This is a genomic window from Streptomyces sp. NPDC096013, from assembly GCF_044763565.1.
Lineage (GTDB): Bacteria > Actinomycetota > Actinomycetes > Streptomycetales > Streptomycetaceae > Streptomyces.
Window position 1 is genome coordinate 1 of the sequence record NZ_JBIWGK010000006.1, and the last position, 55,879, is coordinate 55,879.

Genomic DNA, 55,879 nt, shown 5'->3' on the forward strand with positions numbered 1-55,879 from the left:
AGTGCCTCGAAGAACCTCGCCTTCAGCACCTCGAAATCCACGATCCCCGCAACTCCCTGAACTCAAGGGCGTTGCGGGGATCAGTAGAGCCCGCCCACAAGGGCGCGGGGCGCTGTCGTACGCCGGGGGGTGTAGCGAGCTACACCACGCATCCGGGAGAACGGTCCCTCGTGACGGCGAGCGCGCGACGGAATCGTAGAGGGCAGATCAGCCCCTCCCTCCCGCGAAGGAAATCCCGTGAAGACGTTCGTCACCAATCTGCTCCTGTGGTCGTCCTTCATCGCCGGCCTGGTCGCGAGCACGGCCTCCGGGGCGGTGCTGGACGGCACGGCCAAGACCGCCGCCACCTTCACCGGTATCGCCGTCTCACTGCTGACCGGCTCGCGCATCGCGAAGAAGCCGAAGATCAAGGCGTTCCTGTCGAAGCCGTCGACGCTGTGGTTCCTGTTCCTCTTCAACGCCGGTGTGGCGGCGTTCTGTTACCTCTCCATGGACGGCGCCAAGGGCATAGCGACCGCCGCGGGCATGGGCCTGGTGTCCCTGGGAGCGGCAGGCGGCCTGCTGACAGCCCACCGAGCCCCGACCGCCAAGACAACGAACCAGGAGCCCTGGGCGTAACCCCACCCCGCCCACGCAACCGCCCAGCAGCCCCCTCCGAAGGACACACCCATGACCGCGCGCTCCCGGCACCCCCGCCACATCCGCCACCCCCACCGCACCCACGGCACCCACCGCACGGCCATCCTCGCCACCACAGCGGCGGCCGCGGCACTGACCGCAGGACTGCTCACGGCCTGCGACCCCACCACCCCCACCGCCCCCTCGAACGTGTCCGCCGACTCCGCCGCCTCAGCCGCCTCCCACTCCCTGACCTGCCTCAAGAACTGGAGCGCGATCTCCGACAGCCTCAAGGCAATCCACGACGCGGGCGTGGACGTGGCGAAGGATCCGACCCGTACGGACGAATCCATAGACACGATCAACAGGAACCTCACCAAGCTCGAAGGGGAGGACCCGGACTCCGACGCGGGCGACGACAAGGTCGGCAAGGCGGTCGACGACCTCGACAAGGCGATCTCCGACTACAACAGGTCCATCCTGAACGGCGACACGACCCCCGACTCCAGCAAGATCGACGCGGCGGCGGAGAGGCTCAAGGACGCCTGCACCAATGGCTGACCGTGCCCCTGTCCCCAAATCTAACCACTGACCCACCCTCATCTGGTTAGAAAAACCCACAGCCTGCGGAGGTGGGTGGTCGGCGCAACAACCGATAGCCGATCGCGGATCGCCCCAGCCGACGGCCGCCGCCGCCAACAACCGACAACCGACCGCCAATGGCCGACACCAATAACCGATGGTCGGCCGCCGAACCGGCCCGGCGCGCGAGCGTGCCGCCCGCGCCCCCTCAACGCCGACGGCGGACGCAGTCCAGGGTTGGGGCCTCCTACCTGGGACACCGTTCATCCCCGGCCGCCCGCTCGCTTCTCCCCCAGGGATTCCGCGCCCCGAGTCAAGGGTGGAGCGCAGCGGAATCGGCGAAGCCGACGCGACCGGAGGAAGCGCCCTTTACTCGGGGCGCGGAATCCCGACACTGCCCAGAAGCGGGCGGCCCCCTCCCCCCTCCCAGCCATCCCCACCCCCAACCCTTAGACGCCCCGAGAGCCCCTTAGGGGATGTCACAGCTCGGCAGCAAAGCCCCTCCCAAAACCCCGCCCCGACACGTGATTCTGCGGAACCAGGTACGTTCGATGACGTGGCTGGATTCAGGATCGGACGCGGCGGCCGGGACTCCCGGTCCCCGCAAGCGCGCCCTCAACACCCCCCATACGGTCAGCAGGTACCCCCGGCGCCCCAGGGCCAGCCGTCATACGGCTACCCCGCGGCCCCGCAGCCGTACCCGCAACAGCACCGCCAGCAGCAGCCCCAGTACGGAGGCGGCGCCTACGGCGACGAGCCGGAGTACTTCGGCGACAACGTCGGCTACGGCCAGGGCGGGTACGCACAGGGAGCCCACGGAGGCCAGGGCGGCCCTGGCGGACGAGGCGGCCAAGGCGGCTACGGAGGCCAAGGCGGTCACCCCGGCACCCCGGACCCGTACGCGGCGAACAACCCGGGCCACACCCAGTCGTTCGCGGTGGGCGAGGACCCGTACACCCAGGGCGGTACCTACCGCGCAGGCTCGGCCCAGGCGCCCACGGGCCCGGTCGGCCCCCGCCTGCACTGGAAGGACCTCCTGAGAGGCATCGTCCTGGCCCCCCAGCAGACGTTCCTCCAGATGCGGGACTACACGATGTGGGGCCCCGCCCTGATCGTGACGTTCCTCTACGGCCTGCTGGCAGTCTTCGGCTTCGACGGCGCCCGCGCGGACGCGATAAACGCCACCCTGGCGAACGCGGTCCCGATCGTCCTGGTGACCGCCGCGGCGATGGTCCTGTCGTCCTTCATCCTGGGCGTGGTCACCCACACGTTGGCCCGCCAGCTGGGCGGCGACGGAGCCTGGCAGCCCACGGTCGGCCTCTCCATGCTGATCATGTCCATCACGGACGCCCCCCGCCTGGTCTTCGCCATGTTCTTCGGCGGCGACGCGACCTTCGTCCAGGCCCTCGGCTGGGCCACCTGGGTAGCGGCCGGCGCCCTCCTCACCATGATGGTCAGCCGCTCCCACGACCTCCCCTGGCCCAAGGCCCTGGGCGCGTCGGCGATCCAGCTGGTAGCCCTCCTGCTGATCGTGAAACTCGGCACGTTCTAAAGCCTCCTCCGCTACGACGACGAAGGGCTCCCGGCACACACCGGGAGCCCTTCGTCGCTGCCGAGTCCGTCCTCCGCGAATTCGTAAGCGCACACGGGGTCCCGAACGAACAAGACTGTGCGCCTCACGTCTGCAGTCTCTGCGGCGCTGCGGACATTCCTATGATCAGCTTGACCCGATCATTGAGACTCCGTTGATCGCGCGGTAGCGTGCCACGCCGCACCACTTGACCTGGGGGTATGCGTGGCCAGTTACGAAGAGCACGAGCAAGCTGCCATCGAACTCCTGGCACCGCTGAGGGGCGCCATGGGAGGGAGAGTCCAGCCGGACTACCGATTGCAGATGGCTCAAGTGGAGGCGCTCCTGGCGCTCGCCGCAGCCATAGCCGGGCGCCACCAAAAGGACGAGGCACAGGGACAGCCGCCGACCGGCCCTGCGGGCTTCTGAGACATGACCGTTGAACGAGAGAGTCCACGCATGCAACCTGCGAGACCAGGCTGTCCCAACACCATGTCCCGCCGACGCATCAAGCGGCCACGCATTTCGCTGCTGGTCGCACTCGGCATCGCTGCCGCCTCCGTTACGGGGTGTGGCAGTTCCGATGACAAAGGGCTGGATGGCAAAGGGCTGCCAGTGCACGTGGTCAACATGTCAGCCTGGGATGCCCACGTGTTCGGTTGTCCAGGCTGCGGGAAGCTCGGGCTTGCGGTCGAAGGGGAACCTGACCGAAAGCCCGGCGAGAGCGGCGGTGCCGTCATGGGGTGGACCGAGCGCCGCACGTGGCCCAGGACGTACAAGGTCGTTGTCCGCGGAGTGGAGTCGGTCTGCCCACTCATCAACCCCGAGCCTGGCAAGGCGAAGGGCACAGTGGGAACCCGTGACGTCATCTACGTAGTGGACAAGAGCGGGAAATGCGTCGAAGGCCCGGCGAGCATGGACGACTTCTGACACCAGCGGCTGGCACCGACAGCGCGAACAGCAGCGGTCAAGACCAGACCTCAGGCGAGGACCGTGCCACTCTCGTGCCAGAACACGCGGAGACTCACGGGAAACCGGGGTTCGCCAGCGCGTACCGACAGCCGACGCGCAAGGCAGAGAATCCCCAGGTCCCGCCCACGATTGCCCACCCTCGCTCCTAAAGCGGTGGCTTCCTGACAAGGGGCAGCCCGCCAGCCGGCGCAGGCCACTAGTGCGCTGCCGTGCCTCCGGAGCCTTGTAGCGGCCGGTATGACCGTCGCTGGGGCAATGCCGCGTAGGCGCCCGTCAGCCCTGCGGGGCGACCTCCCTGTCCACCCCTGGAGACGGCGACGGTAGCCGTTCATTGATCGCCTTTCAGGGTCTTGCACAGCTGACCTGCGTCGACTAGAGCGGACCCGCTTCTGGCCCGAAGCCACAGAAGAAGCGTTCTGGCACTGGCAGGCCTATGCCCACGGTCCCCTCAGACAACTTGTAGACCCACTGGCAGGTCCCGATTGCGGCATCCCTGAGTGTGGGTGTTACAGCGCCGGCTTCCGCGAACCCCTCGAGGCCGCGCTTCACGCACTGCCCAGGAAGAGCGCACGTGAGTTGCGCGCCCTCGTGCGGGCCTTGGACAGAAAGATTCTGGCAAGGGCCAAGGTCATCCCGGCTGACAGCCTGGACGCGCCATGGTGGCGAGGTCGGCTCTAGGACCATGGACCGCCGGCGGCCAACCGCCCATGAACCCAGGTGAACGCCCCTGCACATGCCCCACCACCCCACCAACACAGTTGGAAAGCGTGCACCCCGTCCGGGGTAGCGCGCTGGTGGCTGCCTCACGGGACCGGAGCCGGTCAGCCGTAGTAACCCTCCAGATCAGCGATGACGTTGGCGGCTCCCTGAGCGTTGTTGATGCGGATGCAGCCGTCGGCGCCGACCGGGATCACGGCCAGGACCGGGCGGGTCTCTCCGGCGGCCAGGTTGGCGTTGGAGACGTTCGGCAGGCTTCCGTCACCGTAGGCCGTCAGGTGCGTGGCGGTGCCCGGTGCGACACCGGTGAGGTTGACCAGCACCGCGGTGGCGTTCGCCGGGACGCCGTCGACACCAGTGACTTTCACAGTGAGCGTGCCGCCGGCGCCCAGCGGCTCGGCCGCGGCTCCTGTGCCGTTGCGTGTGTCGAGGAACCGCGTGGGGCTGGTTGGCACGAACGCACTGCCGACCGTGGCGTAGAGGCTCTGGAGGTCGGCGATCAGGTTGACGTGGCCGCCGGTGTTGTAGATCTCGATCTTGCCGCTGCAGACGGGCGTGACCACCAAGTTGGAAACGGTCTGCCCGGCGCGGTAGTTCAGGTTCGACGTGCTTGGGCGGCTTCCGCAGTAGACGGTGACCACACCGCTGCTGGTGCCTCCCGTCACGGTGATGTTGAGAACGGCGGCCACTGCGGAAGAACTCGCGGGACGCAGGGTGACGGTCGTGGTACTGCCCGGTGCGACCTTGCCCTTGGGGGTGCCGGTGCCGTTGCGGGTGTCCAGGTCCCGCACGGGTGTGGTGAGGGGGTACAGACCGCTCAGGTGCGCGCCTGTCCTGGGCACGCTGGTGAAGTAGCCCGCCACGTCGGCGATGAGGTCGACGTGGCCGTGGGCGTTGTAGAGGTCGATGTAGCCGTCGCTGCCGACCCGGACACTGACCAGGTTCGGGTTGACTCGCCCGGCGGTGAAGTTCAGGTTGGAGGCGGTCGGGCGACTGGTGCCGTCCGGGTACACCGTGACGTAGCTGCTTGCGGTGGCGTCGGCGTCGGTGACGTTCATGGTCACCGCGGTCACCCCGGACGTCGGGATGCCGCCCACGCCGAGAACCTTCAGGCGGACCACGCCGCCGGGACCGACCGGTCGCTGGGGCGCGCCCGTGCCGTGGCGGGTGTCCAGGATGCGCTTCGGGGTTGTGACCACATAGGAGGATCCGACCGTCACCTCGGCAGTGGCCGTGGCGGTGCGGCCGTCGGAGTCGGTGATGTGCTGCGTGACGGTGTACGTGCCGGCGGCGGAATAGGTGTGAGCGGTGGAGCCGCTGGAGCCGGTGACTGTGACAGCCGCAGAGGCGTCGCCGAAAGTGATCCGGTCGCTGGTCATCGGGTAGTAGCCGGTCGCGGTGAACGTGCAGTTCGCGGTGCGAGGTTCGGACGGATCCTGGCCGCAGGAGAGGTCGGCGTCGGGCCCGGGCGGCTGGGCGACCGTGAACGTGACGAACCCGCTGGTGCCCATCTGGGTGCCGTCGGCCCTGTCCACCGTCACCGCGGTCTGGAGGTAGCCGTTCCCGGAGTCCTGCGTGTAAGTACGCGTCGCGGAGCCGGTGGTCGACCTGGCGGTGGTGCCGTCGCCGAAGTCGAAGGCGTAACTCGCGCCGTCCAACGAGTCCGACCACGGGTTGCTCACCTTGGTGGTGAAGGTGGTCGGCACCCCGACGTAGGCGGTGTAGCTCGGTGACATGGCGACCCCGCTCACCGTGAACGGGTCCTGGAACTCGATGGCGCCCCGGTCGTAGGAGCTGTCACCCGTGCCGGTGTCCGCGACCAGGGGGTCGTCGACTCTGGGCTTGCCGTAGTAGTCCGTGGAGAGTTCTCCGGGGGCGCCGGCATCGGCCGAGTCGATGAGCGGTGAGTGCTCCGTCAGCCACCCCGTCACGGGGATGGTCAGATCTGTCTGGTCCAGGTCGTGGGCGCCCTGTCCGGTTCCTGACTGGAACGCCTGGGTGGTGGCGTAGGCGGTACCGGCCCAGTCGTAGTCGGTGCCGGTCGACAGCGGGTTGAGCGCGTTGTAGTCCTCGGTGACCTGGTCGGCGGAGGCGGCGTCCACCGTGATCTCGGCAGGGGTGCCGGTGCCGGAGCAGGAGGTGGTCCCGCCGGGCATCGCGACAGTGTTCTCCACCGAGCCCGAGGTGCCGCCGGTCAGACTGATCGCGTTCCCGCAGAGGGTCGCGATGGTGTCACCGGCGAGGTGGATGCCCGTGGTGCCTGCGGCCGTGATGCCGCCGCCCGTATCCCCGCTGAAGTGATCGTCGGCGAGCGTGATGTCCTGCGCTCCGGCCATGCTGGCGAAGCCGAGTCCGGTCGTCGTGAGGACCAGGTCACGGGTGAGTGCGATGCCGGAGGAGGAACCGTCGACCGCGATCACCGCAGTGGCCGCCGTGGTGGCGCCCGTCTTGAAGGTGGCGACGCGGTAGGTGATGTGCTGAGAATCCGCGATGGCGAGGGCGGTGGCCCCACCCGCCGAGGCGTTGATTCCGGCCATGTCGACGTACTGGGCGCCGGAGAAGGTGATCGCCGCCGTCTGCTGGCCCACCACAGTGGGGCCCGTTCCGTTGCCGGGCGCGGCGCTGAAGGTGATGGGGGCGTCCGCGGTACCCGTAGACGCGATGGTCACCGGGGTATAGGCGGTCTTGTTGCCCGCGATGTGCACGGTGTCGCCCGGAGTCGCACCCTGCGCGGCCGGCTGGATCTGGCAGAAGGGTTCTGCCTGCGAGCCGGGGCCGGTGTCGCTGCAGTTGGCGGCGAGGTTGTCGACGTACAGGGCCGTGCCGGTGTCCGCGTGAGCTGTGCCGGTGCCCAGGCCGCCGAGCAGGACCGCCAAAACGGCGGATGTCACGAGCGGTTGTCCGCAGCGCATCGGATGCGCTCCCCCCTGGCCGGTGAGGGCGCAGGATCGCCGACGCGCACGGCCTTTCACATCCAGTCAGCTGTCCGCTGGAGCTGAAGCGAGACTAGATCACGTATAGGAAGGCGAACAGTTGCGCGAGCGCCTTTTACCCGATCTTGGTCGCCCCAGGCCTGGTTGCTGGATAGCGGTCATCACGGAGTTGGAGAAGCGCCTTCCCTCCACAGTCCGCTCACGACAGGGCCGACTTGCTCCCCCCTGGTCTGAGCACCGCACCGCAACCGAGCGGGCACAGTGGGGAACCACGGTGAAAGCAGCCGAGCCCGACGAGTCTCCTGCTTGGCTGTTCACCAGGGTCAGCGGCCGAACCGGCCATGAAAGATCACAGCTTCCGAAGCTGACGATCCACTGCATAGGCGGTGCGCGACTGCTCGGCCCGGCCGACGCAACTGCCGTGGATCGAGACACGTCCCACATGAGGACGAGAGGGCGGCCGGAGCCGCCCGCGGGATCGCCGGGGGTGTCATGGGCGAATGGGTGCCGGACCGGATGGCGGACTGGCTACGTGGTAGGGACCGGCCGTCGGCCGGAATCAGCACGACGGGGCCGAAACCGTGGCTGCGGCCTGACTCTCCGGGAGAGTGTCCCGTGCCGCAAGGACAGCGGACGTGGAGCGAGCGGTGGCTGCGGTGGTGCGCCGAGGAGTTCGGGCCCGCGACGCCGCGCCGCGAGATCGCACTCCCAGGTTTCGTCCCCGCGGATTTCACCGGCACGCAGGAGCAGGCCGAGCTGCTGGTGCGGCGGGTCGGTGCGGTGATGGGCGCGGCTGTGGTGATCTGTTGAGGTCGGCGGCGGCGAGGCTGCCGATGTCGCGTTTGGCCAGCGACCAGATGCCCTCACCTATGTGAGGCAATGCGATCGGACTTGGGCATGAGCGGGCCTCCAGAGCCTGAGGTCGGGCGCTACCGAGGACCACGCCTGGTTCCGTAGGCACACCCGCCACAGCAGCAACGCGGAGCGCCCCCGCGCGCCGGCGGCGCTGAGCAGCGCAAGAGGCCCTCGACGATCTGTCGAAGGGCTCTCTCAGGTCCCTGGAACCTCTCCGCTCAGACAGCTTCCTTGTTCTCCTTCGGCACGTCGCCCGACCTATGTACTGGAGCCAACACACTCCAGAGCGCCGGGCCACCACGTTCTCGCCGTCGCAGCTGACTGCCGTGGGCGGCATTGAGATCATGCCGCCATGACAGACGGTTCAAGGCGTCCGCTGACCGAGCTTCGGCAAGGCGAGACAGTCCGAGCGACGATCACTGGTCACGAGCCTTGGGGTCTCGTGGCGGAACTCAACGAGTACGAGCCCGTTGGCGCATCGCTGGAGATGATTCGCCGCAGCGGCGAGCCGGGAGTGCGGCACCTGGCTCAGGAACTGCCCGCTGTCGGGGCGACTGTCGACCTCGTCATAGGCGAGGTGCGGGCATGGGACCACAAGCCGTGGATATGGGTGGACCTCACGACACCCGGTCAGGCCGAAGATTGAGTGTGCCTCCGGCGTACGCGATGGAGGGGGAACCCACGGCGACCCACAGTCACTCACGGACACGACGGGGGTGGATGTGGACCCGCGGTCACAGCGTGGGTGAGAGGAACCCGGAAATTGATTGTTCCTACGGCATGTCCATGCGAAAAGGTGTGGGCATGATGCGACCCGCGCGTGCGCTCCTCCCCCTCTTCCTGCTGCCAGTTCTCCTCACAGGATGCAACGCGGACAACAACAGCGGGGCGACCGCCGACAGCGCCGACCTCGACGCCGCCGCGCGCGTCTGGGGCGTCGCGCCGGAACTCGTCTATGTCACCAAGGTCTCCGGCTACACCGTGTTCGAGGAGACGGCCGACGAGTACGAGGACGAGTTCGTTGTCGCGTATCGGTCCGAGAAGGGTGCCACCAAGTTCGGCCTCTTCGCGGGGCGCGGCACCATGACAGCGCAGAACTGCCCCAAGCAGCCACTGGGCGAGGTGTCGGACAAGCGGGTCACCTGCGAGCACGACGGCGACGCCTGGTACCGCAAAGCCGGTGCCAGCCACGAATACGCGGTGCCCATCGACGCCGTGGTGGTTCATCTGATCGCGGACGCGGACAAGGTCGACCGCGCCGTTCTGCGCAATGCGGCCGAGGCCGTCCACCGCCCGGACGACGCCGAATTGGCCGCCCTCCTGCCGACCACCAACAGCACAGGTTCCTGAGAGGCCACCGCGACATCAGGGGACGGTGATTCTGCGGTTGACAGTCCGGCAGGTCAGAGTGCTTCTCGTGACCGGCTGACCCGACTCGCGTACTACAGGCAAAACGCTCCAGGGCCGGCGCCAGCGGTTGTTCAAGATGTGGCCGGGTAGCGGTACTGGCCTACCTCGGGATCCGGAGGACCGTCCATGCCGAGGTCTCTACGCATGGCCTCCCGCAGGTGAGCGTTCTCCTTCCAAAGATGGGCCCTCACTCGCAGGTATGGATCGCGACTGACATCCGGGTCCTCGATAAGCCCGTCCCGCATACGAGTCAGTGCCTCACACGCGCTCACCGCGAGTTGAATGATCTCGGCCGAGGCGGTGAGCGACAGACTCTGTCTCAGTCTCCAGACACCTGAGCTGTCGAGCGCCCGATGAAGATCACCATAGAGTCGTTCCCCGGACGGGCAGTCAGGGCTGAGAACGACCATCCGCATCTCGGAGTGCCCTCGACTGAGTGCCATGAGGAAGTCGGAGTAGACCGCCCTTCGGGTTTGCGCGCCCTCCCGCTCCAGGTCACGACGTGAGCGGATGCGCTCAGCAATCAGTGCGGAACCTACCCCGACCACGGCGCCGGCCAGCGTGCTCACCGGAGATATCCAGTCCACTCACGTGAGTTACCCACATGACCGATATCCGCTAACCCGGATCCCACGCCGCGCAGCTGAGGCCTTCCTAGATCGCTTCCCTGTTCGACTTTGCCGCTTCCCCCGACCTATGTACCGGAGGCAACACACTCCACGGGAAGTTGATCCACTCGTCGGTGCGTTTCCACACGTATTCGCACTTCACCAGGGACTGCGACTTCTCGTAGACGACCGCGCTGCGGACCTCCGCGACGGTGTCGAGGCAGAAGTCGCGGACCAGTTTGAGGGTCTTGCCGGTGTCGGCGACGTCGTCGGTGATCAGGACCTTCTTGTCGGAGAAGTCGATCACGTTCGGGACGGGCGCGAGCATGACGGGCATGTCGAGGGTGGTGCCGACGCCCGTGTAGAACTCGACGTTCACGAGGCTGATGTTCTTGCAGTCGAGGGCGTACGCGAGGCCCCCGGCGACGAAGACCCCGCCGCGGGCGATGCTGAGGATGACGTCGGGCTCGTAGCCGTCGTCGGCGACGGCCTGCGCGAGCTCGCGCACGGCGACGCCGAACGCCTCGTAGGTCAGGTTCTCGCGTGCCTCGGCCACGGTCACACCTGCGTCCGGTGGAAGTTGAGGAAGGAACGGGAGGCGGTGGGTCCGCGCTGGCCCTGGTAGCGGGAGCCGTAGCGCTCGCTGCCGTAGGGGAACTCGGCCGGCGAGCTGAGCCGGAACATGCACAGCTGGCCGATCTTCATGCCGGGCCAGAGCTTGATCGGGAGCGTCGCGAGATTCGACAGCTCCAGCGTCACGTGGCCGGAGAACCCGGGGTCGATGAAGCCGGCGGTGGAGTGCGTGACGAGCCCGAGGCGGCCGAGGGAGGACTTCCCCTCCAGACGCGACGCGAGGTCGTCGGGCAGGGAGACGACCTCGTAGGTCGAGGCGAGCACGAACTCGCCGGGGTGGAGGATGAAGGGCTCGTCGCCCTCCGGCTCCACCAGCCGGGTCAGGTCCGCCTGTTCGACCGAGGGGTCGATGTGGGGGTAGCGGTGGTTCTCGAACACCCGGAAGTAGCGGTCGAGGCGCACGTCGACACTCGACGGCTGCACCATGGATTCGTCGTAGGGATCGATCCGGACCCGCCCGGCGTCGATCTCGGCCCGGATGTCCTTGTCTGAGAGAAGCACGCCCCGAGGATACGCAAGACGCGCGGACCGACCACAATCGGACGGACCCGCGCGCCTGCGACTACGTGCACGTACTGCTTGTACCGGCCCTGCTGCCGTACCGGTTCTGCTTCTGCCTACCGGTTCTACGTCGCTACCGGTCCTGTTCTCTACCGGTCCTGCTTCTCCAAGGCCACCGGCACCACGCTGCGGAGCCGGGCACACCGTGGACACCTCACGAGCCGGCCGGGGCCGAGCCGCTCCGCCTGCTGCATCGGGAACGAAGCGGTACTGAACACGTGCCCATCGGCACATCGGACGACGGTGCGCTCCATCAAGTCCAAGAGTCCCTTCCCCAAGAGCCGCGTCCGGCTGCTGCTCGCCGGACGCCAAATGCCACATTACGGGATGAAAGGAGCGACTCTCCAGGCGGCACTCCGACCCCGCCCGGACCCTCTTCCACCCCTCCACCGTACGCCCCAACTCCGGCCCGCCGCAGCCCCGGTCACCCCTCACCCCACCCGCCCGAACGCCACGGCCCCAGCACCCGGGGCACGACATGCGGTACAGTGACGGAGCGTTCCGACACCGGTTCAACCGGCGTTTTCGCGGGTGTAGTTTAGTGGTAGAACATCAGCTTCCCAAGCTGAGAGTGCGAGTTCGATTCTCGTCACCCGCTCCAGAATTTGCCCCCAGGTCAGCGGCCTGGGGGTTGTTTGCTGTCTGGACTAATTCGGGGTGGCGTGACCCCCTCTCCCCCCCACCACGTGCCCCAAGTCGACTTGAAGCGGCCACATCCGGGACCCGCCGCAGAAGACCATGACATGCCCAGTGACCAAGCCCCGCACTCCGCAGCGAACGGGAAGCGGTCAAGGCGAAATAAAGTGTGGGTCTTCGCGGCAACCTTTTTCGGCCTCTCGGACCACTCAGCGTTGTCCGGCCAAGTGGTCCGGTCAGATGCAACGGCTGAAAGAGAGCACAGGCATGTCCCCGGAACGAGAGCACAGACATGTCCCCGGCCCACCCACGTCATCGGTGGCATCCCGCGTCGGCGGCATCGGCGGCCACCGTGCCGACGGCGGCGCGCGCGGTGACCGCCCGAAGCATCGCGGCCGTCGGTTGCTCGCGCGGCGGGGCCTGTGGGCGGGTCTCACCATGGTGGTCGTGGCCGGCTCGGCTGTCGTGGTCAGCCAGGCCTCGGCGGACCAGAAAACCCTGGATCTGAAGAAGTGGTACGTGCTGGTCAACCGCAACAGCGGCAAGGTGCTGGACGACCGCGGCTCCGCCAAGAACGACGGCGCGGCGGTGGTGCAATGGGCGCGCCACGGCGGCCCCAACCAGCAGTGGCGGTTCATCGACGCGGGGGACGGGTACTTCCGGCTGAAGAACCGGAACTCCGGCAAGGTGCTGGACGACCTCGGCTGGTCGAAGACCGCCGGCTCCGCCGTCGTGCAGTGGAAAGACCAGAACGGCACCAACCAGCAGTTCAAACTGGCCAAGTCGCCGAACGGCTACGTGCGCCTGGTCAATCGCTTCAGTGGCATGGCCGTCGATGTCCACAACGCCGCCAAAGACGACGGGAGCGGTGTCGTCCAGAACCGCGACCGGGGCAGCGCCGATCAGCAGTGGCAACTCGTCCCGGCCGGGAGTGTCGGCAGCTCCGGTACACCCACCGCGCCGAGCGGCAGCGTTCCCACCAGCCCGGCTCCGAGCAGCTCGCACCCGTCGTCCACGCCGTCTCCCGTGGCCGCCGGCGGCAGCTCGTCGACACGTTTCCTGGGCAGCGACACGGTGCTCATCGGCGGCTCGATGTCCGACGCCTCGGCGGCCGCCGCGCCGTTCGACGTGCGGTACGCCTATGTGCACAGCCAGCCCGCGCCCTCGTCGGACTACTACACGGCGGCGAAATGCCACGACGACTGGTCGGGCTGGTGGGGCTGCTGGAACGGCAGCACCACGGCACCCGGCACGTACGTGACCTGGCGGGACGACGTGGTGTCCCAGGCGACGTACAAGGGCAAGTCGCGTCCACAGAAGATGCTCTGGACCTGGTACTCGTTGCGCGACCTCGGCGATGCGGCGGGCGAGGGCGACGGGCCGGGCGAGGTCAAGGCCATCAACCGGGTCGACCTGCTCACCCGGTACCTGAACGACTACCGTTTCTTCCTTCAGAAGATCGGCACGTCGCACGACGCGATCGACCTCGAGCCCGACTTCTGGGGCTACGTCCGGTCGCTCGGCGATCCGCACCAGGTTCCCGCACAGGTCAAGAGCGCGAATCCGAAGGACTGCGGATCGCAGGAGAACAGCGCCACCGGGCTCGCCCAGTGCCTGATCTCGATGGCGCACAAGTACGCGCCGAACACCGAAGTCGGGATGCACCTCTCCTGCTTCGACTGGGAGACCAACACGCAGGCATGCGTCAAGTCCTACGAGAGCTTCGGGGCCAAGAACGCCGACTTCCTGGCCACCGACGTGTCGGACCGCGACGCGGGCTGGTACGCGCAGCCGGCCCACGGCGGCAGTGACCACTTCTGGAACGACCAGAAGGCCGCCGCCACGCTGAAGTTCTACAAGACGATGGCCGAGTCCGTGGGCAAGCCGATGGTCCTGTGGCAGATCCCCGTGGGCAACATGGCGCAGAACAACACCCTCAACCACTACAAGGACGACAAGGTGGACTGGTTCTTCGCCCACATGGACCAGGTGGCGGACGCCCACATCGCCGGCCTGTTCTTCGGTCCGGGGCAGCAGGAGCAGACCTCGGTCGAGACCGACGGCGGAAACCTGATCAACAAGACGATCGCGTACCACAACTCGGGCGGTACACCGCTCAAGTAGGCGAAGCCGACGAATGCGCCCCCATCTCTTCGATGGGGGCGCGTTTCGTTGTCTTCGTCGGGCTGAGGTCCGTGGATCAGGCGGGGCAGCGCTGGAGGGTGAGGACGCCCGGGCGCCACGGCAGTCGGTCGTAGGGGCCGGTCGCTGTGGGGGACTTGCCCTGGTAGCGGAACTGCGGGTGGCAGGGGTCGATGGTCATGGTCTGGTCGGGGTCGGTGCGGACCAGGTCACCATGGCTGATGTCGTTGCTCCAGGTGGCACCGCTGTTGGCCATGCCCGCGAACGGGCTGCTCTCGGTGGCGGCCTGCGGGGCCCACGGACCGTTCAGGCTGGTGGCGGTGAAAGAGCGGAAGTAGCGCTGAGTGTGGGCGCCACCGCTTTCCGGCTCATGCCGGTCTGGCCGGCCGAGGCCATGTCCGCCCAGTTCGTGAAGGGCTTGAACATCATCGAGCCGTACGACGATCCCGACACGTCCGACGCGTAGACCAGGTGCTTGCCCGATCGGGGGAAGATTCTTCACTGTCCCTGTCGCCGCCCACCCGGTTCCACGGCGACCCGCCGGTGTTCACCGGGTCCGGACGAACCCTCCCCGGACCGACGCGGAGCCGCCCGAACCCTGCCCGTCGACGCGGTAGCCGTCGCTCGCGGCACTGCGGACACTGGTGCCGTTGTTGAACTGCGCGGCGAACTCATGGCTCCCGGCCGGCACGGTCAGGCCCGGCTTGAGGACCCAGCGGTAGACCAGCGTGCCGCCGGCCTCCTGGACGGTGACGGTGAAGTCACCGCTCGGCAGGGTCTGCCAGGTGCCGGTGTTCTTCACCCCGCCGGTCTGCACGATCCGCATCTCGACCGTGAGCGAGGTGAGCGGCTGGGTCGTCTTGAGGGCGAGGTTGCTCTGCGTCCAGTAGACGGTGCTGCCTGGGTCCACCGAGCCGGCCGACCACAGCGGCCCGTTGCGGCTCTTGTCGGCGGTCGGCGATGGACTGGTGGCCGCCGGGGTCGGGCGCGAGCTGCCCGGGGTGGCGGCCGGGGGCGGCGCGACGGGGGTGGGGCGGGTTGATGTCGGGTGCGGGGAGCTGACGGTCGGGGACGGGGTGGCAGGCGGGGCCGGGGTGACAGGCGGCGACGAGTGGGCGACGATGGCGGCGACGGCGAGGCCGCCGGTCGCCAGGATGCCGGTGGCGGCGAGCCCGGCGAGCGCGATCCTGATCCCGGACCTCGCGAACGGCCGCGCGCGGTGACGGACGGCGGGGCCGGCCATGCCGCGTTCCACCCGGGCCAGCATCCTGGCACGGTCGGGCCGGTGAGCCTCGGCGGCCTCGCGCAGCCGACGGTCGATCTCCTCGTTCACCGGTTCCTCCTCCCTGCCACCAGGTCCGCGCCCGCGCGTGCGCCAAGCATCCTTTCCAGCTCGGCCATTCCCTTCGAGGTCTGGCTCTTCACCGTGCCGACCGAGATGCCCAGCGCCGCCGCGGTGTCCTTCTCCGACAGGTCGAAGGCGTGTCGCAGCACCACGCAGGCGCGCTTGCTGAACGGCAGCCGGGCGAGCGCCGCGCGGACATCCAGCACGGCCGCCGTATCCGGCCCCTCCACCTTCTCGGGGCTGCGGGACCAGAAGAGGGTGATCCGGCGTCGCTCGCGCATCGCGCTGCGGATCCGTGCGCGCGCGAGGTTGGCCACCACACCGCGAGCGTAGGCCAGCGGGTGGTCGGCCTGGCGCAAGCGGTCCCAGCGCTGCCACAGGGCGACCAGGGCATCCGCCGCGAGGTCGTCCGCCGCGTCGGTCTCACCGGTCAGGAGGTGTGCCAGACGAGCGAGCTCGGCATAGTGGCGTTCGAAGAATTCGTGGAACTCCGCGGACGCGTCATCGAGGACCATCCCCCGGTCGCCCTCTCCTGGCAATGATGTGCGCTTTGGTTGCACGTTTAACAACAGGGAGCGCAGCGTAACAGCGCCCAGCCCGGGATTCGAACAGCGGTCGCGCTCGGTTGCGGGGCGGTGAAGGCGGACCGGCGGACTGGTCGAACCCGCGCGAACCGGACGCCGGTCGCAGCCCCGAGGGAGCGCCCGGGACCGGTCCGCGCCCGCGCCACGGTGGCGGCGCGGCGTGCTTCCTTTCCCTCATACCCGTCCATCCGGTGGTTCGACTTGGCCTTCCGGCTCCCAGTTGCCGCAGAGGGCGAGAAGGTTGCCGCCCCCGACGCTGTTTTTCCGGCGACCGGTGGGGCCGCAGGCTGTTGTGCCTGCGGCCCCACCCGCGCATCGGGGTCAGGACGGGTCGCCGTATTGCAGACCGCGTCCGTTGGTGCCGACGTAGACGCGCCCGAAGGTGTCGGGGTCGCCGGTGATGACGCCGACGCTTCCGATGGCGCCCCACTGGTGGGCGTCGTCGTTGATGCGGAGCCAGGTGGCGCCCTTGTCGGTGGAGCGGAAGACTCCGGTGACGTCCTTGACGGTGCCGAGCAGGTACAGAGCCTGGTAATCGGCGCCCGGGGCGGCCTTGCCGAAGCCGAGGGCGGAGGCGGACTTCACCGTGGTGAGTGTGGTGAAGGTGCGGCCGCCGTCGGTGGAGTGCAGCAGCCCCCTGTCACCGCCGGCGATCCACAGGTCCCCGGCGATGCCGGGGACGGCCGTGAGCCGGCCGGAGGGCAGGTTGCCGGCCCGGGCGGTGAAGCTCGCGCCGCCGTCGGTGCCGGCGTAGAGGGTGCCGCCGGAGAGGGAGTAGAAGGTGTTGCCCGAGGAGCGGTCGGCGACGACCTCGGCGTCGGCGCCCAGGCCGCTGACCCTCGACCAGCTCGAACCCTTGTCGGTCGAGCGGTACGGGACCTGACCGTCCTCGGTCCAGACGATGGTGGAGCCGTCCGCCGCAAGCGCGACATGACCCATCTGGGAGCTGCTGACCGGCTCCGCCTTGAAGCCGTTCCAGGTGCTGCCGCCGTCGGTGGAGTAGGCGCCGTCCTGGTCGCCGCCACGGCCGACGCGGACCATCATCGAGGGGTCGGACTGGGCGAAGTCGATGTCGGTACTGCTGCTCATCAGCGGGTTCTTCAGCCGTCCGGCGGGTACCTCGGTCAGGGAGCCGCCGTACCGGAAACCGCCCTGGTCGCCCATGGAGGTGATGAGGGTGGCGCCGCCGGGCGGGGCGATCGCGTCCGCCAGCGAGGTCTCCTCCAGCCCGCGGGCCCCGGAGACCCAGTGACTGGTGCCACCGCTGTCGGAGGCATTGGCGTCCTTGCTGCTCCAGATGCCGTTGCCGGTGCCGTACAGCGCGTGCCCGGAGTCGAAGGGGTCGATGGCCAGCGCGGTCATCCAGTGCCCGGTGTGGTCGCCGACGTACGGCGCGCCGGAGACGTCCCGTGCCGACTTGTCCGCCAGCGCCTTCCAGGTCGTACCGCCGTCGGTGGTGCGGTAGATCTCGTCCTCGGGCCACCAGCGGTCGAGGGTGGTGACCATCACCGTGGACGGCTTCTGCGGGTCGACGGCCAGACCGGAGAACCCGTAGGAGCCCTGCGAGGGAGAGACGTTCTTCCACGCGCCGCCGGCCGGGGTGTACTTCCACACCGAGCCCGCCGTCGCGTCCATGGGGCCGATGCTGTTGCTGTAGGACAGGTACAGCGATCCGTCAGCGGTGACCACGCCGTGCTGCGGCATCTGGCCGGTGGGCTGTCCGGCGACAGCCTGCCAGCTGGTGCCGCCGTCGGTGGAGCGGTACAGGGGCCTGGACGTGTCGTTGACGCCGGCGTAGACCGTTCTGCTGCCGGCCGGGCCGTACGTCACGAAGGAGATGCCCGCGCCGCTGCCCGCCCCGTCCTTGACGGGGAACGACGAGACCTGACTCCATGTCACGCCGTAGTCGGTGCTGCGCCACAGGCCGTTCTTGCGGGTGCCCAGCAGCAGGGTGGAGTGGTCGGCGGGGTCGATCGCGAGCCGCTCGCCCGCCCCCCGGCCGGATTCGTTGCCGCCCAGCTTGAACGGCAGATCGGTCCGCTGGAAGGTGCGGCCCCGGTCGGTGGAGCGCAGGATCGCGCCGTTGCCCGCCCAGTCGTTGGTGTAGGTGCCCGTCGCGAGGTAGAGCCGGCCCGGGTCGACGGGGTCGGTGGCCAGCGAGTCGATGCCCAGCAGGTTCCAGTCCTTCTCGCCGAGCCAGTCGGTCAGCGGGATCCACTGCTCGGCCCCGGTGTCCCAGCGGTAGGCGCCGCCCATGTCGGTACGGGCGTACAGCAGGCCCTTCTCCTTCTGGTTGAACACCAGGCCGGTGACGTAACCGCCGCCCACCACCTGGGCGTTCTTCCACACATACGGTCCGGCCGCGGCCGTGGTCTGCGCGCTGCCGGTCCCTGACGCCTGGCTCTCGGCCGTCTTCACCAGCTTCCACTGCTGGTTGGTGCCGCCGTGGCCCGGATACTGGATGATCGGCGCGCCCTCGGCCGTGGAGCCTCCGGAGACGTCCAGGACCTGGCCGCTCCTGCGTGAGGTGAGGGTGACGGCGTCGGAACTGCTCACATCGTCGATCCGCCACTCCTGGGAGGTGGCGGAGCTGTCGGTCTGCTGCTCGACGGCGGCCGCCCGGGCGGTCGACGCGCCGGCTATGCCCAGTACCTTGCCGCTGTTGCGGTTCACCAGCTCGTAGTAGCCGTCCCCGGCGGGTCTCAGCTTCCACTGCTGGTTGGCGGTGTGCTGGTCGGTCCACTGCTGGATCCGGGTGCCGTCGGCGGTGGAGAAGCCGTTGACGTCCAGCACCTTGCCGCTGCGCACGGAGACCAACTCGTAGGAGGCATTGCCGTCGACCGTCGCGGCCTGCGAGTCGTCCTGCACGAACAGGAGATACGGCACGACGGCGAGGGGCGCGCCGAGCAGCACAGCGGTGACAGTCCAGCGACGGCGGTGACGCCCGCGGCGCCCGCCGTGCGTGGGGTTGTTCATGGGGAGGTGCTCTCCTTGCATGCCGTTCACGGAGGAAAAGCGGATCCGGCCACCGGAACTGGCCGGATCCGACTCCTTGTGGTCACAGGCACCGCAAAGGTTGCCGCGAGCCGGAATCTTTTCCCCGTCTGACGCTGTCGGGGATGCGTCGGCGGGACAGGGCATGTGCCGGCGGAGGTTCCGAAGTGCCCGGCGGAGGCTCCGAAGTGCCCGGCGGACCGCTGCCTCTTCGGACCAGCCGATTTCTGTTCAGGCCAGGCCCGCTCGCGTACGGTCGACAGCGGTGTGATCCTGCTGAGGGTGCGACTTCGATTCTCGTCACCCGCTCCATGGATAAGGCCCAGGTCAGCGACCTGGGCCCTTTTGTTTCCCTTGGTGATCAGTTGTCGTGCGCCAGGGGTCGCAGCTCGGTGATCTCCCGGGGCCCCAATGCTTGGGCGGGTGTCAGTTCTGGTCGGTTGCGTCGCCGTAGACGTTGGCGGGGCTGACCACCTGGGTGATGGCCCGGCCGAGCAGGGTGCTGGGGTTCTCGCCGTTCGAGGGGATGTCGGTGTTGAGCAGGATCACCATCGTCGCCTTCTGGGCGGGCAGGTAGACCGTCAGGCTCTGGTAGCCGGGCAGGGAGCCCGCGTGGCCGATCCACCCGTGGTTGATGTCGATGCCGAGCCCGTAGGCGTCACCCGGCGCGCCGGTCGGCTGCGCGTTGAGGCGCTCCGCCTGGGTGCGCGAAGTCAGCAGTCCGCCTGTCGCGACGTTCTTCGCCCAGGAACGCATGTCGTCGAGGTTCGAGATCATCGCGCCGGCTGCCCAGCCCCAGCTGGGGTTGAAGTCCGTGGCGTCCGCCACCGTGCCGTCCGGCGTCTGATCGGTGTAGCCGTGGGCGTGCGGCCGCGGGAACTCGGCCGCCTTCGGCAGGAAGGTGTGGTCCAAGCCGCTCGGCTGCGTGATCAGGTGCCGGATCACGTTCCTCAAGGGGCGGTGGGTGACCTTCTCGATGACCAGGCCGAGCAGCACGGTGTTGGTGTTGGAGTAGTCGAACTGCGTGCCGGGTGCGAACTGGTTGGGGTGCTCGAAGGCGATGCGGAGCAGCTCACTCGGCTTCCACTGGCGATGCGGCTCGGTCGCCAGCAGGTGCTGGAAGCCCTCGTCCTTGGTGTAGGCGAACAGGCCGCTGCGCATGTTCGCGAGCTGACGCAGCGTGATGTGCTCTCCGTCGGGCACTCCGTCGACGTACGCGGAGATCGGGTCGTCCAGGCCGACCTTGCCGCGGTCGACGAGCTGGAGCAGCGCGGTGACGGTGAAGGTCTTGGTCTCGCTGCCGATCCGCATGTTCAGGTCAGTGCGCATCGGGGTGCGGTCTTTCGTGTCCGCGACGCCGAAAGCCCGCACGTAGCGCGGCTGTCCGGGCTTCCAGACGCCCACGATCACTCCAGGGACACCGGCGTCGGCGGCCGTCCGCCGGATCACCCGGTCGAGTTTCGCCGCGGTCGCTTCCCAGGGCTGTGACGCGGCGGCCGATTCCCTGGGAACCGGTACGGCGGCCGCGGGAGTGGCCATCGAGGGCAGGGCGGCTGCCGCGCAGGCAGAGATGACCATCGCGATGCTGAGCAGGGCGGTTAGGCCCTTCCGAGTGCACATGCGTTCTAGGTAAGTTCCGCCCGGTCTTTGCCCGCAGCGCCACGCCGCCCGCCAGCGGGCATTCATCCGAACGCCGGGGGCCCGCTCCGCAGAGAACGCCACCGAGAAGGTCGATCGGGCCGGCGCCCCAACGCCCCCGACCGAGCCGTCAGGCGGCGCGGGCATGGACGCGCGGCCCATTCTCACCACTGGAAGCGCCGCCCGTTTCCACCACCGGAAGGGCGGCCCATACAGGCCAAGGAAGACAGGCAGCGTTACGGCGCCGGAGTCGCCGGTCGCCGGAGCCCCGCGGCCTCGTGGCGCAGTGCCCCCACGGTGGCCGTCACCTCGGGAGAGCGGTCGTGGAGGGTTACGGCGACGATGGCCCGGCCGAGCCACGTGGGGTCGTCGACGTGGACGACGCTGACCCCGGAGGGGACCGACGCCGCGGCCACTTCGGGGAGTACGGCGATGCCGAGACCGGAGGCGACGAGGCCGAGGCGAGTGGGCCATTCGCGGGCGGCGTAGGCGATCCGTGGGTGGTCGAGGGTGGGCCAGGCACCGAACTGGGGGTCGTCGCGCAGGCCCCTTCCGACGATCCAGGGTTCGTCCCTCAGTTCGGTCACCGGGACGGGTCCGCGGCCGGCGAAACGGTGGCCTGCGGGAACGGCCAGCAACAGGCCGCCGTCGAGGAGCAGATCGCGCCGCAGTCCCTCGAAGTCGTAGGCGGGCAGGTCCGCCCCCACGCCGATCACCGCGATGTCGACGCGGTGGGCGCGGAGTTGACGCAGCTGGGTGGGCGAGGACGCCTCACCGAACCCGACGATCAGACCCGGGTGGTCCCTTCGGAGCCGGGCCAGGGTCCTGGGTACGAGCACGGCGGCGGCCGAGGGGAACGCCGTGAGGGCGACCCGTCCGGTGACGTGGTCCCGCAGCCCGGCGAGGTCCGTGCCGACGGCGTCGATCTCGTTGAGGGCCGTCGCGGCCCGACGGGCGAGCAGCACGCCCGCGGGAGAGGGGGCCACCCCGCGGGCGCCCCGGACGAACAGCGGCACACCCGCGGCGGCTTCCATCGCCGCCACCTGACGGGAGACCGCCGACTGCGTGTATCCGAGTGCGTCGGCCGCGGCGGTGAACGATCCGGTGTCGACCACCGCCTGCACGACCCGGAGACCCGTGAGAGTGAAGTCGGCCATCCCGCCACCCTGACACATTCCAGAACCGCATGTCTCCCATGAGAGACCTTCGCTGGTGGAATGCCTGGCGCGGAAGCACGCTGGAGGAGCGACAGCAGACGACTCACGCACAGGGAGCAACGGTCATGGCGAAGACCTGGTTCATCACCGGCAGTTCGAGGGGCTTCGGCCGCGAGTGGACGGAGGCGGCGCTCGAACACGGCGACCGCGTCGCGGCGACGGCGCGGGACATCACCGGGCTGACCCCGCTGGCCGAGCGGTACGGCGACGCGGTACTGCCGATCAAGCTCGACGTCACCGACCGCACCGCGGTGCACGAGGCGGTGCGGCTCGCCCACTCACATTTCGGTTCGCTGGACATCGCCGTCAACAACGCCGGCTACGGCCATTTCGGCATGGTCGAGGAGGTCACCGAGGACGACCTCCGGGCCCAGATGGAGACCAACTTCTTCGGCGCGGTATGGGTCACACAGGCCGTACTGCCCTTCATGCGGGCACGACGCTCGGGCAGGATCCTGCAAGTGACCAGCGAGGGAGGCGTACGCGCGTTCCCCGGCATCGGCGCCTACCACGCCTCCAAGTGGGCTCTTGAAGGGCTGTCGGAATCCCTGGCCCAGGAAGTGGCCGCGTTCGGCATCCACATCACCAACGTCGAGCCCGGTCCCTACGCCACCGACTGGCTGGCGCGCGGGGCCCGGCACAGCGAACGCCACCCCGACTACGCCGAAGCACACGCCGCCGGACAGGAGTTCGAGGTGGGCGACCCGCATGCCACCCGCGACGCGATCCTCCGGATCGTCGACATGGAACACCCCCCACTGAGGATCCTCCTCGGCAAGTCCTTCACCGACATCGCCGCTCTGTACGAGGAGCGTCTGAACACCTGGCGCCAGTGGCAGCCGCTCTCCCTGGCCGCGTTCGGCTGAGCGTGAGCGGCGGCACCGGGTGTCAGCAGTGAACGGTGAGTGGCCGCGCCTACTTGCCGGAGCCGACGTGGTAGCCGACGGGGTCGACGACGACATCCGGAACGGTGCCGCTGGCAGGGGTGACGGTGATGGTGAGGTCGTTGAGGTTCACGATCTCCCCGACCGTGTTGTTGGGCGGGGTGACGAGGAGCCGGGTGTAGGTCTTGCCGGAGCCGCTGGTGTCCGGGCTGAAGTGCAGCAGGAAACGGGTCTCCTCGCCTCGCCCGACGGTGACGGTGGAGGCCGTGGCGTCGGCGCGGGCGGCGTCGGGCCCGGTGTCGCCCAGGCCGTCGGGGCCCACGAGTTGGACGCCCGGGAAGCCGTGCATGGTGCACGTGCCGGAACCGGTGTTCTTCAGGTTCACGACTATCTCGTCCTTGACCCCGCTGGCGGTGGCGCTGAAGGCGAGATGGTCGGTCGTGCACTTGGCGGCCGACGTCGAGGACTGCGCCTGGGCGGCGGTTCCGCCGCCCTTCCCGGAGCGGGTGGAGCCGGACGAGGAGCCCGTGGAGCCCGTGGAGCCGGACGAGGAGGAACCCGACGTAGCGCCCTGGCCGCCGGTCGAGGTGCCACCGGTCGACGTGCCGCCCGTGGAGGTGCCACCGGTGGTGGACGTGCTCGCGCCGGTGGAGCTGCTCGCGGCGGTGGACGCGCTGGTGTGGGCGGAAGCGCTCGATCCGTCGCCGCCGCCGCACGCGGTCAGCGAAAGGCCGGCAGCGGCGACGACGAGAGCGAGGGCGGACATCTTCTTGACGCGCATCGGTACTCCTGGGTCCTGGGAAGCGGTGTCGTATCGGCCGCTCGCTCCGGCTGAGCGGCGACGGTCGCTTCATAGGAGGCCGGTGCCGGGCGAGGAGTTGCCGCGGGAGTTGCACCAAGACACCGCTGTGACACGGGAGTTGATCCGCCGTTACGGACGGGGAGGCAAAACGGGCAGACCGGTCCCATCGCAACGGCTGTGTTCTCGCCGGTGAGGCGCCGGGACATGAGGTCGAACTCCGAGATCTCCGACAAGGCCGGCCCGAGGCGACGCGGACGTCGTCGTCCCGTTCCGGTCAGACCCGCCGCGAGAGGGAAGAGAGGGAAGGACGAGGGAAGAGCAGGGACACGGCGGGAGGCACTCGGTGGCGATAATGTGCACCGCCCCTCGTACGGTCCGAAGGCGCAGGAGGTTGCGGTATGCACCACTCGCCCCACCAGGGCCAGGACGTGCTGAAGTTGCGGACGACGGATGTGGACGAGGCTCGGCAGGTTCTCCGAGATCGCTTCTACGCCAACTTCATCGACGTGCCCGACGGCAGCACCGCGTTCACGGCCCGGTACGACATCGCCGCCTTCGGTCCGCTCACCCTCGGACGGCTGGCCTTCGGCGAGGAGGTGCGCATACGGTTCGGGGAACTCGGCTCCTACCACGTGGACATCCCCCTCGGTGGCCACCTGGCGTGGCGTCAAGGAGCGCACACCAACGCGGTGGCGACCACCACGAACGCCGCCGTCTTCCAGCCGCACGGCGACACGGCCCTGGACCGAGTGAGCACCGACTGCTCCATGCTGGCCGTGAAGATCGACCCCAAGGCCCTCAACGACCAACTCGAACGCCTTCTCGGCCGACCGCTGCGCAGCCCGGTCGTCCTCACGCCCGAACTCGACGTCGCGCACGGCGCGGGCCTGAGCTGGGTCCGGATGGTCCGCGCGGCCTTCGCCGAGATGCGGGCCGGCGGGCTGCTCACTCGGCCGGTGGTCGCCCGCCCGCTTCAGGAGGCCCTGCTGACCGGGCTCCTCCTCGCCACCGGCCACCGCTACCGCGACGAGCTCGACCGACCCCAACCCGCCCTGCGCCCGGGCCCCGTCAAGCGTGCTGTCGAGGCGATGCACAGCATGCCGCAACACCCTTTCACCGTAGGAGAGTTGGCCGGTCTCGCCGGGGTGAGCGTGCGGCGGCTCCAAGAAGCCTTCCAGCAGTACGTCGGCATGACCCCCTTGGCCTACCTCGCCGACATCCGCCTCGCCCGCGCCCACGACGAGCTGCGCCGCGGCACACCGGGCGAAGTGAACGTGAGCGAGGTCGCCCATCGCTGGAGCTTCGACCACCTGGGCCGCTTCGCGTCCCGCTACCGGGCGCGCTTCGGTGAGCTGCCCTCGCAGACACTGCGTTCCGGGTGACCACGGCCCGGCCCGCCACCAGCGCCCCGCGCTGTGCGGACAACAGCCGCGCTCAGTGGATCGTGCGCGGCGGATGCCACGGGCTAGATTCCTGGAGTTCGCGCGTACGCGTCTGAGGTCCGCCGCGCGGACATCCGCCGGCCCGTACTCCGCTCCTTCGGGCCGGTCACCGCCCGTCGGCGCCCCCCGAAAGCCACGGGCGGGTCGGCAGCACACATGCGGCCCGGAGCTTGCCGCGGTGTACTGCTCGACACCGGTCAGGGCCCGGGCCGGAGTCGGCGCCGGCCCGGACCCCGACCGGATCGAAGGCACACCGCTGAGGCAGGACGCCCGGCAACTGCCGGCACCCCCACCCCGACACCGCCCCCTACGTGTGACACAGCTCACCCCTAGAGGAAAACCCGCGCTCCGTCGCCCGCGTCTAGCCGGTGTGAGACGAGTCAGGAAAGTGCCGGGTGAGATGGACGAGGAGCGGCTCGTCCGGCTGGTGGCCAGGGGGGACCGTGCCGCGTTCGACGAGCTGTACCGGCGTACCGCACCGTGGCTGGCCGTGCGGCTGCGGCGGCGGTGTGCCGATGAGCAGATCGTCGCCGAGGTGATGCAGGAGACGTATCTGGCGGTGTGGCGGGCGGCGGGGGCGTTCGCGGGGGCCTCGGTGGGCGGTACGGCCGTCGGGTGGCTGTGGACGATCGCGGCGCGGCGGCTCGTCGACGCCTTCCGGCGCCGGGCCCATCACGCCGAGCCGCCGCCGGCCGCCGCTCCCGCCGGTGCCGCGCCCGCCGCCGAGGAGGAGGTGCTCGCGGCCACCGTCGGCGGGGACGTCGGTGACGCGCTGCGGTGTCTCGCGCCCGAACTCCGCCAGGTTCTCCAGGCGTTGGTGCTCGACGGGCTGTCCGTGCGCGAGACCTCCGTCCTGCTCGGACTGCCCGAGGGCACGGTCAAGACACGTGCCCGCCGGGCCCGGATCGCGATGCGGAGGGCCCTGACATGAAGGCTGCCAAGAGCGTGGAGCATGTATCGGCCCGGTTGATCGACGGGTACGCGCGGGGCCTCGGCGAGCCGGATCTCGGTGCCGACGAGGTGTGGGCCGTAGAGGCGCATCTGGAGGGGTGTCGGGGGTGTCGGGAGCGGCTCGCGGGGGCTGTCGACGGGCGGGTCGCCGGGCTTGTCGAGGGGGTGTGGGCGGGGCTTGAGCCTCGGCTGGACGCTCCGGTGTCCCGGCGGCGGTACCGGTCCGTGCGGGTGTCCGGGTGGGTGACGCCGGTGATGGTGCCGTGGCTGGGGATGGTGGTGAGTGTCGCACTGGTGGCGTTGCTGCTCGACCTGGTCGGGGGCGGGTTCGGGTTCGGCGGTGGGAGCGGCGGGGTGTCGCTCGTCCTGTTGTGCGCGCCCGTGCTGCCGGTGCTCGGGGTCGCGGTCTCGTGGGCCCAAGGGCTCGATCCCGCCTACGAGTTGACGGCTTCCGTGCCGCGGGCCGGGCTGTATCTGGTGTTGCGGCGTACGGCGACCGTGCTCGTCGTGGTCGTGCCCGCGCTGGCGGTGGGCGGCTGGGCCACGGGGGTGCCGGGGGTGACGGCCGCGCAGTGGCTGCTGCCGTGTCTGGCCTTCACTTCTACGACGCTGGCGCTCGGCGGGATCGTCGGGGTGACCCGGGCCGCCGTCGCGGTGGTCGTCGTATGGGCCGGGGTGGTGGTGACGCCGACCGTGGCCGCCCATCGTGCGACCTTCGCGCTCCAGGCGGGCGGACTGCCGGTGTGGGGGGCCGTCCTCGGGCTCGGTGTCGGGGCCGTGGTCGTGGCTGCCCGTAGGGGTGCGTACTCCGTGCTGGGGGTTCATCGGTGAGCGAGCGAACCCCTGCCACGCAATCTACCGAGAGGGAACCTCACATGATGTCCGCGGTGAGCGCGGCCGATCTCGCGCCGACGGCCTACGCCTGGGAGATCCGGGCGAGCGGTCTGAAGGTCAGGGCCGGACGGAAGCGGATGGCCGTCGACGGGCTGGATCTGTCGCTGGGTACCGGGGTGCACGGTGTCCTCGGGCCGAACGGGGCCGGGAAGACCACGCTCATCCGGGCGTTGGCGACCGTACTGCGCCCCGCCGGGGGGACGTTGGAGCTGCTCGGGGAGTCCGCGGGCGGGGTGGGTGAGCATCGGGCGCTGCGGCGGCGGATCGGGTATCTGCCGCAGGAGTTCGGCTACTACAAGCGGTTCACCGTGCGTGAATTCGTCGAGTACATGGCCTGGTTGAAGGAGGTGCCGAAGGCGGAGATCCCCGGGGCGGTCCAACGGGCCGTGGAACGCGTGGGGTTGGCCGACCGTGCCGATGAGCGGATGAAGGCGCTCTCCGGGGGCATGGTGCGGCGGGTCGGTATCGCCCAGGCCATCGTCAACGACCCGGCGATCCTGCTGCTCGACGAACCGACGGCCGGGCTCGATCCGGCCCAACGGCTGCGCTTCCGGAGCCTGTTGCAGGAGTTGGGGGCGGACACGTGTGTGGTCGTGTCGACCCATCTCGTCGAGGATGTCGCCGTCGCGTGCAGTGATGTGGTGCTCTTCGCCGAGGGGCGGCTGGTCTTCCAGGGCAGTCCGGACGAGCTGGCCGCGGCCGGTGGTCCCGAGCACGCGGGCGACAGTCCGTTGGAACGCGGGTACTCGGCGCTGCTGCTGGACCCCGAGCGGGAGAGGGGTTCCTGGTGAACGCCCCTGCTCCGCGCGTCGGCGCGACCCTCCGCGCCCCGCGCCTCGACGTCAACCTCCGTGTCCTGCGTACCGAGTTGAGACGCTCCGTCGCCCCCTGGGCGGGCGGGGTGATCCTGGTCGGCGCGCTGGCGTTCCTGTATCTGCTGAACGCCTCCTGGTGGCGCGGCACCACCGCGTGGACGGCGCAGTGGACGTCCCTCGCGCTGTGGACCCGCGGTCTGCTGTTCTATCTCTGGCCGCTCGCCGTGGGGTTCGGGGCGTTGCAGGGGCTGCGCGACCGCCGTTCGAAGATGGTCGAGCTGCTGACGAGCACACCCCGGCCCGCCCGGCACCGCGCGGCCGTACCCGCGGGCGCGACCGCGCTCACGCTGGCCTCGGCCTTCGCGCTCGTCGTCGCCGTGGGCGGGGTGCAGGTGATCGCCAACACGAGCTACACGCACGCCGGTTGGCTGCCGGTCACCCTGATCGCGGTGCTCTTCCTCGTCGCCGGGGCCGTACTGGGCATGGGCGCCGGGCGGGTGCTGCCGTCGGTGCTCACCCCGCCGCTGATGGCCATGGGCGCCTTCGCGTTCACCGCGCTCATGCACTCGTCGCTCGGCCGTACGGAGAAGCTCGACCCGGCGATCGGGTTCACGACCACCGAGCCGAACCGGCTCTCCCTGCTGTCGCCCGAGGTGGACGAGGTGCGCAGCACGCTCGTCACGCTCTCCGCCGCCGTGCACATCGGGCAGACGATCTGGGTCCTCGGCATGGCCGCGACCGGCTTCGCCCTGCTGGTCGCCGCGAACCGGCGCGCCCGGCTGCTCGCCCTCACCCCCGTCGTGGCGGGCGCGGCACTCGCCCTGCTCGTCCTGCCGTCCGCCCCGAACCGGATGTACGTCGTCGACACGGCCGCCGCCGCGCCGGTGTGCGACGGCCCGGTGTGCGTGGCCAGGGTCCACGAGGACCGGCTCGCCGCACTGGCCGGTCCCGGAAAGGAGGCGCTACGGCTGCTGCGCCGCGCCCTCGGCGACCGCGCGCCGGTCTCGGTCCGGGAGAACACCACCGTCGCGCCGTGGGGCTCCACGCCCAAGTGGTCTCGTACGACGGTGCTGTTCACCTTCGACGACGACGTCGTCGCCGACGCCGCGACCCCCGGGGAACTGACCTCGGCACTGCTCGCCAAAGGCATGGTCCCGGGGTGCGATCCCGTCGGCTGGAGCGGTTTCGGGGACGACCAGTACGCGGAGACCGTCGCGGTGGGCTGGGTCCTCGGCGACCTTCGCCCCCTGCCGGGCATGCCCGCAGGGGTAGACGGCGAGATCGAGGCCAAGTCCCGCCCTGTGTGGGAGCAGTTGAAGGCGCTTCCCTGGTCGGGACAGCTCGCGCGGATCAACGCGATGCGCGGCGCCGCGCTGGCTTGCAAGGGGGACCCGTTCGAGGTGGTCTCGGGTCGGGAGGCGGAGTGAAGTCGTCCCGCCTGCCGGTGAGATGGCCGCGCGATCGAGTGAAGTCGTCCCGCCTGCCGGTGAGATGGCCGCGCGATCGAGTGAAGTCGCCTCGCTTTCCCCTGCGATGGCTGACGCTCTACGCCCGTTCCCGTCAAGTACCCGCCTCCCTGGCCGCCTTGGTGATCGGGGCGGTGAGCGTGTGGGCGGTCGCGCCGAGCCATGGTGTCGGGGCCGGTGATCCTCGGCCGGCGGTGCTGGGGATGGCCGTGGGAGTGGTGGCTGCCTCGGTGGGGTTCGGGGGGCAGGATGTCGCGCTGGATCGGACGGCCGCGGTGCGGTGGGTGCCGAGGCGGGCGGCGCATGTTCTGGTGGCCGGTGTGGTGGTCGCCGCGGTGTCGTGGGGATGGTGGTCGTCCGGCCAGGAGCCGGGCGGGGCCGAGGTCCTCGTGCGGGACAGTGCCGGGCTGACGGGGCTGGCCGCGCTGGGGGCCGCCCTCTCGGGTGGGCAGTACGCGTGGACGTTGCCCTTCGGCTGGCTCTCGTTCTCGTTCTTCGCGCCGCCCGCCACCAGTACGGCGACCCAGGTGACGGGCTGGTTGCTGCTGCCGCCCGGCACCCCGGCGGGGGCCTGGACGGCCTTGGTCCTCCTGGTCGCCGGCACCTCGGCGTACGCCCTCGCGGGGCCGAGGCGGTAGGGGGCGAAGGTCAGGGGTCGGGGGTCAGGGGTCAGGGCTGGGTTCCGGTCACCGACAGCGACGTGCCCGTCTTCATCGACGCGTAGAGCCACTTCGCGTCGGCCGAGCTCACCTCGATCAAGCCGCCGCTGACCCCGGGCCTGCCGGCGTTCTGCTTGTCGAAGCCGAGGGACGCGCCGACATAGACCGGTGTGTTGTCGGCGTCGCGCAGTTCGACGGCGTACGAGATCTCGGCGTTGTAGCGGGAGCCGTCGGCAGGGCCGGTGACGGCGGCGAGCGTGAGGTCGGGCCGCCTGTCGTACACCGTCAACGGGCCGGTGAACTTGGAGATGTTGATGACGCCGCTCGACAACGGGATGATCCGCTTCCCTACGAACATGACACGTTTGCCGAGGTTCAGGGTGCCGACAACGGGTGTGGCCTGAGCGGTGGTTGACGGTTCGCGCGCGGGGGTGGAGGCCGAGGGGACGGGTGTCGCCGCCATGGTGGTGGCCGCCGGGATGCCGTTCTCGTACCCCGGGGCCGCGGGTTGTGTGGAGTGGCGGGGGTTCGACGAGTCGGTCAGATCCAGGGTCGAGGCGTAGGCGACCAGGGCTACAGCTGCCGTGGCCGCGACAACGATGCCCGTCACGCGGCGGCGGGCTCGGCGCGTGGCCCGGACGCGGACCTGGGCGCCGGTGAGGGGCGAGTGGGTCTCGTTGCGCGCGGCGAACTGACGTAGCGCGAGGGAGAGTTCGGCGTCGGCGCCGGTGTGGTCGGTCCGGGTGGGGTCGGTGCCGGTGCCGGTGAGTTCTTCAGACACGACCGCTCTCCTTCCGGACCGGAGTGACCGGAGTGACCGGAGCGCTTGGGGCGACTGGGACGGCTGGGGGAACCGGAGTTGCCGGAGTGACCGGGGCCGCCGGGGTGTCCGGCTCGTCGACCGCCAGGTGTTTCGCCAGAGCCGCCCGGCCCCGGAACAGCCTCGCCTTGACCGTACCCACCGGCGCGCCCGTCTCCGACGCTATCCGCTCGACACTCAGGTCGCACAGATGGTGCAGGACGATCACCCGCCGCTGCGCCGTGGGCAGTTGGCGCAGCGCGGCGACCAGCGCGGTGTGGTCGGGGTCGGGTCCCGGCACGGACTCGGGCGGTGGCGTTCGGCGCACCAGTTCCAGCCAGCGCCGCGCCCGGCGCCAGCGGCTGACCGCCAGCCGCATGGCGACCGTACGGATCCACGCCTCCGGCGCCTCGTCCGCGAGGAAGGCCCCGCGCCGGTCCCAGGCCCGTACGAACGCCTCCTGGACCACGTCCTGCGCCTCCTCCCGATCTCCGGTGAACGCCGCGAGCTGGCCGGTCAGACGGGGAAACGCGGCCGCGTAGAAAGCGTCGAACTCGTCCTCGGTCATGACCTCACCGGCGTCTTGGAATTCCCGTGCAACCTGACGGCCCTCGCGGTGCGTACAGGTCCCGAACACCGCGTTCCTCACCACACGGCCCACAGGAAAGACGAAGAACACGCGTCTCTGGATCCACTTCCCCCACAGCAGTACCGGAGGACCACCGAAGTGCCCCACCCCCACGACGACTTCGCCGTGTACGCCCACGCGGGCCTGCCCCGCCTCGCCACCACCGCCCACCTGCTCACCGGCGCCCCGGCCGACCCGGCCGAGGCGACCGAGCTGGTGCGCAGAACGCTGGTGCGGGTGTGCGCGCGGTGGCGGCGAATACCGCGGGCCGACGCGGACTTCTACGTACGACGGTCCCTGGTCAAGGAGTTCCTACGGCGGGCACGACGCCAACCCGCCCCGTCCGAAGGGGTGTTGAAGGGGCTGTCGGCGCGGCAGCGGGCGGTGCTCGTGCTGCTGCACCGGGAGGGACTGCGGGAGTCGGAGGTCGCCCAGTTGCTCGGCTGCTCCACCGGCGCGGTCAGGAGCCGGGCCCGGCGGGCGCTGGCGGTGTACGGGGGCGATGTGGAGGAGCTGCGGAAGCGCCTCCGCGAAGCCGCCGGGGTCGCTCGACTCGCGGCCGAAGAGGGGGCGTTCGACGTTCCGCTCGATGTCGTCAGGCGGCGGGGGCGGGCGCTGCGGCGGCGTCGTAGCTGCGTGGTCATGGGGGTGTGTGCGGCGGTACTGGTTCCGGCGGTCGTGGTCGGCGCGGGGCAGTTCGCTGGTACGGGGCCCGGTGGCGGGGCGGAGAGCGAGGCGGCCGGGGTGGCGTTGAGTCCGATCCGGGTCGTCGCGCCCGGAGAGCGGGTGGACGCGGTGCCGGGGGTGCGGGTCTGGCTGACCGCCGACGGGGAACACTGGTCGACTCCGCAGGGGTCCAGCCAGTTCCAGGGGCTGAACGACGCTGTTTATAAAGGCAGTTACTGGGACAAGATGAAGGGCGCGCGCGGGGGCGGGGCCGAGAGCGGCGCCGAAGTCGGTGTCGGGAGCGGGACCGGGAGCGGGAGCGGGAAGTCGGGCGTGTCCGTGCGGCTCGATCCGGTGCACAACTCGTACTTCCTGTCCGGCCTGTACCGCGGGCTGTCCGCCGATCCGGCGCGGGTCGAGGTGAGCGTCGACGACCGGAGGATCACCGGCACCGTCCTCACGCTGGCGGGCGGTCCTGGCTGGGGCGTCTGGTACGCGCGGTCACCGCTGTCGCTGACGGAGGCGAAGACGAGCCTGGCCGGGGGTGGTCCGACCGTCACGGTGTACGACACGGCCGGCAAGGTCGTCGCACGGGGCGGGGTGGACGAGTGAGGCGCCGCGAGCCGGACGGGCCGGCCGAGTCGTCCGCGTCCTTCGAACCGGGCAGGTCATGGGAGGCGGCCGAGTCGGACCTGCCGGCCGAGCCCGCCAAGCCGTCCAAGTCACCCATGTCGTCCGGCAGTTCCCCCATGGCGCCCGACCCGTCCCGGTCCCCTGCATCCCCCGCCCCCTCCAACTCCCCCTCTCCCTCCCCCGAGCCACCCGCTTCCTCCGACTCCCCCACCCCGCCGACGCCCCGAGTCCCCCTCCGCCTCCGTCTCCGCCGCAATCGAGGCCGCCTCCTGCGCCGCTCGCTCGCCGCCCTTCTCGTACTGGTCGTGGCCCTGTGCACCGCGGCGGTCGTCGCGTACCGGATGACCGACATTCCGGAGCCGCACCCGGAGACGGTCACGCAGAGCACGGTCTTCGTCGACGACAAGGGGTCCTATCTGGGCCGGCGTGGGCCCGTCGACCGGCAAGAGGTGCCGTTGTCGCAGGTCCCCCGGTATGTACAGGACGCGGTGATCGCGGCGGAGAACCGCACGTTCCGTACGGACGACGGCGTCTCGCCCCGGGCCATCGCCCGCGCGGTGCTGGCCTCGCTGACCGGCGGGGAACGGCAGGGCGGTTCCACCATCACCCAGCAGTACGTGAAGAACGCGCTGCTGAGCCCGGAGCAGTCGCTGTCGCGCAAGGCGCGCGAGGCGCTGATCGCGATCAAGCTCGACCGGACCCGTTCCAAGGACTCCATCCTGGAGGGGTATCTCAACACCGTGTATTTCGGGCGGGGTTCGGCCGGTATCGAGGCGGCCTCGCGCAACTACTTCGGTGTGGACACCCGCCAACTCACCGTCTCCCAGGGCGCCGCGCTCGCGTCGATCGTCAACATTCCCTCGTACTACGAGAAGGCGGGCTCCGACCCCGAGGTGACCGCGACGCTCCGGGCCCGCTGGGTGTGGGTGCTGGACGCGATGGCGGCGAGCGGCAGCATCACGGCGAAGCAGCGCGCCGACGCCTCCTTCCCGGCGTTCCGTTTCTATCCGCCGGGCACGACCGAGGGGCAGCGGCAGTACATGATCGACGTGGCGGCGCGGGAGGCGGCGGACCGACTCGGCATCACCGAGGACCAGTTGGCGCGCGGCGGCTACACCGTGCGCACCACCTTCGACCTCTCCCTCCAGGACGCCACCACCGAGGCGGTGAAAGATCTCTCGGACCTCAAGGGCGGCAAGGGCGGCAAGGGCGGCAAGGGAAGCAAGGGGAAGGGCGTCACCCTGCACGCCGCCGTCGTGGCCATCGCGCCCGGCGACGGTGCCGTACGGCTGCTGTACGGAGGGTCGGACTACGCCCGGCAGCCGTTCAACGACGCGGTGGGCGGCGCGGTGGAGGCGGGCACGGCGCTGGACCCCTTCGACAAGGTCCGGCTGAGCGGTCCGCCGGCCGCGCTGCGGAAGACCGCCGCGCCCACCCCGCTGAAGCTGGCCTCGGCGTACGCGGCGGTCGCGGCGGGTGGGGTGTACGCGGCGCCGTACACGGTCACGAAGATCACCCGGGACGGCCGGCAGGTGTACGCCGCGCACCCGCACACGCAGCGCGTGCTGAACGAGAAGGATGTGTTCATGGTCGGCGAGCGGATGCTCACGGCCTACAAGCAGGCGGCCCCTTTGATCCAGGCGGCCCCCTCGATCCAGCCGGTTCCCTCCACCTCGGCGGACGGGAGCGTCCCGCGGACCTTCTTCACGGCCGGGGCGGGCGGCGGGATCACCCGGCGGACCGTCTGGTCCACCGGCCTGGACTCCCGACTCGCCCTCACGGTCGCCCTCTTCGCCGACCGCCCCGGCGAGAAGAAGAACACGACCGTGCCCGCGCAGCTCCCGAACGATCCCCCGCCGACCGACTCCGCGGCGGAGACGGCGGCCCAGATCTGGCAGCTGGCCGCCACGGGGTCGAAGAAAGGATGAGCCATCCGGATCGAGGGTGAGCCATCCGGCCTCGTGCTCAGGACCGCCGTAGGTGGACGGGATGGCCTTCTTTGGGTCCGCCGGAATCGACCAAAGTCGTAGGACGCGCAGACCTTGCGCCGATGTGCGGTGCGGGGGTGCCGTCGCAGGCTGGGGGTATGGACATGGACAAGGAGCGGACAGAAGCGGCGCGGCGGACCCGGGGCGACTACGTGGGAGCCACGGCGGACGAGTTGCGTGCGAAGACCGGGGCGGACCGGGTGTCGGCGGGGGTCAGCCAGAAGGTGCTGTTCCAGCGGCGCGGGACCATCACCCTCGACGGCGACCGGCTGGTGCTCGGCCAGTGGAACGGGTCCACGGACCTGACCCTGCGCCGCGCCGAGATCACCGCCGTGGGGACCCGTTTCACCAAGTTGTACGGCCGTTTCCTGGGCGGTCTGCTGAACGCGGGCAAGCCGCTGATCCTGGACACGACCACGGTCGGGCAGATCTATCTGCTGATCGACCGCAAGGAGTTCATGGAGACGACCCGGGACCGTGAGTGGGAACAGCACATCAAGACGTGGCTGGCGGCCGAGCGGGGGCGCTGAGGCGCCGGCCGGGCACGCGGACGCGTGGAGGGCGGGCGAGCAGCTCCTGGAACTCCGTCTCGGTCTCGAACCCGGTCCGTTCCAGCGTCCGCAGTTCGTTGCCCAAAGGAGCTGCCCAGTACCGCAGATGTACGTCGAAGGTAGTGGCCGTAGGTTGAAATGCCCGGAGTTTCTCCGTCTTTCGGCAGGGTCCCGCTCCTCCCCCGCGCCGACGCCTCGGCCTTCCGGGCGCGGAAGGCTGTCGGGCATGGACATCTCGTCGCTCACCGTCGTGCTCAGCGGGATCGCTGTCGTCGCCGCCTCCGTCCTCATCGCGTTCAACCAACCTCCGCTGTGGGTCTACGTGTTGGGCTGTGCGGGGTCGCTGCCGCTGAGCAGCGCGCTGCTGGACGGGGTCGACTGCGCCTCCGTCGTGGGGGACGGTTCCGCGGGGGCGTGGGCGTTGCGGGTGGCTGTCGCGGCCACCGTCACGGTCGTGCTGAGCTTCTTCTTCGGCAAGGACGGCCGGGTGCGGGCGGTTTGACGGGGAGCCGATCTCTTACGGGCTCGGGACATCGAGCCGGAGCGCACCTTTTGCCCGTTACCTCACCCTGAACTCGCTCTAGCGTGGCGGCACCTGGTTCCCCTCAGGTTCCCCTTCTCGCACGTTACGCAGAGGAGTACGCCCGCATGTACGCCCGCATGTCCCTCGCCAAGTCCCGTCCCGCCCGTGCCGGCCGTCCCGCCGGTACCGGCCGGATCACCCGCACCCTGGCCACCGTCGCCACCGGTGCCGCCCTCACCGCCGCCGCCCTCGTCGCCGCCCCTGCCGCCGGTGCCGTGGAGGCGCAGCACGGCGGTGGCTCCGTGGTGTTCGCGCAGAGCGACAACACCGGTGCGAACACCGTGGTCGCCTACGAGCGCGCCGACGACGGCACCCTCACCCAGAAGGGCGTCTACTCCACCGGCGGCAAGGGCGGCATGCTGGCCGGCACGGTCGCGGACCACCTGGCGTCGCAGGGTTCGCTCGCCTACGACCGGCACGGCCACCTGCTCTACGCGGTGAACGCGGGCAGCGACACCGTGACCGTCTTCGCCGTGCACGGCACCCGGCTGCGGCGGGTCCAGGAGATATCCAGCGGGGGGAGTTTCCCGGTCGGCGTGACGTTCCACGGTGACCGGGTCTACGTCGCGAACACGCTCGGCGGCGGTTCCGTGCAGGGCTTCGCCCGGGTCGGCGAGCGGCTGGTGAAGGTCGCCGCGTGGCATCGCGACCTCGGTCTGGATAAGGGGACGTCGGCGGTCGGGCAGATCTCCTTCACCCCGGACGGTTCGAAGCTCGTGGTCACCACCAAGGCCGCCGGTCAGAGCATCGACGTCTTCCCGGTCGGCCGGATCGGCGGCCCCTCCGCCCGCCCCGTGGTGACCTCGACCCCGGGAGCCGTGCCGTTCGGTTTCGCCTTCGACTCCGCCGGGCGCGTCCAGGTCACGGAGGCCGGTACCAACTCGGTCGGCACCTTCGTCGTAGGCCACGACGGCACACTGACGGCGCAGGGAACCGTCCCGACCGGCCAGACCGCCACCTGCTGGGCGGTGACCGCCGGTGACCACCTCTACGTGTCGAACGCGGGCAGCGGCACCCTGTCCGGCTACCGGGTCGGCCACGGCGGCGGGCTCACCGCACTCGGCGACACGGCCACCCACCCCGGCACGGTGGACGCGGCGGCCTCCTCCGACGGCCGGTACCTGTACGTCCAGACGGGTGTGCAGGGCACGGTCGACGCGTTCCGGGTCGGCCCCGAGGGGTCGCTGACCGCGATCGGCTCGGTCGTCGTGCCGGGCGCGGTCGGCGGCGAGGGCATCGCGGCGGGCTGACGCCACCAGCAGCACCGGGAAAGGGGCCCGCCGCCGCACGACGGCGGGCCCCGGACGCGTACCCGTACCCCTCTTTCCACCTTTTCGTTGGCACCGCATCCAATCCAAGGTCCCGGCAGGAACGGATTACGCCCGGACATGTACCGACCGCGGAGGCCCTCGGTGAAAGAAGCAGTGCGTATCGGCAGCAATCCCGCCGCAGGGCCCGACCTGGAGGAACTCGTCGGCCGGGTGGCCCTCGGGGACGAGGACGCCTTCGCGGGTGTCTACGACGCCGTGGCGGGGCCGGTACTGGGGGTCGTACGCGCTGTGCTGCGCGACCAGGCGCAGTCGGAGGAGGTCACGCAGGAAGTGCTGGTGGAGGTGTGGCGGACGGCTCCCCGTTACCGGCGCGACCGGGGTACCGCCGTCAACTGGATCCTCACCCTCGCGCACCGCCGTGCGGTGGACCGGGTGCGCTCGGCGGACGCGGCGGCGGCCCGCGACCACAAGGCCGCGCTGCTGGACCGGCTCCCCGAGTACGACGAGGTGGCCGAGCGCGTCGAGGCCCGTCTGGAACGCGAACAGGTACGGCGCTGTCTGCGCACCCTGACCGAGCTCCAGCGCCAGTCCGTCACCCTGGCCTACTACCGGGGCCTGACCTACCGCGAGGTCGCGGAGGCACTGGCACTTCCCCTGGGCACCGTGAAGACCCGCCTGCGCGACGGCCTCATCCGGCTGCGCGACTGCCTGGGGGTGACGGCGTGACGACCACCGACCCGCACCTGCTGACCGGCGCCTACGCCCTGCACGCGCTCCCCGACGAGGAGAGCAGCGCCTTCGAGCGGCACCTCACCGGGTGCGAGGCCTGTGCGCAGGAGACCGCCGAGTTGTCCGCGACCGCCGCCCGGCTGGGTCTCGCCGCCTCCTCGACGGCCCCGCCGGAGCTGCGCGCGCGGGTGCTGCGCAGGATCACCACCGTCCGGCAGGAGACCCCGGGCAGGCGTCCCCAGAACCGCACCGCGCTGGCCGGTCTGCGGACCCGGGCGCTCTCCCGCTGGGCGCTCGCCGCCTGTCTCGCGGCGGCGACCGCGCTCGGCGGTACGGCCGTGTGGCAGCACCAGCGGGCCGAGGACGCCCGGGACCGGGCGCGTCAGGCCGTGCAGGCGTCGGACGAGATCGCCGCCGTACTGGCCGCGCCGGACGCGCGGACCAGGGCCGCAGGGCTGGCCGGGGGCGCGACCGGCACCGTCGTCGTGTCGCGCGGCCGGGACCGGGCCGTGTTCGTGGTCTCCGGGATGGCCCGGCCGCCGGGCGGCAAGGTGTACCAGCTGTGGTTCGACGACGCCGGGACCATGCGCTCGGCCGGTCTGATGAACCCGGCCCGCAGTGACCAGACCGTCCTGCTGCGGGGCGCGGTCGACGACTCGTCCGGCATGGGCATCACCGTCGAACCGGCCGGGGGCTCCCCCCACCCCACCTCCGCGCCCTTCGCCCTGCTGACGTTCCCGGCCTGAGTTCCCGGCCCTGAGGCGGCCGGCTCCGTCAGACGAGCCCCGTGACCGTCACCGTGACGCGCGGCGCGGGCAGGGCCGGGGCCAGGGCGTCCAGCCGCCGTTCGACGGTGTCACGGACCCCGCGGGCCACCTCCACGGTCCTGGCCCGCCGTAGGGCGACGACATGGATCTCGACCTGCCAGGGGCCGTCACCGTCCAGCCGGCTCATCCGCACCCCGGCGGGCGTCCCCGTTCCGCCCCGCGCCAGCGCCGACCGCAGCCGGTCGGTCAGTCCGGGGCGGAGGAAGGCGACCCCCGAGACCGCCTCGACGGCGGCGGCGACCTCCACGGCGAGCGTCGTGTGGGCGGGGTTCTCGTACGGAGCGGATTCGTCGGCGCGCTGCGCGGTCATGCCGTACCGCCTTCCTGATCGTCGTCGTCGGACAGAGGGGTGGGCACGAGGTCCGTCACGCGGATGTCGACTGCCATGACGCCCATGCCCAGTTCACGGTCCGCCGCCTCCCACACGCGTTCGCGCACCTGAGCGGCGAGACCGGGCAGCGGCGCGTCGGCCGGGGCGTGGATGTCGAGGCGGACCTCGACCGTGCCGGGGTCGGCGCCGTCGCGGAGCCGGCAGGAACCGGCCCGGACACCCGGCACCGACTCGGCCGCCGCGCGCAGCGCACGGGCCGCGACCGCCTCCATGATCCAGAGGTCCTCGGCGGGCTCACCGAGCGGGAGGGGACGGCCCGGGCGCAGTTCGAGGCGTACGACGTCCATGATCCGCCGGGTCAGCGGCTCGGTGTCGTAGGCGGTGGCGGTGGTGTCCGTCTCCTCCTGGAGGCCGCGCACGACGGACTCCAGGTCGTCGAGTCCGCGGACGGCCTGGCCGCAGTACGGGCAGGAGTGCAGGTGCGGGTCGTCCACGCCGCGCTCCCAGTCGTCCCAGGTCCGGGACAACAGCCGTCCGCAGGGCAGGAGTTCGTCGTCGGCGGCCTGGGTCGGCGTGGTGTTCGGCTGGTCGGTGCGTTCGGTCATCGCCAGGCCCCCATTGCTTGGGTCAGAGATCGGCGGGCGCGGAACACCCGGGCGCGGACGGCCTCCTGGCTGATCCCGACCGTAGCCGCGATGAACTCGTAGGAACGGCCGTCCAGTTCGCGCAGCACCCAGCATGCGCGCTGTTCGGCGGAGAGCAGGTCGAGGGCCTCGCGCAGTTCGCGGACCGCGTCCCGCCCCTCGGCGATCCGGGCGGGTGAGGTCGTGTAGTCGGCCGCGGCCACGTCACCGGCCGCCTCCAGCGAGGCCACGGGTCTGCGGGCGCGCAGCACGTTCAGACAGCGGTTGGTCACGATCCGGTAGATCCAGGTGCCGAAGGCGCTGCGCCCCTGGAACTCCGGCAGCCGCCGCCACGCGCTGAGAAAGGCGTCCTGTACGGCGTCCTCGGCCTCCGCGCCGGTACCGAGCAGACTCGTGGCGAGCCGGATCAGCGCCGGTGCGTGCCGGTGCACGAGCACGGCGAAGGCGTCCTCGTCCCCCTCCGCGGCCCGGACCGCCAGCAGGGCGTCGTCCGGGCCGGCCGGGGAGGCCGTCCCCTCCATGTCCTCGTCCCTGGCATCCATGGCATCCGTGTCGTCCGCGTCGGCCCGGCTGTCCGGTGGTGCGTTCTGCGTGCGGGGCCCCGCCACTGGGCGGCTCCTCTCGTCCGGTCTGTCCGGTCATTGGACACGGCGGCGCCGTCCCCGTTACGGAGAACTTCCGGGAAGCCGCTCGTACGGATGCGGTACGGCGGCCGGGCCCGGCGTCGACCGGACTTCCGCGTGGCCGTACGGACTCGTCGCGTCACAGACCCGGCCGGCGCGGGTCTGACGTAGTGAGAGCACATCGGCCACCAGAGAGAGGGCATGTCATGACCACTCAGGAAGCACCGGTCGTCGCCAAGGACCGGACGGCCGGCAAGGACCTGGCCACCACCGCCGTGTCCGGTGGAACCACCGGCGCCGACCAGCCCGCCGCCGACCGCGGCCGTACGTCGATCGCCGACGTCGTCGTCGTGAAGGTGGCCGGCATCGCCGCCCGGGAGATCCCCGGCGTGCACGCCATGGGCGGCGGCCTCTCGCGCAGCATCGGCGCCGTCCGCGACCGCGTACCGGGCGGCCGGCCCAACGTCGGGCGCGGTGTGAAGGTCGAGGTCGGCGAGCGGCAGACGGCCATCGACCTGGACCTGGTCGTCGAGTACGGGGTGTCCGTGATGGACGTCGCGCAGGACGTGCGGGAGAACGTCGTGGGCGCCGTGGAGCGCATCACCGGCCTTGAGGTCGTCGAGGTGAACGTCACCGTCAACGACGTCCACCTGCCCGACGACGACGAGCCCGCGCACGCCGGTGAGGCCCGCGTGGAGTAGGGCGGCCGGTCAGGGGCACGGGCAGGAGTGGAGTGGTGGATCCGGTGACAGGTGGAGGTGGACGGGCATGCGCACACCGTTCGTGGGGATGATCGCGGGCATGGCCCTGGCGTTCGCCGGCTGGTTCGGCGGCTTCGGCGCCTTCCTGCTCGTGGCCGCGCTCGGCGGCCTGGGCTGGGCGGTGGGGCACTGGTTCGAGCGCGGCGGCACGGTCCGGGACGTACGGGACGCGTTCGAGCGGAGCCGTCGATGACCACGGCCGCGCGGCGGGAGCCCGGCCCGCTCCCGGCCGGAGGGAGCACTCCCGCCCCGGAGTCGGCACCACCCGCCGCCTCCTTCCGGGGCACCACCACCGTCTCCGGGCGGGCCGTGCGCAGGATCGCCGAGCGGGCCACCGCGGAGGCGCTGCCCGGCCGTACGGCCAGGGCGAGCGCGAGCGTGCGGGGCGGAAGGGCGGAGGTGTCGCTCGGGGTGACGCTCCCCTATCCGGCCCCGCTGGCCGAGGGCGCGCGGGACGTCCAGCGCCATGTGGTGGACCGCACGAGGGAGTTGACGGGCCTGGACGTGCCGACGGCGCACGTCGACGTCACCGCGCTCGCGGCTCCGGCGTACTCCCGCGCTCCGGTGTCCCCGACCGAGGACACCACCTCTCCTACGGCGCCCAGGCGTTGGTGGTCCGGCCGCCGGACTCCGGTCACCCTGCTGACCCTGCTCGCCGCGGTGGCGTGCGGAGCCCTCGCCTTCGACCTGATCCAGGTGCACACCGCGCACCGGCCGGCGGCGGCCTGGCGGATGTCGGCGGTGCACTGGCTGGCGGACCACGGCCCCGGCGACCCGGTGGTGGTGATCGCGGGCGCGGGCGTGGCCCTGACCGGCATCTGGATGGTCGTCCTCGCCCTCACCCCCGGACTCCGCCACCGGTCCACCGTCCGTACGGCGGCCGAGCGGTTGGACGCGGCCGTGGACCGCTCGGCGGTGGAGTCCCTGGTCCGCGACGCGGTGGGGGACGTGCCCGGCATCGCCTCGGTCCGGGTCCGGGCCCGCCGCCGGCGGATCACCGTCCGCACGCGCCTGGCCTTCGGCGACCGCACCATCGCCCAGGCCGCCGCTACGGCCGCGGCCCGCGCCGCCGTGACATCCTGCCGACTACGACGCGCACCCCGCCTACGGGTCACGGTCACCCCGGACCCGGTGTGGCAGCCCCCCGCACCGCCCCCAACCCCTCGTGCCGCCAAGGAAGTTGACCAGTGATGCGCACCTCCCACACAGCCGTCAACCGAACCGTCCTCGGCGCCACCGGCCTCACCCTCCTCCTCACCGGCACCTGGCTGGCCGCCACGGACCGCACCCTCACCCCCCATCTGCCGTCCTGGTGGCCCACCGCCGGCCAGGGCACGGTCCTGCTGGACCCGGACCGGCTGGCGCGGCTGCGCGGCGAGGGCTGGTGGACGCCGACCGTGCTGGCCGCGTCGATCGGCCTGACCGTGGTGCTGGCGCTCTGGACGCTGGGGCAGCTGCGCACCGGCCCGGTGCGGCACCTGGCCCTGCCCTCCCCCGGCTGCACGGTGCGCCCGCAGGCACTGGCCGAGGCGCTGGCGGCGCGCGCGGCGGCCGTCCCCGGGGTGGCCCGCGGCCATGCCCGGGTGCTGCCCCGGCGCGGCCGACGGCTGGAGGTGGAGCTGCGGGTCTGGCTGGCACCGGACACCTCTCCCGACGCCGTACTCCCCGCCCTGCGTGCGGTGAGCGCGGAGGCGGACGCGGCGGCGACCCCGTACACCGCGCACACCAGGCTGCGGCTGAGCGCCACCTCGCACCGCGCGCCCCATGTCCGCTGAGCCGTACCTCGGCCGGGTCCGCCGCATCGCGGGGGCCCGGCCACCGGCTGCCTGGTGGCCCGCGCTGCGCCGCACCCCGATGTCCCTGTGGAACGACGACATCTCGGACTACGCGGCGGCCCTCACGTACTACGCCATCCTCGCGGTGCTCCCGGCGATGCTCGCCACGGTCATCGCGTTCGGCATGATCAGCCCGGATACCGCCGAGGAGTTCGTCGCCCACGTCACGGCGTACGCCCCCGCGGACTCCGGCACCGAACTGCACGCGGTCCTGACCCACGTCCTGCGCACGGACCGGACGGCCTGGCCGCTGCTGATCGCGGGCAGCGTGAGCGCCCTCTGGTCGTCGACGAGCTACCTGGCCGTGTTCCGCCGCGCCCTGCACCGCATGCACCGCACCCAGGACCGCCGCTCCCCCTGGCGCAAGGCTCCCCGCATCGTCCTCACCGCGCTCGTGCTCCTCGGCCTGCTCCTGGTCGGCTCCCTGACCCTCCTCCTCACCGGCCCCCTGGCGCAGGCCGTGGGCCGTGTGGCGGGCGTCGACGAGACAGCGGCCTGGGCCTGGGACCTCCTGCGCTGGCCGGTCCTGTTGTGCCTGGTGGCCCTCCTGGTGGTGGTCGTCTTCCACACCGGCCCCACCGGAGCCCGCCGCCGCAGCCACAGCCTCCCCGGCGGCGTCCTGGCCGCCGCCCTCTGGCTCCTGGTCTCCGCCGGCTTCTCCACCTACGCCACGACCCTCGGCGCGTACAGCAGGCTCTACGGCTCCCTCTCCGGGAGCGTGGTGTTCCTCATCTGGCTGTGGCTGTCGAACCTGGCGTTGCTGAGCGGGGCCCAGTTCGCGGCGGAACTGGCCAAGCAGCGGGCGGACCCGGCCGCCCCCGCTCAGCCGCACCCTCAGAGCACCGGAATCTCCCCCGCCCCGTAACACCCCTCGGGCAGCGGGTCGGGGACAGCCCCGGGGTCCAGCAGATGGGCGACCAGCGCCGCCGCCGTGGAGTGCCAGAGGTCATGGCGCCGGAGCATCCCGTGGTCACCGCCGCCGATGACCGCCATGCCCGCCCGCGTCGCCCCTTCCTCCCGTGCCCGGCGCACGCAGTCCGCCGTCTCCGCGGGGGACGTGACATGGTCCCGTTGTCCGTGCAGCGCTACGACATGACGCCCGGCCGTCTGCCCGACCGGCTCCCCCGGCGGCCACCACGGGGCAAGGGCGACCACCCCACGCACCTGGGGATGGCCCGCGGCGCCCAGCGCGGCCCGGCCGCCCATGGAGTGGCCGAGCAGCACCGTCGGTACGGGGCCGGCGAGTTCGGCCAGGGCGTCCAGCGCGCGCAGGGCGTCGTGGGCCGCGTCGGCACGCTCGCCGTTCCAGCCACGGACGCGGTAACCGACCCGGGCCACCAGCACGTCGGGGGACGGCAGCCGGGCGACCACCGCGCGCTCGACGGAGTTCATGCGCAACGCGGCCAACTGCCAGGGCCGCGCCCGGCGTTCACTCGCCGACTGTCCCCCGTGCAGGACGAGGACAGCGGCCCGGGGCTGCGACACCCGCCGCCGTACCCTCAACGCCCCCTGCTGACCGGCCCGTTGGCTGATGCCGTGCTCTGCCTCGATGACGTACCCCTTCCTCACTCCCGCCCCGGCGGACGCGGGAAGAAACCGCTGGTGCGGGCACGGTACTCGGCATACCCCGGCCGGTCGGCCATGTGCTGTTCCAGGAGGCGCTTTCCGCTGCCCCGGGTCAGCAACAGGCTCATCACCAACGGCGACACGACGGACACAGCGGCCGCCGCCGGGGAGTCGCAGGTGAACAGGAACAGGCCCCACCACACGCAGAAGTCGCCGAAGTAGTTCGGGTGCCGGGTCCAGGACCACAGACCGCGGTCCATGAGCTTGCCCCGGTTGGCGGAATCGGCGCGGAACCGGGCCAGTTGGGCGTCCCCGACCGCCTCGAACCCGATACCGACCGCCCACAACGCCGTACCGGCGACATAGGGGAGCACCGAGGGCCGGCCCGGCACGTACTGCGCGGCCTGCACCGGCAGGGACACCAGCCAGACCAGCGCGCCCTGGAGGAGATAGACCATCCGCAGGGCGTACGCGGTGCGGCTGCCGGGTGCCTTGGCCAGCATCCGTTCGTAGCGCGGGTCTTCGCCGTGGCCCCGGCCCCGACGCCCGATGTGGACCGCCAGCCGCAGCCCCCAGACCGCCGTCAGCACCGTCACCAGCAGTCGTCGTACGACATCGCCCTCGTCGGCGGAGGCGGCGAAGGTCACGGCGGCCACCGCCGTGAAGGCGACACCCCAGGCGACGTCGACGATCCGGTGCACGCCGATGCGCACCCCCACGGCGAAGGTCGCGAGCATGACCGCGAGGGAAGCCGCGGCGGCCCAGGCGAGGTTGAGCGCGAAGGCGCTCCAGGGGAAGCCGGAGGAGAAGCCGTTCATCGCTGATCCGGCGTCTCGGGGTGCGGCTTGGTGAACAGGTACTGCTGGACGTCCAGGTAGCCGGAGCGGAAACCGGCCTCGGAGTAGGCGAGATAGAAGGTCCACAGCCTGTGGAAGACCTCGTCGAAGCCGAGCGCGGCGACCTCGTCGGCGCGCTCGGTGAACCGTTCGCGCCACAGGCGCAGCGTCTCGGCGTAGTGGGCGCCGAAGGCGTCGCGGCGGGCCGGGCGCAGGCCGGTGTGGTCGCGGACGGTCTCCTCGATCGCCTCGGTGGAGGGGATGATGCCGCCGGGGAACACGTACTTGTGGATCCAGGTGAAGGTGTCCCGGGAGGCGAGCATCCGGTCGTGCGGCATGGTGATGGCCTGGAGCGCCAACCGGCCGCCCGGCGCCAGCCGTTGGTCCAGGGCGCCGAAGTACACCGGCCAGAACTCGGCGCCGACCGCCTCGATCATCTCCACGCTGACGACCGCGTCGTACGTCCCCGACGCCTCGCGGTAGTCGCACAGTTCGATGGAGACCCGCTCGCCGAGACCCGCCGCGCGCACCCGTTCCACGGCCAGGTCGCGCTGTTCGCGGGAGAGGGTGAGCGAGGTGACGCGGGCGCCCCGGGCCGCGGCCCGCAGGGCGAGTTCGCCCCAGCCGGTGCCGATCTCCAGGAGCCGGGTGCCCTCGCCGACGTCCGCGAGGTCCAACAGGCGGTCGATCTTGCGGTGTTGGGCCGCCGCGAGGAGGTCGTCACTCGCGGGGAAGCCCCGGAAGACGGCGGAGGAGTAGGTGAGGGTGTCGTCGAGGAAGAGGGCGAAGAGGTCGTTGGACAGGTCGTAGTGGCGGCTGATGTTGGCGCGGGAACCGTCGGGGGTGTTGCGCTCGGTGTGCGGGTGGCGGGGTGCCCACAGGGTGCGCAGGCGTTGCAGCGGGGCCGGGATCAGCTCGGCAGCGTGACCGGCCAGGACGGTCAGCGCGGCGACCAGGTCGGGGGCGTCCCACTCACCGGCCATGTACGACTCGCCGAAGCCGATCAGGCCCTCGGTGCCGATGCGGGCGTGGAAGGCGGCCGGGTCGTGGACGTCGATCAGCGGGCCGCCCTTGCCGACGTCCGGGGCACCCGCGAACCGGGCGCGGAGCGGGAGTCGGCCCAGGGCCCGGCGGACCAGGGCCCTGGTGATGGCGGTGCGGAGGCGGGAGGCGGGCGGTATCGCGGCGAGGTCGGGCCAGGGGGTGGGGGCGGCGGGGCGCGTGTGACTGGCGGACACCGCACCGGCGTTGGCGATGGGCGTGCCGGTGGTGACCCGGCGCTCTGCTGTCGTCATGTCGCTGTCTCCGAAGTGCGGTGCTCGGGGTGGTCGTCGGAAGGGGGTCCGGGGCGTTCGTCGGCGGGGCGGCGCGGCTGGACCGGCAGACCCCGCAGGTAGAGGCGGATGCCGTGGACCCGGATCGCGGCCGAGACCGCGAGCGTGGACCAGGGGTGGCGCACCGCCAGCCGCAGCAGCCGCGCGGTGCTCGCCTCGCGCCGGGTGCCGCGTACCGTCGCGGTGAAGGCACGACCGCCCTCCCGGTCCAGGTGCACGGTCAGGGAGAGGCGGCGCCCGGGCGCCGGCAGCCGCATCCGGTAGTGGCCGTCGACCGGGAAGAACGGCGAGACGTACAGGGCCTTCTCGGTGCCCGCGCTCCCGGTCGCGTCCGGCCGCAGGAGGTAGCAGTGCCGCCCGCCGTAGGTGTTGTGCACCTCGGCGACCACACACCGCAGCTGCTCGTCGGGCCCGTGACACCAGTACAGCGTCAGCGGGTTGAACACGTACCCGAACACCCGCGCGTGCGCCAGCATCACCACCCGGCCGCCGTCCAGATCCACCCCGCGCCCGGCGAGGAAGGCGTCGAGCCCGGCCCGGATCGAGGGCGTGCCGTCGTCGCCGGTGAAGTGGTCGCGCGGGTCGAAACGGGCCAAGGGGCTCAGCAGGCGCGGGAGTCGGGGCGGCCGGTCGGGGTCGATGAGCCACATGTAGGTGCGGTGCCGCAGCGCGTAACGGCTCGGGGTGGTGCGGACATGGGCGATCGTGCAGGAGTACAGCGCGGGTACGACGCTCGGCGGCGACGCGGCCGGCCCATCGGTCACCGGCACCGGCACGGCGACCGCCTGTCCCGCTACGGCACTCACCGGCGCCGGAGCCTCCCCCGGCGCGGAACTCCCGGGCGCGGTCCGGCCGTTCACCACCGCACGCCCAACGCCGCCGCGGCCTCCACACCCGACCGGCATCCGTCCTCGTGGAAACCCCAGCCGTGGTAGGCGCCCGCGAACACGCACACGTCACTGGCGAGTTCGGGCAGCCGCTGCTGCGCGGCCACCGACTCCGGGGTGTAGACGGGGTGTTCGTAGACCATGCGGGCCAGCACCCGGCCGGGGTCGACGCGGTCCTCGCCGCCGAGGGTGACCACGAACGTCTCGGCGGCGTCGAGGCGTTGGAGGCGGTTCATGTCGTAGCTGACCCGGACCCGTTCGGCGCCGACCTCGCAGGACGGCATCAGGTGGTTCCAGGACGCACGGGCGCCGGGGGCGCGGGGCAGGAGCCGGGTGTCGGTGTGCAGCAGGGTGGTGTTGCGGGAGTACGGGAACGCGCCGAGCAACTCCCGCTCCAGCGCGGTCGGTTCGGCGAGGAGTCGGAGCGCCTGGTCCGGGTGGACGGCGATCACGACGGCGTCGTAGGACTCGGTGGTGCCGTCCTCGGCGGTGACCTCGGCGCGGTCGGGGTGACGGCGCACGGACCGCACGGGGGTGTTGGTCCGGATCTCGCCGATGTGCTTGGCGACGCGGTCGACGTAGGTGCCCGAGCCGCCGGTGACCGTGCGCCACACGGGCGAGCCGCCGACCGACAGCATGCCGTGGTGCTGGAGGAACCGGAACAGGTAGGCGGCCGGGTAGCGCTGGGCGGTCTCGGCGTCGCAGGACCAGACGGCCGACACCATCGGCGTGACGAAGTGGGCGCGGAAATAGGCGGAGTAGTCCTCCCGGTCCAGGAACTCCCCCAGGGTGAGGGCCTCTTGGCCGCCGCGGGCCAGCAGGCGGCGGGCCGCGCGGTGGAAGAGGGGCACCTCGGCGAGGAGCCGTAGATAGCGGGGGCGCAGGAGGTTGCGGGGCTGGGCGAAGAGCCCGGCGGGGCCGCGCGCACCGGCGTACTCCAGTCCGCAGCCCTCGCAGCGGACCGACATGCTCATCTCCGACTCCTGGGTGGGAACGCCGAGTTCGTCGAAGAGCCGCAACAGACGGGGATACGTACGCCGGTTGTGCACGATGAAGCCGGAGTCGACGCGGTGCACCCGGCCGTCGTACGGCGAGGTCAGTTCATGGGTGTGCGCGTGCCCGCCGAGCCGGTCGTCGGCCTCGTAGAGGGTGACGGGACCGGCCCGGCCCAGGAGGTAGGCGGCGGTCAGTCCCGCCACCCCGGAACCGATCACCGCGGTCCGGCGCCCGTACCGCGCCGTCCGCTCCGTCTCCCGCTCCATCTCCGTCACGTCTCCTTCCGCCGGCCAGGGGTGCACGCGTAATCCGGATCAGGTCGGGGGGCGGATTGGCCGAATCTCGAAACGGGGGCCGGGTCACCTTCCTCAACACGAAACCCCCAGGTCAGAGACCTGGGGGCGGGGTGTCGAGCGGGCGGAACGGCTCTAGCGCGTGGGCGTCGAGCCGTCGTAGACATGGCCGGGGGTGGCGATCCGCGTGACCGCGCGGGCGACCAGGGTGGACGGTTCCTGGCCGCCGGAGGTGATGTCGGTGTTGAGCAGCACGACCAGGGTCGCCTTGAGGGCGGGGAGGTAGACCGTCACGGACTCGTAGCCCGGGATGGAACCGTTGTGCCCGATCCAGCCGCCGGTCTCGAAGATGCCGAGGCCGTAGTCGAGGCCCGGGAAGCCGGTCGGCAGTACCTTCAGTCGCTGCTTCTGGGTCTCCGGGCTGAGCAGGGTGCCGGTGGCGACGGTCTTCGCCCAGCTGTGCAGATCGTGCAGGTCCGAGATCATCGCGCCCGCCGACCAGGCCCAGCTCGGGTTCCAGTTGGTGGAGTCGGTGACCGCGCCGGTCAGTGTCTGGTTGGTGTAGCCGTGCGCGTGCGGCTCGGGGAACTCGCGGACGTTCGGGCCGTCGGGGAACAGGGTGTGCTCAAGGTGGGCCGGGCGCAGCACCCGCCGGTCGATGACGTCGGCGACATGGTGCCCGGTGACCTTCTCGATCACCAGGCCGAGGAGGATGAGGTTGCTGTTGTCGTAGACGAACACCTTGCCCGGTGCGCCGGTGTTGGGGTGCTTGAAGCCGTACGCGAGCAGCTCACGCGGGGTGAACGTGCGGTACGGGTCGCTCAGCAGGTCGTGCGCGAAGCCGGCGTCGGCGCTGTACGGGAAGAGTCCGCTGCGCATCTCGGCCAGGTGGCGCAGGGTGATGCGGCGGCCGTTCGGTACGCCCGGGACGTAGCGCGCGATCGGGTCGTCGAGGCGGATGCGGCCCTGGTCGACGAGCTGGAGCAGCGCGGTGACCGTGAAGGTCTTGGTCTCGCTGCCGATCCGCGAGAAGAAACGCGTGCTCATCGGCTGCCCCGTGGCCTTGTCGGCGACACCGGTGGCGCGGATGTAGCAGCCCTTGCCCGGCATCCACAGCCCGACGGCGACACCGGGGATACCGGCGTCCCGCCGGACATCGGCGACGGCCTTGTCCAGCCGGGCCGTCACCCCCCGGCCGAGCCCGGGGCCCGAGGAGCACTCGTCGTGGTCACTGCCGTGGGTACGGACCACACCGACGGCGGTCGCGGCCGGCGCCGCCGTCATCGGGGCGGCCAGCACGGACACCATCAGCAGCGCGGCTGCGAGGAGTCGTCGGGGAGGGGTACGTCGCATGGGGGGACGCTTCTTCCGGGTCGGGGGGCGGGGTGCGTCGGGGTGGGAGTCCCACGGCACCATCCGCGGCCCGCCGCACGGCCGTCCTGCGGCACGCGTCCCCCCGAGACCACTCGATCGGACCGATGTTCGCCTACGGCACGCATGTCCTCCGGTGCGACGGGCGGGGACGCCCGGTGAGAGGACGGCCGGTGCGGGGTCGGCGGGTCACTGGGCGCGGATCGCGTCGGCCGGTGGAGTCCGCAGGGCCTGGCGGGTGGGCAGTTCGATGGTGAGGAAGGCGGTGGCCGTCACCAGGAGGGCGAGGCCGGGCAGGAGCCAGACCGGGCCCGCGGGCCAGGGGTGGCCGAGGAAGCCCTGGCCCAACAGCGCCAGCGGGATCGCGGAGAGCAGCAGGGCCGTGGTGAGGGCGGTCGCCGCCGTCATCGCGGCCTCGCGGCGCATCATCGCCAGGATCTGCCGGGGCGTGGTGCCGTTGAGGCGGAGGGCGCCCAGCTCGACCCGGCGCTGGGCGGTGGCCGCGACGAGCTTGTTGGCGATGCTCAGCAGGAGGTAGACGAGCAGCACCACGATCGTGGCGAGGTTGATCCACACCTCGGGCGGTGCGTCCTTCAGGCCGCCGGTGGAAGGGGGCTCGGCGGGTCCGAGGGCCAGGCCGGGGTGGGCCGCGGCGAGCGCCGTGAGGTTCCGGCCGGCCTGCGCCGTGCCGTCCGTGCGGATCAGGAGGGACTGGTCGAGGGCCGTCGTGGTGTGTCCGGCGGCGAGGTCGTGGGCCAGCACCACCGTGCCGAAGCCGAGCCCACGGCCGTAGACCGCGACCACCGTGGGGTGGACCTCCGTGCCGTCGCCGAGGACCAGGTCCACCGTGTGCCCGACCGTCGCGGACCGCGTCCGGGCGACGTCGCTGCTGACGGCGACGGTCGCGCCGGTGAGGCGGCCGAGGCTGCCGTCCCGTACGTCGAGGTCGAGGACGCCCGCCGCGTCCGGGGTGAGGATCGTGGCGGCACCCGCCTCGGCCGCGGGGTCGCCGAGTTCCTTGTACCGCCACACCACGGTGGTCGAGCCGACGGGCGCGGCGGCCCGTACGCCCGGCGTCTTCCGTACGGCGGCGGGTGTGCCCTCGGGCAGGCCGCCCAACGCCGGTGCGCTCAACCGGAGTTGGGCCAGGGTTCCGGTCGTCGTGTCCTGCGCGGTGGCGGCCAGGACGGTCGTCTGGGTGAAGGTGTACGTCAGCACGAACACGACCGCCATGGCCAGCGTGGAGACGATCCCCGCGTTGCGCAGGGCGTAGGCGCGCAGGTTGGCCATCGCCAGCCAGGTCGGTGCCGAGCCGCCGTGCCGTGTCGCGCGGGCCGCCGCCCCGCCGACGCCCCGCACCAGCGCCGGACCCGCCAGGGCCAGCCCGATCGCCCCGACGATCCCGGCCATCGAGGTCGCCGCGGCGCCGATGACCGTGCGGGAGAACAGCGGCAGAGCCGACATCGCGGTCGCCACGACGATGACGACCACGCCGATACGCGTCCGGACCCGCGAGGGATCACGCGGCTCGCTGCGCGACTCGGCGACCGCCTCGGTGGCCGGCATCCGCGAGGTGCGCCAGGCCGAGCCCCGGGCCGACACCTGGACGGCGAGCAGCATCAGCACGACCGCCGCCAGCGCGGGCAACGGGCTGAAGGTGAGCGGCAGTTGGGCCGGTATCACGCCCCGGTCCGCGAGCAGCCCCCTGAACTGTCCGGCCAGGAGATACCCGAGCGCCACCCCGGGTGCCACGGCGACGGCCGCGACGACCGTCGACTGTGCGGCGGCCAGCCGCCGGATCTGCTTCGGCGTCGCGCCCACCGCCCGCATCAGCGCCAGGTCCCGCCGTTGCCCGCCGATCGCCACGGCCAGCGCGCTCGCCATCACGAACCCGGTGATCAGCAGCACGATCCCGGACAGCGACCCGGCCAGCAGCACCAGCAGCGACCGCGAGGCCCCGGCCCCGGGCGCCGCCGTGTCGCCCCGCCCGGCTCCGGTGACGGCCAGAAGTCCGGTGCCGTTCAGCTTCGTTCTGACTTCGGCGGCGACCCGCGACTCGGCGCCGGGCGCGGTGCGCAGACCGACCAGGTCGACACGGGCGGAGAGGCCGGAGAGATCTATGGCCGTCCTGTCGGCGAAGTAGACACCGGCTTCGGGGGAGTTGACGACCGCCGACACGCGATAGGCGCTCGCGGGGCGGGAGTTGACTACGGCCTGGACGCGGTCACCCGGCTTGATACCGGCCGCGGCGGCGGTCGTACCGTCCACCGCGACCTCGCCGGCACCGGTCGGCGCGCTGCCCTCGACGCGTGCGCCGGCCAGCAGCTTCGTCGACGACCAGCCGTGCCCCGTCACCCGCGGGTCCTCGGACGGCGACGCTACGACCCGGCCCCGCGCGTCGACGAGAGCGGCCGGGAAGCTGATGTCGCCGACGGCGGCGGTCACGCCCGGCAACGTGCCGAGTTCGCCGACGAGTCGGGCCGGGATGCGACGCCGTTCCGGGAGGGCGAGCGGGAGGTCGCCGGGAGGGTGGAACTCCTGGTCGGCGGCGACCACGACGGAGGCTCCGGCGAGGCGGCCCGCGGGCAGGTGGGAGCGGAGGCCGGACTCGGCGAGGACGCCGGTCGCGGTGACCAGCGCAGCGCCGCCGAGAACCGCGCAGGCCACGGCGATCAGGGCGGTGACCCGGTGGCCGACCATCTGGAGCGCGAGACGGAACATGGCTCAGGCCCTCCCCAACTCGACAAGACGGCCCGCCAGTTCGGCGGCGGTGGGTGCCTTGAGGGCGTCGACGACCCGGCCGTCGGCCATCACCAGCACGTGGTGGGCGCGGGCGGCGGCGGCCGGGTCGTGGGTGACCATCACGACCGTCTGGCGCAGGTCGTCGACGAGGTCGCGGAGCAGGTCGAGGACCTCGTGGGCACTGCGCAGATCCAGCGCGCCGGTCGGTTCGTCGGCGAACACGACAGCGGGACGGGCCACCAACGCCCGTACGACGGCCGCCCGTTGCTGCTGGCCACCGGACAGCTCGGCCGGGCGGTGGGACAGCCGGTCCGCGAGCCCGACCCGCTCCACCAGTGTGCGCAGCCAGTCGCGGTCGGCGGTGCGCCCCGCCAGCCGGAGCGGCAGCGTGATGTTGTCCTCGATGGAGAGGGACGGGATCAGGTTGTACGCCTGGAACACGAACCCCACGCGCTCGCGTCGGAGTTGGGTGCGCTTGGTCTCGTTGAGCCCGGAGATCTCGCGGCCGTCGATGCGGACACTGCCCGATGTCGGGGAGTCGAGCCCGGCGGCACAGTGCATCAGCGTGCTCTTGCCGGAGCCGGAGGGTCCCATCACGGCGAGGAAGGTGCCGCGTTCCACGGTCAACGACACGTCGTCCAGGGCCCGTACGCCTCCGGGGTAGGCCTTGCTGACGCCCTCCAGGGCGATGGCTGCGGTGCTCACGGCGGGGTTCCCGGCGGGGTTCAGGGCGGGGTTCAGGGTGTGCTTCATCGCCGGCCCCGCAGTCCGCGTACGGCGAGGGTGCCCGCGCACAGCACGGTGACCGCGCCGCACACCAGATGCACCCAGGTGTCGGCGCCGCCGAAGGACACCGCCATGTTGGCGACCGCGCTCGCCACCACCGCGGTCCAGAGGAGGGTGCGGGCGATGTCCCTGGCGCTCAGCCGGTCGGAATCGGTGCTCGTCTTGTCCGGCATGGGTGCTTCTCCCGTGGTCGTGTGCCGTACGTCCTGTCGTCACCGACGCTAGGGATCAGCACCCCTCGCGGCCGATCCCGCAGCCCGCCCGGTTCGGGGTACAGCAGGCTGTACTCCTCGCTTCTCCCCCCTTCCTCCGCCCACGGGGGACTGCCGTACGGCATAGGGTCCTTCGCATGACAGCGAGCACGCGCGAGTCCGGTGACGGGGCGGTCGCGGCCCCCTCTCGCGAGAGCGCCAAGGACATCGCGCTACGGACCCTGCGCACCGCCGCCCGCGCCGTCGCGCAACTCGCCTCCGGCCTCAACACGGCGTTGAACGCGGGGCTGTTGATGCTGTGGCTGGCCCTCACCGCCGTGACGAGCGTGGTCGGGGTGGGCCTGCTGACGGCACCCGCGCCGCTGCGCGCCCTGCACTCGCTGGCCGGTCGGGAGCGCGACCGGCTCGCCCGCTGGGGCCCCGAGGTCGTGGCCCCGGAGCCACCGCCCACGCGACTGCGGGCCGCCCTCGCCGACCCCACCACCCGCCGCGAACTGCGGTGGCTGGTACGGCACTCCACCATCGGGGCGCTGCTCGGCGTGGCCGGGGTGCTGCTGCCGGTCCTCGCCGTCCGGGACACCGCGTTCCCGCTGTACTGGACGTTCACCCCCGAGAACACCACGGCCACCTCGCTCGGCATTGGCAGCGCGCACACCTGGCCGGACGCCCTCGCCGTCGCGCTGCTGGGCATCGGCTGGATCGCCATCATCCTGGGGCTGACGCCCGCCATGGCCCGGCTCCAGTCGGCCCCGGGACGGCGGCTCCTGGCGGCCGGCCCGGACGTGGATCTCTCCCTGCGGGTCGCGGAGCTGACCGCCACCCGGGCCGCCGCTCTCGACGCGCACGCCACCGAACTCCGGCGGATCGAGCGGTCGTTGCACGACGGCGCGCAGAACAGGCTGGTCTCCGTCGCCGTGTTGCTGGGTGCGGCCCGCCGCATGGTGGCCCGCGACCCGGACGGCGCCGACGAACTCCTCGAACGCGCCCAGTCCGCCGCCGAACAGGCGCTGGCCGAACTGCGCACGGTCGCGCGCGGCATCCTCCCTCCGGTGCTCGCCGACCGGGGTCTCGCGGGCGCGCTCTCCGGGCTCGCCGCGGACTGCGCGGTGCCGTGCCGGATCGACGTGGACGTGCCCGTGCGCTGCGCCGCCTCCGTCGAGGCCACCGCCTACTTCGTCGTCGCCGAGGCCCTGACCAACATCGCCAAGCACAGCGGGGCCCAGCACGCGACGATCACGGCACGCGGCAGCGGCGACCGGCTCCTGCTGCGCGTCGAGGACGACGGCCGGGGCGGCGCGGACGCGGAGGGCGGCTCGGGCCTCACCGGCATCCGGCGCCGGGTCGCCGCGCACGACGGCGGACTCACCCTGACCAGCCCACCGGGCGGGCCGACCGTCCTGGCCGTGGATCTCCCGTGCGGTACGTGAGGCGGGGATCGTGACGAGCGAGAAGAGCCTGCGATGCGGTACTTGAACAGGAAGGCCTGACGGACATGCGGATCGTGATCGCCGAGGACGACGCGCTGCTGCGCGAGGGGCTCGCCCTGCTGCTGCGCGCCGAGGGCCTGGACGTGGTGGCCACCGCCGGCACCCCGGACGAGGCGCTGAACGCCATCGACGTCCACAAGCCGGACGTCGCCATCCTCGATGTGCGGATGCCGCCGACCCACACCGACGAGGGCATCGTCGCCGCCGTCGAGGCCCGGCGGCGGCGCCCCGACCTCGCGGTACTCGTGCTCTCCGCGTACGTCGAGCAGAGCTTCGCGACGGAGCTGCTGGGCGGCGGGGTCAGCGGGTTGGGGTATCTGCTCAAGGAACGGGTGGGCCGGGTCGAGGAGTTCCTCGACGCGCTGCACCGCGTGGCGGCGGGCGGCACCGCCATCGACCCCGAGGTCGTCGCCCAGCTCTTCACCCGCTCCCGCCAGGACACCCGCCTCGACCGGCTCAGCCCGCGAGAACGCGACGTACTCGCCCTGATGGCCGAGGGGTTGGGCAACTCCGCCATCGCCGCCAGGCTCGTCGTCACCGACGGCGCCGTCCACAAACACATCCGCAGCATC

Annotated in this window: 53 protein-coding genes, 1 tRNA gene and 1 pseudogene (1 of these 55 cut by a window edge); 31 read left to right on the forward strand and 24 right to left on the reverse strand. The window is 71.3% G+C overall.

The features are described 5' to 3' along the window. Positions 1–237: 237 nt before the first annotated feature. The 5 genes from ACIRB1_RS20790 to ACIRB1_RS20810 all read left to right on the forward strand — a co-directional run bounded on the left by ACIRB1_RS20790 (position 238) and on the right by ACIRB1_RS20810 (position 3,700). Positions 238–618: a hypothetical protein gene (locus tag ACIRB1_RS20790; protein ID WP_403466509.1), complete on the forward strand. Its 381-nt coding sequence runs from the start codon at positions 238–240 to the stop codon at positions 616–618. Positions 619–669: 51 nt separating this feature from the next. Further along, positions 670–1,179 (forward strand): hypothetical protein, encoded by a 510-nt coding sequence (locus ACIRB1_RS20795; RefSeq protein WP_403466510.1) that lies wholly within the window; start codon positions 670–672, stop codon positions 1,177–1,179. 577 nt (positions 1,180–1,756) lie between these two features. Beyond that, positions 1,757–2,752: a Yip1 family protein gene (locus ACIRB1_RS20800; protein ID WP_403466511.1), complete on the forward strand. Its 996-nt coding sequence runs from the start codon at positions 1,757–1,759 to the stop codon at positions 2,750–2,752. Between the two features lie 243 nt (positions 2,753–2,995). Continuing rightward, complete coding sequence (locus ACIRB1_RS20805; RefSeq protein WP_403466512.1) at positions 2,996–3,199, forward strand: hypothetical protein; 204 nt, start codon at positions 2,996–2,998, stop codon at positions 3,197–3,199. A gap of 186 nt (positions 3,200–3,385) precedes the next feature. Next, complete coding sequence (locus ACIRB1_RS20810; RefSeq protein WP_403466513.1) at positions 3,386–3,700, forward strand: hypothetical protein; 315 nt, start codon at positions 3,386–3,388, stop codon at positions 3,698–3,700. Between the two features lie 863 nt (positions 3,701–4,563). Here ACIRB1_RS20810 and ACIRB1_RS20815 read toward each other — a convergent pair. Next, positions 4,564–7,350: a beta strand repeat-containing protein gene (locus ACIRB1_RS20815; protein WP_403466514.1), complete on the reverse strand. Its 2,787-nt coding sequence runs from the start codon at positions 7,348–7,350 to the stop codon at positions 4,564–4,566. A 657-nt stretch (positions 7,351–8,007) separates the two neighbouring features. Between ACIRB1_RS20815 and ACIRB1_RS20820 the strand changes: the two genes are divergently transcribed. The 3 genes from ACIRB1_RS20820 (at position 8,008) to ACIRB1_RS20830 (ending at position 9,597) form a co-directional block, all read left to right on the forward strand. Beyond that, positions 8,008–8,202 (forward strand): hypothetical protein, encoded by a 195-nt coding sequence (locus ACIRB1_RS20820; RefSeq protein WP_403466515.1) that lies wholly within the window; start codon positions 8,008–8,010, stop codon positions 8,200–8,202. Positions 8,203–8,599: 397 nt separating this feature from the next. Beyond that, complete coding sequence (locus ACIRB1_RS20825) at positions 8,600–8,893, forward strand: hypothetical protein (protein ID WP_403466516.1); 294 nt, start codon at positions 8,600–8,602, stop codon at positions 8,891–8,893. Positions 8,894–9,051: 158 nt separating this feature from the next. Further along, complete coding sequence (locus ACIRB1_RS20830) at positions 9,052–9,597, forward strand: hypothetical protein (protein WP_403466517.1); 546 nt, start codon at positions 9,052–9,054, stop codon at positions 9,595–9,597. A gap of 714 nt (positions 9,598–10,311) precedes the next feature. Here the strand turns inward: ACIRB1_RS20830 and ACIRB1_RS20835 are convergent. Both ACIRB1_RS20835 and dcd read right to left on the reverse strand, forming a co-directional pair. Further along, positions 10,312–10,821: a phosphoribosyltransferase gene (locus tag ACIRB1_RS20835; protein ID WP_403466518.1), complete on the reverse strand. Its 510-nt coding sequence runs from the start codon at positions 10,819–10,821 to the stop codon at positions 10,312–10,314. Between the two features lie 2 nt (positions 10,822–10,823). Beyond that, positions 10,824–11,399 carry a dCTP deaminase gene (dcd, locus tag ACIRB1_RS20840; protein ID WP_266770151.1) on the reverse strand — a complete coding sequence of 192 codons (576 nt, stop codon included), beginning with the start codon at positions 11,397–11,399 and terminating at the stop codon, positions 10,824–10,826. Positions 11,400–11,986: 587 nt separating this feature from the next. Here dcd and ACIRB1_RS20845 point away from each other — a divergent pair. Next, positions 11,987–12,060: transfer RNA gene (locus tag ACIRB1_RS20845), tRNA-Gly, on the forward strand. 353 nt (positions 12,061–12,413) lie between these two features. Next, a complete protein-coding gene (locus tag ACIRB1_RS20850) occupies positions 12,414–14,219 on the forward strand; it encodes an RICIN domain-containing protein (RefSeq protein WP_403466519.1) in 1,806 nt (601 codons plus the stop codon). Positions 14,220–14,295: 76 nt separating this feature from the next. Here the strand turns inward: ACIRB1_RS20850 and ACIRB1_RS20855 are convergent. The 6 genes and pseudogenes from ACIRB1_RS20855 to ACIRB1_RS20880 form a co-directional block, all read right to left on the reverse strand. Next, a pseudogene (locus tag ACIRB1_RS20855) lies at positions 14,296–14,720 on the reverse strand (non-reducing end alpha-L-arabinofuranosidase family hydrolase); the annotation flags it as partial. Between the two features lie 64 nt (positions 14,721–14,784). Continuing rightward, positions 14,785–15,570: a hypothetical protein gene (locus ACIRB1_RS20860; protein WP_403466520.1), complete on the reverse strand. Its 786-nt coding sequence runs from the start codon at positions 15,568–15,570 to the stop codon at positions 14,785–14,787. Then, complete coding sequence (locus tag ACIRB1_RS20865) at positions 15,567–16,097, reverse strand: SigE family RNA polymerase sigma factor (RefSeq protein ID WP_352180072.1); 531 nt, start codon at positions 16,095–16,097, stop codon at positions 15,567–15,569. Before ACIRB1_RS20865 ends, ACIRB1_RS20860 begins: the two co-directional genes overlap by 4 nt. A 390-nt stretch (positions 16,098–16,487) precedes the next feature. Next, entirely contained in the window at positions 16,488–19,142 is a 2,655-nt protein-coding gene (locus tag ACIRB1_RS20870; RefSeq protein WP_403466521.1) for an RICIN domain-containing protein, read from the reverse strand. A 444-nt stretch (positions 19,143–19,586) separates the two neighbouring features. After that, positions 19,587–20,780, reverse strand: coding sequence for a serine hydrolase domain-containing protein (locus ACIRB1_RS20875; protein WP_403466522.1), 1,194 nt, complete (start codon positions 20,778–20,780; stop codon positions 19,587–19,589). A gap of 254 nt (positions 20,781–21,034) precedes the next feature. After that, positions 21,035–21,955, reverse strand: coding sequence for a LysR family transcriptional regulator (locus ACIRB1_RS20880; protein ID WP_403466523.1), 921 nt, complete (start codon positions 21,953–21,955; stop codon positions 21,035–21,037). A 125-nt stretch (positions 21,956–22,080) separates the two neighbouring features. On the opposite strand from ACIRB1_RS20880, the gene ACIRB1_RS20885 reads away from it, so the two are divergent. Beyond that, positions 22,081–22,881, forward strand: a complete 801-nt coding sequence (locus ACIRB1_RS20885) for an SDR family NAD(P)-dependent oxidoreductase (protein ID WP_403466524.1) — start codon at positions 22,081–22,083, stop codon at positions 22,879–22,881. Positions 22,882–22,930: 49 nt separating this feature from the next. On the opposite strand, the gene ACIRB1_RS20890 is transcribed toward ACIRB1_RS20885, so the two are convergent. Continuing rightward, a complete protein-coding gene (locus tag ACIRB1_RS20890; protein ID WP_403466525.1) occupies positions 22,931–23,680 on the reverse strand; it encodes a DUF4232 domain-containing protein in 750 nt (249 codons plus the stop codon). A gap of 419 nt (positions 23,681–24,099) precedes the next feature. Here ACIRB1_RS20890 and ACIRB1_RS20895 point away from each other — a divergent pair, with 419 nt between their 5' ends. The 6 genes from ACIRB1_RS20895 (at position 24,100) to ACIRB1_RS20920 (ending at position 29,907) form a co-directional block, all read left to right on the forward strand. Next, positions 24,100–25,083, forward strand: a complete 984-nt coding sequence (locus ACIRB1_RS20895) for an AraC family transcriptional regulator (RefSeq protein ID WP_403466526.1) — start codon at positions 24,100–24,102, stop codon at positions 25,081–25,083. A gap of 460 nt (positions 25,084–25,543) precedes the next feature. Beyond that, a complete protein-coding gene (locus tag ACIRB1_RS20900) occupies positions 25,544–26,074 on the forward strand; it encodes an RNA polymerase sigma factor (RefSeq protein WP_328830569.1) in 531 nt (176 codons plus the stop codon). Further along, entirely contained in the window at positions 26,071–26,925 is an 855-nt protein-coding gene (locus ACIRB1_RS20905; RefSeq protein ID WP_403466528.1) for a zf-HC2 domain-containing protein, read from the forward strand. Before ACIRB1_RS20900 ends, ACIRB1_RS20905 begins: the two co-directional genes overlap by 4 nt. A 44-nt stretch (positions 26,926–26,969) precedes the next feature. Then, a complete protein-coding gene (locus ACIRB1_RS20910; RefSeq protein ID WP_403466529.1) occupies positions 26,970–27,779 on the forward strand; it encodes an ABC transporter ATP-binding protein in 810 nt (269 codons plus the stop codon). Then, on the forward strand, positions 27,776–29,230 hold the full coding sequence (locus tag ACIRB1_RS20915; protein WP_403466530.1) for a hypothetical protein: 1,455 nt from the start codon (positions 27,776–27,778) through the stop codon (positions 29,228–29,230). Before ACIRB1_RS20910 ends, ACIRB1_RS20915 begins: the two co-directional genes overlap by 4 nt. Before the next feature lie 101 nt (positions 29,231–29,331). Next, positions 29,332–29,907, forward strand: coding sequence for a hypothetical protein (locus ACIRB1_RS20920; RefSeq protein WP_403466822.1), 576 nt, complete (start codon positions 29,332–29,334; stop codon positions 29,905–29,907). Between the two features lie 31 nt (positions 29,908–29,938). Here the strand turns inward: ACIRB1_RS20920 and ACIRB1_RS20925 are convergent, their stop codons facing one another. Together ACIRB1_RS20925 and ACIRB1_RS20930 are read right to left on the reverse strand one after the other, a co-directional pair. Further along, a complete protein-coding gene (locus tag ACIRB1_RS20925; RefSeq protein ID WP_403466531.1) occupies positions 29,939–30,709 on the reverse strand; it encodes a hypothetical protein in 771 nt (256 codons plus the stop codon). Next, positions 30,702–31,295: a SigE family RNA polymerase sigma factor gene (locus ACIRB1_RS20930; RefSeq protein ID WP_403466532.1), complete on the reverse strand. Its 594-nt coding sequence runs from the start codon at positions 31,293–31,295 to the stop codon at positions 30,702–30,704. The genes ACIRB1_RS20925 and ACIRB1_RS20930 overlap by 8 nt, the downstream gene beginning before the upstream one ends. A gap of 159 nt (positions 31,296–31,454) precedes the next feature. Here ACIRB1_RS20930 and ACIRB1_RS20935 point away from each other — a divergent pair, with 159 nt between their 5' ends. The 7 genes from ACIRB1_RS20935 to ACIRB1_RS20965 all read left to right on the forward strand — a co-directional run bounded on the left by ACIRB1_RS20935 (position 31,455) and on the right by ACIRB1_RS20965 (position 38,522). After that, on the forward strand, positions 31,455–32,633 hold the full coding sequence (locus ACIRB1_RS20935; RefSeq protein WP_403466533.1) for a sigma factor-like helix-turn-helix DNA-binding protein: 1,179 nt from the start codon (positions 31,455–31,457) through the stop codon (positions 32,631–32,633). Further along, a complete protein-coding gene (locus ACIRB1_RS20940) occupies positions 32,630–34,582 on the forward strand; it encodes a transglycosylase domain-containing protein (RefSeq protein ID WP_403466534.1) in 1,953 nt (650 codons plus the stop codon). Before ACIRB1_RS20935 ends, ACIRB1_RS20940 begins: the two co-directional genes overlap by 4 nt. A 158-nt stretch (positions 34,583–34,740) precedes the next feature. After that, the gene (locus tag ACIRB1_RS20945; protein WP_403466535.1) at positions 34,741–35,172 is read left to right on the forward strand and encodes a hypothetical protein; all 432 of its coding nucleotides are present in this window, start codon (positions 34,741–34,743) and stop codon (positions 35,170–35,172) included. Between the two features lie 247 nt (positions 35,173–35,419). Beyond that, positions 35,420–35,695 carry a hypothetical protein gene (locus ACIRB1_RS20950; RefSeq protein WP_352180054.1) on the forward strand — a complete coding sequence of 92 codons (276 nt, stop codon included), beginning with the start codon at positions 35,420–35,422 and terminating at the stop codon, positions 35,693–35,695. A 146-nt stretch (positions 35,696–35,841) separates the two neighbouring features. Next, positions 35,842–37,026: a beta-propeller fold lactonase family protein gene (locus tag ACIRB1_RS20955; RefSeq protein WP_352180053.1), complete on the forward strand. Its 1,185-nt coding sequence runs from the start codon at positions 35,842–35,844 to the stop codon at positions 37,024–37,026. Between the two features lie 162 nt (positions 37,027–37,188). After that, positions 37,189–37,773, forward strand: coding sequence for an ECF RNA polymerase sigma factor SigK (gene sigK, locus ACIRB1_RS20960; protein ID WP_352180052.1), 585 nt, complete (start codon positions 37,189–37,191; stop codon positions 37,771–37,773). After that, a complete protein-coding gene (locus ACIRB1_RS20965; RefSeq protein ID WP_352180051.1) occupies positions 37,770–38,522 on the forward strand; it encodes an anti-sigma factor in 753 nt (250 codons plus the stop codon). Before sigK ends, ACIRB1_RS20965 begins: the two co-directional genes overlap by 4 nt. 28 nt (positions 38,523–38,550) lie before the next feature. Here the strand turns inward: ACIRB1_RS20965 and ACIRB1_RS20970 are convergent, their stop codons facing one another. The 3 genes from ACIRB1_RS20970 to ACIRB1_RS20980 are packed head-to-tail and all read right to left on the reverse strand — an operon-like array spanning position 38,551 to position 40,120. Then, complete coding sequence (locus ACIRB1_RS20970; RefSeq protein ID WP_352180050.1) at positions 38,551–38,913, reverse strand: hypothetical protein; 363 nt, start codon at positions 38,911–38,913, stop codon at positions 38,551–38,553. Beyond that, a complete protein-coding gene (locus ACIRB1_RS20975) occupies positions 38,910–39,539 on the reverse strand; it encodes an Asp23/Gls24 family envelope stress response protein (protein WP_403466536.1) in 630 nt (209 codons plus the stop codon). Before ACIRB1_RS20975 ends, ACIRB1_RS20970 begins: the two co-directional genes overlap by 4 nt. Next, positions 39,536–40,120 (reverse strand): RNA polymerase sigma factor, encoded by a 585-nt coding sequence (locus ACIRB1_RS20980; protein ID WP_403466823.1) that lies wholly within the window; start codon positions 40,118–40,120, stop codon positions 39,536–39,538. Before ACIRB1_RS20980 ends, ACIRB1_RS20975 begins: the two co-directional genes overlap by 4 nt. Positions 40,121–40,407: 287 nt before the next feature. Between ACIRB1_RS20980 and ACIRB1_RS20985 the strand changes: the two genes are divergently transcribed. From ACIRB1_RS20985 to ACIRB1_RS21005, 5 genes are all read left to right on the forward strand, one after another. Then, positions 40,408–40,902 carry an Asp23/Gls24 family envelope stress response protein gene (locus ACIRB1_RS20985; protein ID WP_403466537.1) on the forward strand — a complete coding sequence of 165 codons (495 nt, stop codon included), beginning with the start codon at positions 40,408–40,410 and terminating at the stop codon, positions 40,900–40,902. A gap of 67 nt (positions 40,903–40,969) precedes the next feature. Continuing rightward, positions 40,970–41,155, forward strand: coding sequence for a hypothetical protein (locus ACIRB1_RS20990; RefSeq protein WP_352180047.1), 186 nt, complete (start codon positions 40,970–40,972; stop codon positions 41,153–41,155). After that, on the forward strand, positions 41,152–42,153 hold the full coding sequence (locus ACIRB1_RS20995; RefSeq protein ID WP_403466538.1) for a DUF6286 domain-containing protein: 1,002 nt from the start codon (positions 41,152–41,154) through the stop codon (positions 42,151–42,153). Before ACIRB1_RS20990 ends, ACIRB1_RS20995 begins: the two co-directional genes overlap by 4 nt. After that, complete coding sequence (locus tag ACIRB1_RS21000; protein WP_352180045.1) at positions 42,153–42,737, forward strand: hypothetical protein; 585 nt, start codon at positions 42,153–42,155, stop codon at positions 42,735–42,737. Before ACIRB1_RS20995 ends, ACIRB1_RS21000 begins: the two co-directional genes overlap by 1 nt. Then, positions 42,727–43,662 carry a YihY/virulence factor BrkB family protein gene (locus ACIRB1_RS21005; RefSeq protein WP_352180044.1) on the forward strand — a complete coding sequence of 312 codons (936 nt, stop codon included), beginning with the start codon at positions 42,727–42,729 and terminating at the stop codon, positions 43,660–43,662. Before ACIRB1_RS21000 ends, ACIRB1_RS21005 begins: the two co-directional genes overlap by 11 nt. Here ACIRB1_RS21005 and ACIRB1_RS21010 read toward each other — a convergent pair. The 9 genes from ACIRB1_RS21010 to ACIRB1_RS21050 form a co-directional block, all read right to left on the reverse strand. Then, complete coding sequence (locus ACIRB1_RS21010) at positions 43,632–44,300, reverse strand: alpha/beta family hydrolase (RefSeq protein ID WP_403466824.1); 669 nt, start codon at positions 44,298–44,300, stop codon at positions 43,632–43,634. The two genes, ACIRB1_RS21005 and ACIRB1_RS21010, sit on opposite strands and share 31 nt — an antisense overlap. 62 nt (positions 44,301–44,362) lie before the next feature. Then, entirely contained in the window at positions 44,363–45,181 is an 819-nt protein-coding gene (locus tag ACIRB1_RS21015; protein ID WP_403466539.1) for a DUF1295 domain-containing protein, read from the reverse strand. After that, on the reverse strand, positions 45,178–46,494 hold the full coding sequence (locus ACIRB1_RS21020) for a class I SAM-dependent methyltransferase (protein ID WP_403466540.1): 1,317 nt from the start codon (positions 46,492–46,494) through the stop codon (positions 45,178–45,180). The genes ACIRB1_RS21015 and ACIRB1_RS21020 overlap by 4 nt, the downstream gene beginning before the upstream one ends. Continuing rightward, positions 46,491–47,297 carry a DUF1365 domain-containing protein gene (locus ACIRB1_RS21025; protein ID WP_352180112.1) on the reverse strand — a complete coding sequence of 269 codons (807 nt, stop codon included), beginning with the start codon at positions 47,295–47,297 and terminating at the stop codon, positions 46,491–46,493. Before ACIRB1_RS21025 ends, ACIRB1_RS21020 begins: the two co-directional genes overlap by 4 nt. 92 nt (positions 47,298–47,389) lie before the next feature. Then, on the reverse strand, positions 47,390–48,682 hold the full coding sequence (locus ACIRB1_RS21030) for an NAD(P)/FAD-dependent oxidoreductase (RefSeq protein WP_403466825.1): 1,293 nt from the start codon (positions 48,680–48,682) through the stop codon (positions 47,390–47,392). 162 nt (positions 48,683–48,844) lie between these two features. Next, positions 48,845–50,062 carry a serine hydrolase domain-containing protein gene (locus tag ACIRB1_RS21035; RefSeq protein WP_403466542.1) on the reverse strand — a complete coding sequence of 406 codons (1,218 nt, stop codon included), beginning with the start codon at positions 50,060–50,062 and terminating at the stop codon, positions 48,845–48,847. Between the two features lie 207 nt (positions 50,063–50,269). Next, positions 50,270–52,801, reverse strand: a complete 2,532-nt coding sequence (locus ACIRB1_RS21040) for an FtsX-like permease family protein (protein ID WP_403466543.1) — start codon at positions 52,799–52,801, stop codon at positions 50,270–50,272. A gap of 3 nt (positions 52,802–52,804) precedes the next feature. Further along, positions 52,805–53,575 (reverse strand): ABC transporter ATP-binding protein, encoded by a 771-nt coding sequence (locus ACIRB1_RS21045; protein WP_403466544.1) that lies wholly within the window; start codon positions 53,573–53,575, stop codon positions 52,805–52,807. Continuing rightward, positions 53,572–53,781, reverse strand: coding sequence for a hypothetical protein (locus tag ACIRB1_RS21050; protein ID WP_352180037.1), 210 nt, complete (start codon positions 53,779–53,781; stop codon positions 53,572–53,574). Before ACIRB1_RS21050 ends, ACIRB1_RS21045 begins: the two co-directional genes overlap by 4 nt. Positions 53,782–53,957: 176 nt before the next feature. On the opposite strand from ACIRB1_RS21050, the gene ACIRB1_RS21055 reads away from it, so the two are divergent. Further along, positions 53,958–55,247: a sensor histidine kinase gene (locus ACIRB1_RS21055; RefSeq protein ID WP_403466545.1), complete on the forward strand. Its 1,290-nt coding sequence runs from the start codon at positions 53,958–53,960 to the stop codon at positions 55,245–55,247. A 65-nt stretch (positions 55,248–55,312) separates the two neighbouring features. Continuing rightward, positions 55,313–55,879, forward strand: the 5' portion of a protein-coding gene (locus ACIRB1_RS21060; RefSeq protein ID WP_403466546.1) for a response regulator transcription factor. It continues 93 nt past the right edge of the window; only the first 567 of its 660 coding nucleotides appear in the window; it begins with the start codon at positions 55,313–55,315; the stop codon falls past the right edge of the window.

Bases quoted from the DNA above. Each gene is read 5' to 3' on its own strand.
- ACIRB1_RS20795 (WP_403466510.1), top strand. From the start codon at position 670: ATGACCGCGCGCTCCCGGCACCCCCGCCACATCCGCCACCCCCACCGC.
- ACIRB1_RS20825 (WP_403466516.1), top strand. From the start codon at position 8,600: ATGACAGACGGTTCAAGGCGTCCGCTGACCGAGCTTCGGCAAGGCGAG.
- ACIRB1_RS20830 (WP_403466517.1), top strand. From the start codon at position 9,052: ATGATGCGACCCGCGCGTGCGCTCCTCCCCCTCTTCCTGCTGCCAGTT.
- ACIRB1_RS20865 (WP_352180072.1), bottom strand. From the start codon at position 16,097: ATGGTCCTCGATGACGCGTCCGCGGAGTTCCACGAATTCTTCGAACGC.
- ACIRB1_RS20870 (WP_403466521.1), bottom strand. From the start codon at position 19,142: ATGAACAACCCCACGCACGGCGGGCGCCGCGGGCGTCACCGCCGTCGC.
- ACIRB1_RS20875 (WP_403466522.1), bottom strand. From the start codon at position 20,780: ATGTGCACTCGGAAGGGCCTAACCGCCCTGCTCAGCATCGCGATGGTC.
- ACIRB1_RS20880 (WP_403466523.1), bottom strand. From the start codon at position 21,955: ATGGCCGACTTCACTCTCACGGGTCTCCGGGTCGTGCAGGCGGTGGTC.
- ACIRB1_RS20885 (WP_403466524.1), top strand. From the start codon at position 22,081: ATGGCGAAGACCTGGTTCATCACCGGCAGTTCGAGGGGCTTCGGCCGC.
- ACIRB1_RS20890 (WP_403466525.1), bottom strand. From the start codon at position 23,680: ATGCGCGTCAAGAAGATGTCCGCCCTCGCTCTCGTCGTCGCCGCTGCC.
- ACIRB1_RS20895 (WP_403466526.1), top strand. From the start codon at position 24,100: ATGCACCACTCGCCCCACCAGGGCCAGGACGTGCTGAAGTTGCGGACG.
- ACIRB1_RS20900 (WP_328830569.1), top strand. From the start codon at position 25,544: ATGGACGAGGAGCGGCTCGTCCGGCTGGTGGCCAGGGGGGACCGTGCC.
- ACIRB1_RS20905 (WP_403466528.1), top strand. From the start codon at position 26,071: ATGAAGGCTGCCAAGAGCGTGGAGCATGTATCGGCCCGGTTGATCGAC.
- ACIRB1_RS20910 (WP_403466529.1), top strand. From the start codon at position 26,970: ATGATGTCCGCGGTGAGCGCGGCCGATCTCGCGCCGACGGCCTACGCC.
- ACIRB1_RS20930 (WP_403466532.1), bottom strand. From the start codon at position 31,295: ATGACCGAGGACGAGTTCGACGCTTTCTACGCGGCCGCGTTTCCCCGT.
- ACIRB1_RS20945 (WP_403466535.1), top strand. From the start codon at position 34,741: ATGGACATGGACAAGGAGCGGACAGAAGCGGCGCGGCGGACCCGGGGC.
- ACIRB1_RS20950 (WP_352180054.1), top strand. From the start codon at position 35,420: ATGGACATCTCGTCGCTCACCGTCGTGCTCAGCGGGATCGCTGTCGTC.
- ACIRB1_RS20955 (WP_352180053.1), top strand. From the start codon at position 35,842: ATGTACGCCCGCATGTCCCTCGCCAAGTCCCGTCCCGCCCGTGCCGGC.
- ACIRB1_RS20970 (WP_352180050.1), bottom strand. From the start codon at position 38,913: ATGACCGCGCAGCGCGCCGACGAATCCGCTCCGTACGAGAACCCCGCC.
- ACIRB1_RS20975 (WP_403466536.1), bottom strand. From the start codon at position 39,539: ATGACCGAACGCACCGACCAGCCGAACACCACGCCGACCCAGGCCGCC.
- ACIRB1_RS20980 (WP_403466823.1), bottom strand. From the start codon at position 40,120: ATGGATGCCAGGGACGAGGACATGGAGGGGACGGCCTCCCCGGCCGGC.
- ACIRB1_RS20985 (WP_403466537.1), top strand. From the start codon at position 40,408: ATGACCACTCAGGAAGCACCGGTCGTCGCCAAGGACCGGACGGCCGGC.
- ACIRB1_RS20990 (WP_352180047.1), top strand. From the start codon at position 40,970: ATGCGCACACCGTTCGTGGGGATGATCGCGGGCATGGCCCTGGCGTTC.
- ACIRB1_RS20995 (WP_403466538.1), top strand. From the start codon at position 41,152: ATGACCACGGCCGCGCGGCGGGAGCCCGGCCCGCTCCCGGCCGGAGGG.
- ACIRB1_RS21000 (WP_352180045.1), top strand. From the start codon at position 42,153: ATGCGCACCTCCCACACAGCCGTCAACCGAACCGTCCTCGGCGCCACC.
- ACIRB1_RS21005 (WP_352180044.1), top strand. From the start codon at position 42,727: ATGTCCGCTGAGCCGTACCTCGGCCGGGTCCGCCGCATCGCGGGGGCC.
- ACIRB1_RS21015 (WP_403466539.1), bottom strand. From the start codon at position 45,181: ATGAACGGCTTCTCCTCCGGCTTCCCCTGGAGCGCCTTCGCGCTCAAC.
- ACIRB1_RS21020 (WP_403466540.1), bottom strand. From the start codon at position 46,494: ATGACGACAGCAGAGCGCCGGGTCACCACCGGCACGCCCATCGCCAAC.
- ACIRB1_RS21030 (WP_403466825.1), bottom strand. From the start codon at position 48,682: ATGGAGCGGGAGACGGAGCGGACGGCGCGGTACGGGCGCCGGACCGCG.
- ACIRB1_RS21035 (WP_403466542.1), bottom strand. From the start codon at position 50,062: ATGCGACGTACCCCTCCCCGACGACTCCTCGCAGCCGCGCTGCTGATG.
- ACIRB1_RS21040 (WP_403466543.1), bottom strand. From the start codon at position 52,801: ATGTTCCGTCTCGCGCTCCAGATGGTCGGCCACCGGGTCACCGCCCTG.
- ACIRB1_RS21045 (WP_403466544.1), bottom strand. From the start codon at position 53,575: ATGAAGCACACCCTGAACCCCGCCCTGAACCCCGCCGGGAACCCCGCC.
- ACIRB1_RS21050 (WP_352180037.1), bottom strand. From the start codon at position 53,781: ATGCCGGACAAGACGAGCACCGATTCCGACCGGCTGAGCGCCAGGGAC.
- ACIRB1_RS21055 (WP_403466545.1), top strand. From the start codon at position 53,958: ATGACAGCGAGCACGCGCGAGTCCGGTGACGGGGCGGTCGCGGCCCCC.